This window comes from Rhizobium sp. WYCCWR 11146 (assembly GCF_013591995.1).
In the GTDB taxonomy this organism is placed as follows: Bacteria; Pseudomonadota; Alphaproteobacteria; order Rhizobiales; family Rhizobiaceae; genus Rhizobium; species Rhizobium indicum.
The window spans coordinates 128,495-171,913 of sequence record NZ_JACCEY010000005.1; the positions used below are offsets into that span (position 1 = coordinate 128,495).

40 protein-coding genes and 3 pseudogenes are annotated in these 43,419 nt (G+C 56.4%); 21 read left to right on the top strand and 22 right to left on the bottom strand.

Annotation, left to right across the window (positions count from 1 at the left end):
* Positions 1–106 precede the first annotated feature (106 nt).
* From HX899_RS02810 to HX899_RS02850, 9 genes and pseudogenes are all read left to right on the top strand, one after another.
* The gene (locus tag HX899_RS02810) at positions 107–1,000 is read left to right on the top strand and encodes an ABC transporter ATP-binding protein (protein ID WP_373289165.1); all 894 of its coding nucleotides are present in this window, start codon (positions 107–109) and stop codon (positions 998–1,000) included.
* A complete protein-coding gene (locus HX899_RS02815) occupies positions 1,000–1,896 on the top strand; it encodes a branched-chain amino acid ABC transporter permease (RefSeq protein ID WP_127431429.1) in 897 nt (298 codons plus the stop codon). Before HX899_RS02810 ends, HX899_RS02815 begins: the two co-directional genes overlap by 1 nt.
* A 3-nt stretch (positions 1,897–1,899) precedes the next feature.
* Entirely contained in the window at positions 1,900–2,940 is a 1,041-nt protein-coding gene (locus HX899_RS02820) for a branched-chain amino acid ABC transporter permease (protein WP_127431428.1), read from the top strand.
* Between the two features lie 100 nt (positions 2,941–3,040).
* Complete coding sequence (locus tag HX899_RS02825; RefSeq protein WP_127431427.1) at positions 3,041–4,375, top strand: ABC transporter substrate-binding protein; 1,335 nt, start codon at positions 3,041–3,043, stop codon at positions 4,373–4,375.
* A gap of 119 nt (positions 4,376–4,494) precedes the next feature.
* On the top strand, positions 4,495–5,277 hold the full coding sequence (locus tag HX899_RS02830; RefSeq protein WP_127431426.1) for an ABC transporter ATP-binding protein: 783 nt from the start codon (positions 4,495–4,497) through the stop codon (positions 5,275–5,277).
* A 23-nt stretch (positions 5,278–5,300) separates the two neighbouring features.
* Positions 5,301–6,548 carry an SfnB family sulfur acquisition oxidoreductase gene (locus HX899_RS02835; protein WP_127431425.1) on the top strand — a complete coding sequence of 416 codons (1,248 nt, stop codon included), beginning with the start codon at positions 5,301–5,303 and terminating at the stop codon, positions 6,546–6,548.
* Between the two features lie 316 nt (positions 6,549–6,864).
* Positions 6,865–7,719 (top strand): calcium-binding protein, encoded by an 855-nt coding sequence (locus HX899_RS02840; RefSeq protein WP_127431424.1) that lies wholly within the window; start codon positions 6,865–6,867, stop codon positions 7,717–7,719.
* 356 nt (positions 7,720–8,075) lie between these two features.
* On the top strand, positions 8,076–8,420 hold the full coding sequence (locus HX899_RS35645; protein ID WP_373289166.1) for a Mu transposase domain-containing protein: 345 nt from the start codon (positions 8,076–8,078) through the stop codon (positions 8,418–8,420).
* Positions 8,341–8,695, top strand: a pseudogene (locus HX899_RS02850) (ATP-binding protein); the annotation flags it as partial. The gene HX899_RS35645 and the pseudogene HX899_RS02850, both read left to right, overlap by 80 nt.
* 134 nt (positions 8,696–8,829) lie before the next feature.
* Here HX899_RS02850 and HX899_RS35650 read toward each other — a convergent pair.
* The 9 genes and pseudogenes from HX899_RS35650 to HX899_RS02895 all read right to left on the bottom strand — a co-directional run.
* Positions 8,830–9,191: pseudogene (locus HX899_RS35650) on the bottom strand (transposase); the annotation flags it as partial.
* Between the two features lie 202 nt (positions 9,192–9,393).
* Positions 9,394–10,842 (bottom strand): efflux transporter outer membrane subunit, encoded by a 1,449-nt coding sequence (locus HX899_RS02860; protein WP_127431423.1) that lies wholly within the window; start codon positions 10,840–10,842, stop codon positions 9,394–9,396.
* A 167-nt stretch (positions 10,843–11,009) separates the two neighbouring features.
* Positions 11,010–11,495, bottom strand: coding sequence for a MaoC family dehydratase (locus HX899_RS02865; protein WP_011654219.1), 486 nt, complete (start codon positions 11,493–11,495; stop codon positions 11,010–11,012).
* A gap of 77 nt (positions 11,496–11,572) precedes the next feature.
* On the bottom strand, positions 11,573–13,399 hold the full coding sequence (gene glmS, locus HX899_RS02870) for a glutamine--fructose-6-phosphate transaminase (isomerizing) (protein WP_127431422.1): 1,827 nt from the start codon (positions 13,397–13,399) through the stop codon (positions 11,573–11,575).
* A gap of 846 nt (positions 13,400–14,245) precedes the next feature.
* The gene (nodL, locus tag HX899_RS02875) at positions 14,246–14,818 is read right to left on the bottom strand and encodes a nodulation O-acetyltransferase NodL (RefSeq protein ID WP_127431421.1); all 573 of its coding nucleotides are present in this window, start codon (positions 14,816–14,818) and stop codon (positions 14,246–14,248) included.
* A gap of 679 nt (positions 14,819–15,497) precedes the next feature.
* Positions 15,498–15,902 carry a hypothetical protein gene (locus HX899_RS02880; RefSeq protein ID WP_127431420.1) on the bottom strand — a complete coding sequence of 135 codons (405 nt, stop codon included), beginning with the start codon at positions 15,900–15,902 and terminating at the stop codon, positions 15,498–15,500.
* Positions 15,903–15,968: 66 nt separating this feature from the next.
* Positions 15,969–16,688 (bottom strand): hypothetical protein, encoded by a 720-nt coding sequence (locus HX899_RS02885; protein ID WP_127431419.1) that lies wholly within the window; start codon positions 16,686–16,688, stop codon positions 15,969–15,971.
* 121 nt (positions 16,689–16,809) lie between these two features.
* The gene (locus HX899_RS02890; RefSeq protein ID WP_064649264.1) at positions 16,810–17,481 is read right to left on the bottom strand and encodes a hypothetical protein; all 672 of its coding nucleotides are present in this window, start codon (positions 17,479–17,481) and stop codon (positions 16,810–16,812) included.
* Positions 17,482–17,661: 180 nt separating this feature from the next.
* Positions 17,662–18,012 carry a helix-turn-helix domain-containing protein gene (locus HX899_RS02895; RefSeq protein WP_127431515.1) on the bottom strand — a complete coding sequence of 117 codons (351 nt, stop codon included), beginning with the start codon at positions 18,010–18,012 and terminating at the stop codon, positions 17,662–17,664.
* A 178-nt stretch (positions 18,013–18,190) separates the two neighbouring features.
* Between HX899_RS02895 and HX899_RS02900 the strand changes: the two genes are divergently transcribed.
* Both HX899_RS02900 and HX899_RS02905 read left to right on the top strand, forming a co-directional pair.
* Positions 18,191–18,829, top strand: coding sequence for an acyl-homoserine-lactone synthase (locus HX899_RS02900; protein ID WP_127431418.1), 639 nt, complete (start codon positions 18,191–18,193; stop codon positions 18,827–18,829).
* Positions 18,830–18,981: 152 nt separating this feature from the next.
* Positions 18,982–19,716, top strand: a complete 735-nt coding sequence (locus HX899_RS02905) for a LuxR family transcriptional regulator (RefSeq protein ID WP_127431417.1) — start codon at positions 18,982–18,984, stop codon at positions 19,714–19,716.
* A gap of 309 nt (positions 19,717–20,025) precedes the next feature.
* On the opposite strand, the gene HX899_RS02910 is transcribed toward HX899_RS02905, so the two are convergent.
* From HX899_RS02910 to HX899_RS02920, 3 genes are all read right to left on the bottom strand, one after another.
* Positions 20,026–21,237, bottom strand: a complete 1,212-nt coding sequence (locus tag HX899_RS02910; RefSeq protein ID WP_127431416.1) for a beta-ketoacyl synthase — start codon at positions 21,235–21,237, stop codon at positions 20,026–20,028.
* The gene (locus HX899_RS02915) at positions 21,238–21,516 is read right to left on the bottom strand and encodes an acyl carrier protein (RefSeq protein WP_127431415.1); all 279 of its coding nucleotides are present in this window, start codon (positions 21,514–21,516) and stop codon (positions 21,238–21,240) included.
* Between the two features lie 621 nt (positions 21,517–22,137).
* Positions 22,138–23,070, bottom strand: coding sequence for a LysR family transcriptional regulator (locus HX899_RS02920; protein WP_127431514.1), 933 nt, complete (start codon positions 23,068–23,070; stop codon positions 22,138–22,140).
* 258 nt (positions 23,071–23,328) lie between these two features.
* On the opposite strand from HX899_RS02920, the gene HX899_RS02925 reads away from it, so the two are divergent.
* From HX899_RS02925 to HX899_RS02945, 5 genes are read left to right on the top strand one after another with little or no spacing between them, the layout of a single operon-like run.
* Positions 23,329–23,919: a NodA family N-acyltransferase gene (locus tag HX899_RS02925; protein ID WP_127431414.1), complete on the top strand. Its 591-nt coding sequence runs from the start codon at positions 23,329–23,331 to the stop codon at positions 23,917–23,919.
* A complete protein-coding gene (gene nodB / locus HX899_RS02930; RefSeq protein WP_127431413.1) occupies positions 23,916–24,566 on the top strand; it encodes a chitooligosaccharide deacetylase NodB in 651 nt (216 codons plus the stop codon). The genes HX899_RS02925 and nodB overlap by 4 nt, the downstream gene beginning before the upstream one ends.
* A 22-nt stretch (positions 24,567–24,588) precedes the next feature.
* Complete coding sequence (nodC, locus tag HX899_RS02935; protein ID WP_127431412.1) at positions 24,589–25,866, top strand: chitooligosaccharide synthase NodC; 1,278 nt, start codon at positions 24,589–24,591, stop codon at positions 25,864–25,866.
* A 37-nt stretch (positions 25,867–25,903) separates the two neighbouring features.
* Entirely contained in the window at positions 25,904–26,938 is a 1,035-nt protein-coding gene (gene nodI, locus HX899_RS02940) for a nodulation factor ABC transporter ATP-binding protein NodI (protein ID WP_127431513.1), read from the top strand.
* 1 nt (position 26,939) lies between these two features.
* Complete coding sequence (locus tag HX899_RS02945; protein ID WP_127431411.1) at positions 26,940–27,719, top strand: ABC transporter permease; 780 nt, start codon at positions 26,940–26,942, stop codon at positions 27,717–27,719.
* A gap of 343 nt (positions 27,720–28,062) precedes the next feature.
* Here HX899_RS02945 and HX899_RS02950 read toward each other — a convergent pair whose 3' ends face one another.
* From HX899_RS02950 to HX899_RS02995, 10 genes are all read right to left on the bottom strand, one after another.
* A complete protein-coding gene (locus tag HX899_RS02950; protein WP_127431410.1) occupies positions 28,063–29,115 on the bottom strand; it encodes a class I SAM-dependent methyltransferase in 1,053 nt (350 codons plus the stop codon).
* 135 nt (positions 29,116–29,250) lie between these two features.
* Positions 29,251–29,457: a putative nitrogen fixation protein NifT gene (gene nifT, locus HX899_RS02955; protein WP_127431409.1), complete on the bottom strand. Its 207-nt coding sequence runs from the start codon at positions 29,455–29,457 to the stop codon at positions 29,251–29,253.
* A 218-nt stretch (positions 29,458–29,675) separates the two neighbouring features.
* Positions 29,676–29,870 carry a 4Fe-4S binding protein gene (locus tag HX899_RS02960; RefSeq protein ID WP_127431408.1) on the bottom strand — a complete coding sequence of 65 codons (195 nt, stop codon included), beginning with the start codon at positions 29,868–29,870 and terminating at the stop codon, positions 29,676–29,678.
* A 19-nt stretch (positions 29,871–29,889) separates the two neighbouring features.
* The gene (nifB, locus tag HX899_RS02965; protein WP_127431407.1) at positions 29,890–31,377 is read right to left on the bottom strand and encodes a nitrogenase cofactor biosynthesis protein NifB; all 1,488 of its coding nucleotides are present in this window, start codon (positions 31,375–31,377) and stop codon (positions 29,890–29,892) included.
* A 210-nt stretch (positions 31,378–31,587) separates the two neighbouring features.
* On the bottom strand, positions 31,588–33,147 hold the full coding sequence (gene nifA / locus HX899_RS02970) for a nif-specific transcriptional activator NifA (RefSeq protein ID WP_127431512.1): 1,560 nt from the start codon (positions 33,145–33,147) through the stop codon (positions 31,588–31,590).
* Between the two features lie 196 nt (positions 33,148–33,343).
* Positions 33,344–33,640: a ferredoxin family protein gene (locus tag HX899_RS02975; protein ID WP_127431406.1), complete on the bottom strand. Its 297-nt coding sequence runs from the start codon at positions 33,638–33,640 to the stop codon at positions 33,344–33,346.
* An 11-nt stretch (positions 33,641–33,651) separates the two neighbouring features.
* Complete coding sequence (locus HX899_RS02980) at positions 33,652–34,959, bottom strand: NAD(P)-binding protein (RefSeq protein WP_127431405.1); 1,308 nt, start codon at positions 34,957–34,959, stop codon at positions 33,652–33,654.
* Positions 34,946–36,082, bottom strand: a complete 1,137-nt coding sequence (locus tag HX899_RS02985; RefSeq protein WP_127431404.1) for an electron transfer flavoprotein subunit alpha/FixB family protein — start codon at positions 36,080–36,082, stop codon at positions 34,946–34,948. The genes HX899_RS02980 and HX899_RS02985 overlap by 14 nt, the downstream gene beginning before the upstream one ends.
* Before the next feature lie 17 nt (positions 36,083–36,099).
* Positions 36,100–36,951: an electron transfer flavoprotein subunit beta/FixA family protein gene (locus HX899_RS02990; protein ID WP_127431403.1), complete on the bottom strand. Its 852-nt coding sequence runs from the start codon at positions 36,949–36,951 to the stop codon at positions 36,100–36,102.
* 103 nt (positions 36,952–37,054) lie between these two features.
* Entirely contained in the window at positions 37,055–37,663 is a 609-nt protein-coding gene (locus HX899_RS02995; protein ID WP_127431402.1) for a redoxin domain-containing protein, read from the bottom strand.
* A gap of 1,342 nt (positions 37,664–39,005) precedes the next feature.
* Between HX899_RS02995 and HX899_RS03000 the strand changes: the two are divergent.
* The 5 genes and pseudogenes from HX899_RS03000 to HX899_RS03020 all read left to right on the top strand — a co-directional run.
* Positions 39,006–39,077, top strand: a pseudogene (locus HX899_RS03000) (hypothetical protein); the annotation flags it as partial.
* 48 nt (positions 39,078–39,125) lie between these two features.
* The gene (locus HX899_RS03005; protein ID WP_127431401.1) at positions 39,126–40,367 is read left to right on the top strand and encodes a Glu/Leu/Phe/Val dehydrogenase; all 1,242 of its coding nucleotides are present in this window, start codon (positions 39,126–39,128) and stop codon (positions 40,365–40,367) included.
* 159 nt (positions 40,368–40,526) lie between these two features.
* Positions 40,527–41,465 carry a hypothetical protein gene (locus HX899_RS03010; RefSeq protein ID WP_127431400.1) on the top strand — a complete coding sequence of 313 codons (939 nt, stop codon included), beginning with the start codon at positions 40,527–40,529 and terminating at the stop codon, positions 41,463–41,465.
* A 154-nt stretch (positions 41,466–41,619) separates the two neighbouring features.
* Positions 41,620–42,909, top strand: coding sequence for an ATP-grasp domain-containing protein (locus HX899_RS03015; protein ID WP_127431511.1), 1,290 nt, complete (start codon positions 41,620–41,622; stop codon positions 42,907–42,909).
* An 18-nt stretch (positions 42,910–42,927) separates the two neighbouring features.
* Positions 42,928–43,323 carry a hypothetical protein gene (locus HX899_RS03020; RefSeq protein WP_127431399.1) on the top strand — a complete coding sequence of 132 codons (396 nt, stop codon included), beginning with the start codon at positions 42,928–42,930 and terminating at the stop codon, positions 43,321–43,323.
* Positions 43,324–43,419: the final 96 nt, after the last annotated feature.

Genomic DNA, 43,419 nt, shown 5'->3' on the forward strand with positions numbered 1-43,419 from the left:
AGAACCCGGTGGTTCGTGGTGGGATAGCGTGCGCCTATGAACTCGTGGGCTCGTGGCGCGCCGTCGAAAGCAGGGGCTGCACACTATGACATTTGCCTTCGGAGGCTTGGGAGCGGCGCCGTTTCCGCCGGACGTTCAGGAGCACTTGGCCGGCTTGGACAGAGGAACAGGCGCGGCCTGGGCGTCGCCCATTGAAGCCGGCGCAACGGACGGCATCATTCTGGAGCTGGCCCGCATCGATCTATCCTTCGGTGGCGTCGTCGCCCTGAAGGATATCGATCTGTCCGTTTGGCGTGGCGAAATCCTCGCCGTTATAGGGCCCAACGGTGCTGGCAAGAGCTCGATCATCAATGTGATCAGCGGCGTATACCGACCCGATCGCGGTTTTGTGTGGCTCTCCGGGCGCCGCCATGCCCAGGTCCCGACGCAGAAACTTGCCCGTCTCGGCATCGCTCGCACGTTCCAAAACCTGGCATTGTTCAAGGGTTTGAGCGTTCTCGACAATGTCGTGGTGGGACGAGCGCACAAGACGCGGTCTAGCTTCGTCGAACAGATCGTCGGCCTCGGTCGAGCCCGCACGGAACAGAGGGATGCCCGCAGTCGGGCTTTCGAGGTGCTCGAGTTCCTCCACCTTTCGCATATTGGCGATCGTCTGGTCGGTACACTGCCTTATGGTCTGCAAAAACGGGTGGAATTGGCGCGCGCTCTGGTGGCCGAGCCCGACATCCTGCTGCTCGATGAGCCGATGGCCGGAATGACGGCGACGGAAAAGAACGAGATGGCCGATTTCGTGCGCGCCGCACGTGACAGGTTCGGTACCACCGTCGTGCTGATCGAGCACGATATCGGCGTTGTCATGGGGTTGTCCGACCGCGTTGTCGTGCTCGACTACGGCCGCAAGATCGCCGATGGAACACCCAACGAAATCCAGCGCGACCAGCGCGTGATTGATGCCTATCTCGGTGTCGCTCCCGAAAATGAAGAGGGGGCGGGCATCTGATGGCTGACTTCGACTGGCTGTTCTTCATGGAGGTTCTCGTCGGCGGCCTTTTGTCCGGCGTCATGTATTCGCTGGTCGCGATCGGTTTCGTCCTGATCTACAAGACATCCGGCGTCCTCAATTTTGCGCAAGGGGCGATGCTCCTGTTCGCGGCGCTGACCTTCGTCAGCGTGACGGAACGCGGCATTTCCTTCCCGCTCGCATTCGCGATCACCTTCGCGATCATGGTCGTTATCGGGATAGCTGTCGAGCGTACCGTGTTGAGGCCGCTGACCAACAAACCGCCGATCACGCTCTTCATGGCGACGCTCGGCCTCTCCTATATTATCGAGGGCGCTGCCCAACTGATCTGGGGCACGCAGGTGCACGGCCTTGATCTCGGTATCGAGGATGTGCCGTTCGATGTCGGTGGTGTCTACATCAGTCAATTCGACATCTTCGCAGCCGTCGTTGCCGCCTCCATGGTGCTGCTGCTCTCTGTCTTCTTCCGTTACACCCGCATCGGGCTCGGTTTTCGCGCCGTGGCCGACGATCAGTTCGCGGCGCTCGCCGTCGGGTTGAGACTGCCTTGGATCTGGGCGACGGTCTGGGCCACCGCAGGTCTGGTGGCGCTGGTCGCCGGTCTTTTGTGGGGAGCCCGCGTCGGGGTGCAATTCTCACTGTCGCTGATTGTCCTGAAGGCCTTGCCGGTTCTCGTCCTCGGTGGGTTCGACTCGATCCTCGGCGCGATCCTCGGCGGGTTGCTGATCGGCGCGTCCGAGAAGCTGGCTGAGGTCTATATCGGCGGATATTTCGGCGGCGGCATTGAGGGCTGGTTTGCCTATGTCATCGCGCTCGCCTTTCTTCTCGTGCGCCCTTCCGGCCTGTTCGGCCAGAAGCTTGTGGAAAGGGTCTGACCGATGTCCACGACCACCCATGATCTTTCGGTCTACAGTTTCCCGGCGCACTGGGCGACGCCATTGCGTTGGCTTGCCATTGCCTATGGTGTTGTGCCGCTTCTCGGGTCCGACTATCTCTTCGAGGCTATCCTGTTGCCGTTCCTGGCGCTCAGCCTCGCCGGCTTGGGGCTCAATATCCTCACGGGTTATGCAGGGCAGGTGTCACTGGGAAGTGCTGCCTTCATGGCTGTCGGTGCCTTCGCAGCGTTCAATCTCAATCTTCGCGTCGACGGTCTGCCATTGATCGTCAGCATGATTCTTGCTGGTCTTGCGGCGGCCGGCATCGGTCTGGTGTTCGGCCTTCCGAGCCTCCGCCTCAAGGGCTTTTACCTTGCAGTATCGACCCTCGCTGCGCAGTTTTTCGTGCAGTGGGCGCTGACCAAATTCAGCTGGTTCTCCAATGACTCCGCGTCCGGCGTGATCGATGCGCCGCAGCTTTCGGTCTCCGGATTTGTTTTCGATGACCCGGTCGGACGATACTATTTCGCGCTGACGGTGGTCGCCGTTCTCACTTTGCTGGCCCATCGGTTGGTGAATTCGCAGACCGGCCGCAATTTCATCGCCGTGCGTGACAACGAGACAGCGGCGCGGATCATAGGCGTGCCGGTGCTGAAAACCAAGCTTTTGGCCTTCGCAATCTCCTCCTTCATCATCGGCATCGCCGGAGTCCTGTGGGCGTTCGCCTATTTGCGCACGGTCGAGCCCGCCGGTTTCAATCTTGACCGGTCGTTCCAGGTCCTGTTCATCGTCATCATCGGGGGGCTTGCATCGATCCGCGGTGCTTTTTTCGGAGCGGCGCTGATCGTTGTGTTTCCCCTGGTCCTGTCCCGGCTTGGCTCCTTCCTGCTCGGAAATATCTTCAATTCAGGCGTGTTGGATATGAGTCAGCGCATCGTGCTCGGCGCGCTCATCATCCTCTTTCTGGTCCTCGAACCGGATGGGCTTGTCGCCCTTTGGGATCGGGTCCGAAAACGAATCCGTGCCGCCATCGTGCAGTCCTGATCGAAACGGAGCTATCAAGGCTCTCGAAATGCCACCAGCCCTTATCAGATCAACCCGGACCGGCGCCTTGCCCCGGTCGATACCCGGAGTATGTCCAAAAATGACGATCCTTGCCAAATTCAAGATTGCGGCTCTTGCCGCCGGCCTCGCCTTCACGGTGGCCCTGCCGATGGCCCATGCGGACGAACAATATTTCCCGCTCCAGAGCTATCGCGTCGGCCCCTATGCTGCCGGCGGCACCGGCTTCTTCGGTGGTTTCATCGATTATCTGAACCTGATCAACACGCGCGACGGCGGCGTGGGTGGCGTCAAGCTGACATGGTCGGAAGCTGAAACGCAGTACGAGGTCGAGCGTGGCGTCGAAGCCTACGAGCGCCTGAAGTCCAACCCGAACGTCGCCGCCTGGAACCCGCTTTCCGTCGGCATTGCCTATGCGATGATCGATCGCATCACCGCCGATAAGGTGCCGTTGATTACTATCAATCATGGCCGCACGGATTCGACCGATGGCCGCGTTTTCCCTTATGTTTTCCCGCTGCTGCTCAATCCATACAGTGAGACCTCAGGCATCGTGAACTACATCGCCGGCAAGGAAGGCGGTATCGAAAATCTCAAGGGAAAGAAGATCGTCGTTCTCTATCACGGCTCGCCCTATGGCAAGGAAACGATCCCGATTTACGAACTGCTGGCGCAAAAATATGGTTTCGAACTTCAGCAGATCGAGGTGCCGCATCCTGGCAACGAACAGCAGTCGCAATGGCTCACGATCCGCCGCGCCAAGCCAGACTTCGTCGTCCTACGCGGTTGGGGCGTGATGAACCCGGTCGCGCTGAAAACCGCAGCCAAGGTTGGCTTCCCGGCAGATCATATTATCGGAAACGTCTGGTCCAATTCAGAAGAAGACGTCATCCCCGCTGGTGATGCCGCCAAGGGCTATACGGCGATCACTACGCAGGCATCTGGCACAAAATACCCGGTCGTTCAGGAGATCGTCAAAACGCTCTACGACTCCGGCAAGGGCAACCTCGAAGACAAGAAGCGTATCGGGTCAGTTTATCATAACCTCGGTATCGTCAACGGCATCCTCAATGTCGAGGCAATCCGTATCGCGCAGGAGAAGTTCGGCAAGCGGACGCTCACGGGCGACGAGGTCCGCTGGGGTTTTGAACACCTACAACTCAACCCGGCGCGTGTCGAGGCGCTCGGCGCCAAGAGCCTGTTCCACTCGATCAACGTTACCTGGGATAATCATGAGGGCAACGGCTACGTGACTTTCCAACAGTGGGACGGGAAGAAGTGGAACGTTGTCTCTGACTGGATTGCACCGGACTGGGCACTGTTGCGGCCGATCATCGAGAAGTCCTCGGAAGCCTACGCGACCGAGAAGGGCATCAAGCTTCGTACCGCGGCAGACGCCGAAACGGCGACCAACTAATCCCTTCATGCCGCGCCTGACAACAGGCGCGGCATGAAGAGCTGGCGCGAGGGTGGTGCCTCTCTCTCCAACCTCTCGCCTTCTCTCAATCTCGCCTTTCAAGGCAAGAGGACACTGTCATGGCTCTGGAAACCACTCTGCTTGCGGTCGATGATCTGAAGGCAACGTACATTCACGCCATCACCGCACTCGACGGCGTCGGTTTCCATCTGGCGCGTGGTGAAATTCTGGCGCTCCTTGGCGCCAACGGCGCGGGAAAGACGACGACGCTCAAGGCGTTGTCCAATCTGCTTCCAGCCGAACGTGGGCAAGTCGTTTCCGGCAGCATCCGCTTCGACGGGCTCGATGTCCTGCGCACAAGCCCTGCTGCACTGGTGCGTGCCGGTCTCGTGCAGGTGCTTGAGGGCCGCCATTGCTTCCGCAGCCTGACGGTCGAGGAAAACCTCGTCTCCGGCGGGCTTGGCCGCAGCGGCACGCGCGCTGAGATCGCCGAGGATATCGAGAAGATCTACGCGCATTTCCCCAGGTTGAAGGAAAAGCGTCGTGCACTTTCCGGCCTGACCTCGGGTGGCGAGCAGCAGATGACGGCGATCGGCCGGGCGCTCATGTCGCGGCCGCGCCTCCTGGTTCTCGACGAACCATCCATGGGACTGGCGCCGCTCATCGTCCAGGACATTTTCCGGAAGCTCCGCCACCTCAATCGCGAAGAAGGTCTTTCTATCCTTGTGGCGGAGCAGAATTCCGCCGTCGCTCTGAAATATGCGGATCGCGCCATCATTCTCGAAAACGGCGCCACGGTGCTGACCGGTGACGCACAGGATCTGCGCGGGCGCGACGACATCAAGTCTTTCTACCTCGGCCAGAGAGCCGTGGCTCCCTCCATCCCCGCCGTTGTCGGCTAACACGATCCAAGAGGAGAAACACCGTGACCCATCCTACCATAAATACCGAAAATGCCGCAAAGGCCGTGCCACCTGTTCCACGCCCGTCGCAGCCCGCCCACATTATCAAGACTGACGCCGAAGCGATTGCCATCGCCAAGACACTCGCGGCAGAGTTCGTCAAGGAATCGGCAGCACGCGATCGCGACCGCATCTGGCCGGTCAAGGAACTGGACGCGTTTTCGCAAAGCGGGCTTTGGTCTATCAACGTGCCGAAGGCCTTCGGCGGTCCCGAGGTCTCTTATGCGACGCTTGCGAAGGTCATCGAGATCATCTCGGCGGCCGATTCATCCATCGGACAAATCGCGCAAAACCACCTGGGTGTGGTCGCCGCCATCCGCACGGTGTCAGACGAAGACCAACAGAAGCTGCTCTTCGCGGAAGTGTTGAAAGGAACGCGCTTCGGCAATGCCTTCTCCGAATTTGGATCCAAGCGTGCGGTCGACTTCGAAACAAAATTCGTTGATGCCGGAGATCATGTCGTGGTCAACGGCCAGAAATTCTACTCGTCAGGAGCGCTGCTCGCGCATCTGGTGCCAATCGTGGCACTGGATGACGAGGGCAGGGCCTGGTACGCAATTGCCGAGCGCGGTGCCCCGGGTCTGACTGTCATCGACGACTGGTCCTCCTTTGGCCAGCGTACCACGCTGTCGGGCACGGTACTGCTTAACAACGTCAAAGTGTCGAAGACGCATCTCGTGCCTGGCTACAAAGGGTATGAAGTGCCGACTGCGGACGGAGCGATCTTCCAGATTATCCAAGTGGCTGTCGATACCGGCATCGCGCAGGCCGCGATTGACGAGACCGTCAGTTTTGTGCGCACCAAGAGCCGCGCCTGGGTGGATTCCGGCGTCGACAACGCTTGGGACGATCCGTACACAATCCAGGCGATCGGGGACTTGACGCTAAGGCTTCATGCGGCGCAGGCGCTGCTTGAAAAGGCAGGTTATGCCATTGACCGAGCGATCCTCGACCCGAACGCGGGAACCGTTGCGGAAGCCCAGATCGTTACCGCCGAAGCCAAGATCCTCTCCACTGAGATCGCGATCGCGGCCGCCAACAAGTTGTTCGAACTGGCAGGAACGCGCTCGACCCTTGCAGAGCACGGGCTTGATCGCCACTGGCGCAACGCCCGCACCCATACTCTGCACGACCCCGTCCGCTGGAAGTATGCCATTTTGGGTAAGTATTTCCTGAACGGCGAGAAGCCACCGCTCCACGCCTGGAGCTGAGGGTTTCGATCTGCAAAGCACCCTGAGATTAGGTGCTCTGCAGATTTGTCTCCAGCGTATACGAGGGAAGAAGTTGTGGCCTTCGTCAACGACTGTCGCGGACATTGTTGTCACTGCTCGGCCGCCGATCGTCATAGCCCCAAGTCTTTTTCATATTCTGCCGGCCATCTACGAAGGGCGCATAGTCGTCCGGAGATAAACATTTTGGCATCCATTATTCAAATCCCTCAGATCAAATCAATGGATTTCACTAATTCGCTCTTGGAAAACATAAGGGGGGCTGGCAGCGCAGGCTGCCTCACAAGGAGTATATGCGATGATGATCAAAGGCACTGATAGCAGCCCCTTTATTAACGGATCCGATGACAACGACACAATCTATGCACGCGAGCTCAATGACTGGATCAAAGCCGGCGGCGGCGATGATTGGGTTTGGGCTCAAGCCGGCCACGACGTGATCTTTGCCGGTGACGGCCATGACATTGTCTATGCGGGGGATGGCTCAGACACAATCCATGCTGGTGATGGTGACGACCTCCTGTATAGTGACGGCTCATTCAAAGCCTTCAACCCCTTCGAAGTGCGCCGCGTAATACCACATAGCGGCGAGAGCGACGACAGGCTCGACGCCGGTAAGGGAAGGGATACCCTGGTGGCCGGCGACGGCGCAGATGTTCTGACTGGCGGCGAAGACGGCGACGCCTTCGTGTTTCGGTTCCACGATCCTATGGTTGGAACAACGCACTGGTATACGACTGTGACGGATTTCGACCCGAAGCAAGACCGTTTTGTCATGGACGCCGGTGACTTCGGCAAAGGGGATCTGTTTGGCGCAAATTTCATCAACCACTCGAAGGGTTTCCCAGGCGAATTTGTGGACACTTTCTACAATGGCGAGGCCGCGAAAGCGCACGGTCAGCACGTCGTGGTAATCACGGATCGAGGGTTCACGTCTGGCTCTGCCGCCGCGACCGCTATTCACGACGAAGTCCCCGGTGACATCATTGTCTACCATGACGAAAAAACTCTCGGTCAAGATGGCAAAACTCACGGTGCGACACTAGCCTATGTCGATTCTGCGAACCACGCGCATGCCTTCGCTCATGTCGACAATCTGCACGACATGTCGGATCTTACCTCGCTTACGGCGGAAAATTTCGGCTTCATTTAATTCGAAGATCCGAGGAGCGTTCCACCCTTGGGGCGCTTCTCTTTCCCAACGTGGCGCAGGGAACTGAAAATAGAAACGACGTGATTTATTGATCGACTGCACCAGTAAAGGTACGCCATTGAAACAAGTTCTCGTCGCCGATGACGACGCCGCCATGCGCCACCTGCATCCTGGGGCGGTTGCGCAAGCTGACTTTCTTCTCGCTGGCTGAGGCTAATGCCGCTATTGGCACTTGATCGCATCAACGATCACCTCATGCGTCGATTGGGTGTTACCCGGCGGCAAGTATTTGAACGTGTCGAACGTGCTGCGCTCGCTAGCCTCCCGGGTGAAACTACGAATTCGCCGAATGGCGTCTGGTCCGTGTCTCGACCGATTATCACGTCGAGTTCAAAAGCTTCTTTTATTCCGTCCCCCATGCCCTCATTCGCCAGCAGGTCGATCTTAGAGCAACGGCGCGCACCATCGAGATCTTTTACCGCGGCAAGCGCATCGCCGTCCATCAGCGCCGCTATGGCGGCTGTCGTCATGGAACCGACCCAGATCACATGCCCAGTTCCCACCGGCGATACGCTGAGTGGATACCAGATCGCTTTGGGCGCTGGGGCGCATCCATCGGTCAAAGCATGCCGCGAGGATTTCTCCGTTGCATACCACCGCGTTCCCCGGCTGTTCGCCACGCTCGCGCTTGCAAGGGGTGACGGGCGATACGGCAGAATCCCCAAATCTATCGCCAAGACCGACCTGCTGATCCTCGATGACTGGGGACCGGAAAAACTCAGCGATGATCAGCGCCGCGATCTTCTCGAGATCATCGAAGACCGCTACGAGCGTCGCTCGACGATCGTCACAAGCCAGGTGCCCCTGGATCGCTGGTGGGAAATTATTTCAAACCCAACGCCGCCGATGCGATACTGGATCGCCTCGTTCACAACGCCGAGGCATCGATATCATTGGCGAAAGTATGCGCAAACAGCGTTCACCGATGGCGCTTGAAACACAGCAAAGCTTGACCTGGCACAAAACCCGATCCAAACATCAAACAGACCCAGGATCAGCCCGAAAAATGGCCGGCTTCAAATCGGAATCGGTGGCCGGTTTCATCGGAATACGCACCCAATGCAACATCTGAAGATCGACCTGATCGGCTTGCTTAATGCCAACGAAGCGCATCGTCGGTCGCCTTGCAGCTTCTGCGATCGCCGCAGCATCGATGATGTCATTCTTGTTCGATTTTACATAGACTTCACTGCGCCGGGATGATGCGGACGGAATGCCCCATCGTCTGCAACTTGGCGCAAGCCATTGGGAACCCGGACGGGATTCCATTCCGACAAGCGTTCTGTTCGCTCGTTCGAAGAACTGCAGTAGCGTCTCGCGCCGGAACTATCCAGGCCGACCACGTGGAAGAGGTTCTTTCCGATATCGATGCCGAAGACGGCGCATTGGCGCAGTTGGTTGCGATCCATAATTTCAGCCCTCCTTTGCCCACCTCCGTTATGCTCTCGGGAGACAGGGCGGACCATCCCATTAGCTCTAAGCCCTGCTCGTAAGCGGGAGGTGGTGAAGGGCATGTGCCGCGATTGGACGACCTCCCGGCCGGCGCCAATACAACTCAGGCGCTGGCGCGCTAATGACGTGATCAGGTTAAACCATCCCGCATCCAGCGCTCGGCTATTGCGAATGTGCGGATTGGATGTTTGCATTTGCGGCTGCAACCGTCGAGGCCTCCCTGGGTGACGCGACTTTGGGAGCCGCAAAACCACCGCGGATTGCTACATTCAACCGCACGTGATCCTTGGCCAGTTGTTGGATCGCCGCAGCGAGGCTCGCCTGAGCGCTGGACACCTGCCTTTGCGCTTCGAGAACATCGAGGAGAGAAGAGGCGCCATCCGTGTACGAGGCCGTCGAAAGCTTCAGTGCTTCTTCGATCGTTTCTACTTGCCTGCGACGTGAGTTCTCTGTGTGAACGTCGCGTCGGACGGCTGTCAAAGCGTCCTCGACTTCCTGCACAGCTGTCAGGACGGTTAATTTCCAGCTTATGTAGGCTGCTGCGGCGTCCGATTTAGAAGTCTCCACGTTTGCCCGCAAACGGCCGCCGTCCAGAATTGGGAGGTCGAGGCTCGGCCCGAAGGACCATTTCAAGATACCCCCGTGACGGCCGCGCTGCTTGGTATAGGAAGGGGTGATCGAGCCGGAGAGCGTTATCGCGGGGTAAAGCTGTGCTTCCGCCACGCCGATCTGTGCAGTCGCGGCGGCGAGATCCCGTTCAGCCTGGCGAATATCGAATCGATTGCGAATAAGATCGGCGGGAATGCCGGCATTGATCTTTCCGCGATAGACCGGCTGCCCTTCACTTTTCTGCAGTTGCTTGATCACTGTTTCCGACGGCAAAGCGAGGAGGGCCGCAATGTGATGCGCCGACACGCGAAAATTCAGTTCTAGCCTTGGTATTTCGGCAATCGTCGATCGGACAAGTCCTTCGGCTTGCAAGACATCCAGCCGGGAAGCCGCTCCCGCTTCGACTTGAAAATTCGTGAAATCGTAGGTCTCCTGGCGGGACTTCAGGTTCGCTCGGGAAATCGAGACGCGCTGCTGGTAGTACCGGGCGTCGATGTAGGAGGAAACAAGATCTTTGATTAGAGCTAGCTTTGCGGCGTCGACAGCCGCATGCGCAGAATCAAGAGAAGCCAGTGCGCTTTCAGTGCTGCGCCGGTACTGACCGAATACGTCCAGCAGCCAAGTCAACGATAGTTGCACGCTGGAGATATTCTGTGTGCTCGTGACATCTCCCCCTTTGCCGATCTCGCCGCTTGACGTGTGTGATGCCTTGGGAAGGCCCCCGGCGCCAGCGATGGTGACGTCCGCGGCGGCGGCATTAACCCTTTCGAGCGCCTGCTGAACACTGAGGTTCTCATCCAGGCCGGAGGCAACGTACTGGTTGAGCGTACGATCTGAAAACGAATCCCACCACGCCGACACCGCAACATCGCCGGCGCTCTGTTTTGCACCCTCGGAAAACTTCTCCGGCAAAGGCGTTTCCGGCGGTGCATGGTCGGGCCCGAGCATGCAAGATGACAAAAGTAGCGGCAACACCGCAGCGGCCAGACGGAACGAATGCAATCAATCAGCCTCCATTACAGCGAAATTCAACTCAAACCCGTTTCGCCTGCCCGAAGGATGATGCCAGCGCGCAATTGCCGACGCAGCAGATCGAGAATTCCGGCGTGACACTACGAAATCGCGTGCAGCCAAAACAACAAGTCGACACCCGCTGGCGCGAGCTGGCGTCAAATCCCTTTAGGCCTGTCGTTCGGATCAAACTGAATTATAGTGATCCAATTAGCAGTGAGTGCCGGTCGGTTCTCGTTCTCGATCTCCACCGTAACCTCGTAGGTAGTCACCAGCATGCTTGCGCCGCGAAATTGACATTCAGAGAGAACGAAGCGACCGCGCACACGGCTGCCGGTCTTAACTGGTGACATGAAACGCACCCGGTCTAAGCCGTAGTTAAGGCCCATGGTCTGCTCGCGGATCTTTGGCATGCCGCTAAAGTTCATCGCCGACAGAAGCGAGAGTGTCAGGAAGCCGTGAGCGATAGTGCCACCAAACGGGCTTTCGACTGCCGCGCGTTCCGGGTGCACGTGGATGAATTGATGATCGTGTGTCGCATCGGCAAAGAGATCGATTGTAGTTTGATCAACGGTTATCCATTCGGATTTACCGAGCTCCTGGCCAATTCGCGACGGCACGTCGGCGAGCGAAAGTTCGTGCATACGACCTCACTTATTTGATGTCTGATCAAGTCGTGGATTTTCTCGGAGGCGAGTTGCGATCTAACCAATCGTCACGATCATTCGACTGTGACTGATTTAGCCAGATTCCGCGGCTGGTCCACATCTGCCCCCATGACGACCGCTGTGTGATACGCAAGAAGCTGCAGCGGCAGAGAAAAGATCATCGGCGAGATAATCTCCTCGACATTGGGTAATACGATAGTGTGCATGGTGGGGAGTTTCGACATCGAAGCTCCCGTCTCGTCTGTGATCAGAACGATGCGGCCGCCGCGGGCAGCCACTTCCTGCATATTGGAGACAGTCTTATCGAAGAACCGATCATGTGGCGCGATGACGATGACTGGCATATTTTCGTCGACCAATGCGATCGGACCGTGTTTTAATTCTCCTGCCGCATAACCTTCGGCATGGATATAGGAAACCTCCTTAAGCTTCAGCGCACCTTCCATGGCCAATGGGAAACTTGTGCCGCGGCCGAGATAGAGCACGTCGCGGTAATTCGACAATTCCCGTGACAAGAGCTCTATCTTCGGCTTGATGTCGTTCAGCACCTGTCGCATAACGCTCGGCAACGTCGCCAAACTTTGGACGAGCAATTGTTCCTCGCCATCTGTGATCGTGCCTCGCGCCTTGCCTGCGCCGATGGCTAACGCCGCGAGAACAGCAAGCTGGCAAGTGAATGCCTTGGTAGAAGCAACGCCGATCTCTGGCCCGGCGAGGATCGGAAAGATGGCATCTGCCTCGCGGGCAATAGTTGATTCTCGGGTATTGACGACAGCGCCTATTCTCAGACCCTGTGCTTTGCAATAGCGCAGCGATGCAAGCGTGTCAGCCGTCTCACCAGACTGAGAGATGAAGAGCGCTGCCGACTGCGGCGACAACGGGATTTCGCGGTAACGGAATTCAGAGGCGACATCAATTTCAACCATTAAGCGTGCGTAGCGCTCGAACCAATATTTGCCAATCAATCCCGCAAGATATGCCGTGCCGCAGGCGGCGATCGCGAGGCTCTCAACCCTGGCGAAATCGATGTCGGTTGAAGTCGTTGTGACATGACTATCTTTGACATTGATGTAGTGCCCAAGAGCACCGGCGATGACCTCGGATTGCTCGTAGATTTCTTTTTCCATAAAGTGCCGGTGATTGCCCTTGCAGACCAGGTCGGCGGTAGCAATCGATCTGTGCCGCGGGCGCGTAACGACTTTGCCTTCGATATCGAAAACCTGGACACTCGTTTTGCCTACAACAGCCCAATCGCCATCGTTCAGATATGTGATGTCATTGGTGAACGGAGCAAGAGCGATCGCGTCGGAGCCTAGAAACATCTCACCATCGCCGTGGCCTATCACTAACGGTGGTCCATTGCGCGCCACCATAATGGTCGCGGGATCATCCTCGAACAGGATGGCAAGAGCGAAGGCGCCCTCGACGCACTTCAACATGGCATGCATTGCCTCAAGGCATCCCATGCCATCCCGGCGGAATTTTGTCAGGAGATGCGCAATCACCTCGGTGTCCGTGTCAGTCTGGAACTTGGCCCCTACCTCCGCCAATGCGTCCTTTAGCTTGGAGAAATTTTCGATGATGCCGTTATGAACAACGGCTACACCATCGGTAAAGTGCGGGTGAGCGTTGCATTCTGTCGGTGCGCCATGGGTCGCCCATCGTGTGTGGGCAATGCCGACAGTGCCGCTCAGGGGCGCTTCTTTCAATCTCGTTTTAAGGTTCCCGAGCTTGCCTTCCGCACGGCGCCGGTGCAATTCTCCTTCGAAGATCGTAGCAACGCCGGATGAATCATAGCCGCGATATTCCAGCCGCCCCAAGGCTTCGATCAGCCGCTCCGACACGGGCTTATGTCCCACTATGCCAACAATCCCACACATGCTCGTCACCCATGTCCCAAGAGCCCCCGACAGGTAATCAGGAGGCGGACGCCGCTCGGCGCGTGTCCTCCAGCGCGTGCTAATAAATCCAAACAGATTAGTACAATTGATTGTTGGGATAGCTATCATCCACGTTATGGATGCAGGTGTACTTAGGTAGGTGGTCAATCAACGCTGTACGTGGCGAAAGGCGCTTTCTGCAGAGTGGGACCGATAGGCTGCGCCGGGTGATCGGTGCCTACTTCTGAAGATGTTCCTGGCGACAGCAAGATATTTACCGACGACATACCGCGCGTGGATTTCTATTCAGAGCGAGCAATTGTCATTCATCGCGCGCACGAAAACAATTCGTGCTCATGCAGGTGAAGCGGTCTGTATCTGCGAGTTGAGCCTTAAACGTAATTGACCCCTTCGCATGCGACCAGTTCGCAACTCATAAATCGGAAGCAGAACCAGCATCTCCTGGAAAACATCAGTCGATCTAGATTCGACAGGTTGGTTTCGGGCGCCGATGGGAAGGAGGCTTTGGCATGGGACGAACGCAGGCTATCTTCAAACGGTCTCCGAGGAAAGGTCACATGGCCGCGTGTGTCGGCAGTAGATGGTGCCTTAAGTTTTCGACAGGACAGCCGGATCCTGACGCTGGAATCCGGCGGTCCGGTGCAATGTGCAGCCGGTCGTAGCAAACGCGATCAGTAAATCACTTAGCACGACTGCCCGACCGCATTTGCAAAGAGAACTGCGTCAGAGTGCCGACGGTCGCACGGGCCATGGCGACCCAGAATCGTCGTTCGCACAAGCAACGAGACTACCCCTTACCACCGGATTTTCGCCCGACGCCTAGTTTTATGATTGCGGCAAGCGTCCACCAACCCTGACCCGAGCTGGATTTCCCATCGCCGTGCTTCCTGCAGGAACATCTCGAGTGACCACGCTACCAGCGCCAATGACAGCATGATCGCCGATCGTCACGCCCGGGAGAATGATTGCTCCACCACCAATCCAGACGTGCCTGCCAATGCTGACCGGTCGTCCCAACTGCAACCCAGCCTGGCGCTGCTCTGGATCATGTGGATGGTCCGCAGTATAAATCTGCACAGCGGGCCCTATTGCGGTTCCGTCGCCGATAGTCACTGCTGCCACGTCAAGGATGACGCAGTTGAAATTGATGTAGACCCACGCTCCGATACGGATGTTGAACCCGTAATCGCAGTGGAACGGAGGACGAATAGCAGCTCCAAGCCCGACAGCCCCCAATCGTTCTACCAGAAGCGCATGCCACCGCTCGGCGGGGTCGCCCAGCGTGTCATTGTACCGTTTCAGCCAAGCCCCGGTGAGGAGCAACTCGGCTTGGATCTCAGGATCCGCTGCGTTATACATCTCGCCTGCGAGCATCTTTTCTTTTTGGCTGCGTGTCATCGTCTCTTCTCAGATCTTGTTCGAGGAGTGGTCGGTCATTGCGCTCGGATTCACCTGGTTGCCGGCAGAGCGCACAGAGGAGTTAACAGCAATCTTTCGCCTTTTCGCGGTCTGGTTCGAAAGTCATCTGCTCAAGCGCGGCAAATCCTGCAGATAGGCAGACCGGGAGCGACCTTCGCATTCACCGGCTGGGGGAGGGCACAATAAGATGTGTCTATTTAGCTTGGCAGATTCCGAACACAGCGGCAAGCGCATAGGCAGACCAAGGCTGACTAAGAGACCGTCATAAAAAGACTTTTACTCAAGTTACTGCCCGGCTTCCCGAAGGTTTATTCTATTCCAGTCTCTATGGGCCGTCCGCCTTGCTCGATGCCGGCGGGAATGCAAATCGTCAGCGTCTTGGCGGGGCGCGGCATGACGAAGGGCTGGTTCACCGACGGAGGCCGCTATCGCGGCCGCCGTCAATAGAATCCTTGGAACCTGAAAGATTACCGCTGGCCAGTGCCTATGAACTGCTCATTAGCTGTAGTTTCTTTCACCCACCGATTGCTTCTTAGCGTGCAGAATTGGGTCGCCAGGGTGACAAGCGCGCGACAGCGGGCGGAGGTGGATATTCCACTTTCCGCCTCACCTTCGCGCAAGACCGGACGAGAACTGCTGGATGTAGGAAATTCACCCCTTACTGGCAGGCGGTCAGGCCCCCCGGATTTCGAATGGCGGCAAAACCGACGCCGTCGATCGTGTCGTCGTTACGGGCAATGAAGCAGTAATTGTCATCGGCGGGGGGAGCGGCGACGATGCAGGAGTTGGCCCCAGCCGGAATGACATAGGTGTCGGCTCCGACGATCGCAAAGACGGAGGCCGTTCCGTTCGGATGGGGCACCGGCTGCTTGGTGAAGAGGATCGCGTCGTTCGGCGGGGCGACCGCAATGGGCTGGTAGTTCCGGCAATCGGACGAAAAAACGAGTTGCGCGGCGGCAGGCAGCGCTGTTGCGAGGATAGAGACGATGGAAATGGCAAGCCCGGCAGCGATTTTATCGCGACGTGCTGTTTGGCCAGCGAATTTCGACGTGATACGTAACATTGCTATATTCCTTTCGGTTCAAGGGTTGGCTTGTTCAAGCGTCAATGATGATCCGGTTCTCTGGGTCTACGGTCCTCCTGTCGCCGAAAAGGTTCCGTCAGCTTTGTAAGTCACGGTGTAGCTCGCGTAGCCGATGGTGAAATCGCAGCATGCCGAGTTGCTCTCGTCATAAGTCACGGTGCTTCCGACCGGCTGGTAGCCCATCTTCACGAAAAAGATCTGTTTCGGTATGCAGTTCATGACGGCGTTGGGGAAAGGAGCGACGAAGCTCGAGAGTATGATAGCTTGATTGTCGTTCAGTGCGACGACGCCACAATAGAGCTCGGGACGCGGCAACGGCGTGTAGGAAGGCACGTTTATGCCAAATCCTCCGATCGCAACTCCGGCTTGATTGGCGGGCGCGGAAAGTCCAAGCGGATCGAGCGTCAAGGTCGTGCAATTGTCCGGCGAACCGTCGACCGTGGTGAGCGTAACCGGTCGGAACGCCGAGCTGCTGCCGACCACGGATAGCGTGGCGGCATTGAGCGAGAGAAGCGCGATAAGCTGCGAGGGGGACGCCGCCTGTTTGGTGCTGAGGGCACCTGCATAGACCTGACTGTCCAAACCGAAATTTATCTGCGCTCCCGAACTTGCGTAATTGCCGATGCTTTGGCAGCCGAGACTGCCGCTGAGGATGGGACCATGGCTCGGCAGCAACGGAAATGCCGCCTGCTTCTGGAAAACATAGAAATATTGCGTCGTCTGCGAGAAGTTCCGAACGATGATCTGGTAGGACGAACTGGTCATGGCGTGTGACAATCCCCTCTGAGATCAAGCCTGTCCGTCGCCCGGCGGGCGGCGGCAACGCGCGAATGCTGCGCATGCAGGTGAAGAGGGGACGGTTCTTCACCTGCATGGCTGCCAAGGTTTACTGGAGCTGCGTCGTCCAGGTGCCGTCAGATTTCAGGCTGACGTTGCAGACGGAATAGCCGCCGGTGAAGTCGGAAAGCGCCGCGTTCACGCTCGACTGCGTGAAGTTCATCACGACACCTGGCGTGTAGGCGCCGGTCTGGACATAATATTTCAGGATCGGCTGGCAATCGGTATTGCTGGCCGGGTTTGCCTGCACGAAGTTGGAGAGCACGATGCCGCCATTGACGGCAACCGCTGAGCCGACATTGAAGTAGGGCGGCGAGTTGAAAACCGGCGTGGTGATGCGGAATGCGCCAGGCTGTACACCTTCCCCGTAGATTGGCGAGGATAGTCCGAGCGGATTGACCGTCGCAGTCGTCCAGTCGTTCGGTTTACCGCTGCCACCCGAACTCGGAGCAAGATCAATGGCGCGGCTGGCTGACGAGTAGCCAGATGATGCGCCAATTTGCGGCGGTGTATTCGCCTGCTGGATGCCGGCATAATATTGCAGGTTGACCTGGAAGGTCAGGATCGCGCCGGTGTTGTCGTAGTTGCCGAGCGACTGCGAGAAAAGGCTGTTCGAATAGACTTGCCCGCCGCCGGTATAAATTGCCGGTTGCTGGAAGAAGTAGAAGTTTTGCGTCTGGGATTCGTAGTTTTTCACGTTGATGGTCAACATTGTAGACATGTCGGCAACCCTTCTGCGTTGATAGTGAAAACAAGGGTCTTCGCGTCGGCGAGGGCAGGGTGGGCTAGCCTTCCTGCCGGTCTCGTCATTGAAACCCTAACTAGAAAGATCGTTGATACGGTGAATTTGAGCAACCTAAAGCTGTTGAGCGCAAGGTAAAAAAACCGTGCGGAATTGTGCTTAGCGTAACGCTTGTTCCGGAGGGATGGATTCGAGCAGCCCAATAAGATTGGACCGAGCCGCCGCAGATCGGCCACGTAGCGCCATTACCCACAGCAATTCCGTGGCGGAGATCGCGCTGTTCCTATGCCCGTCTATGGTCCCTCGCCCCAAGAGCAGCCAATCGAGGGAAACATCCAGCAGGCGCGCGAGAGCGCAGGCGCTTTCGAGGGACGTATGGCCGCCATTTTGCCAGCGCGAGACGGCCGCGACTGATACATTCAGTTCGGCTGCAAGAGCGTGTACTTTCCGGAACTTGCCCCGAGATATCGCTTCTCGAATGCGTTTGCCGCGGGCTGGATCGTAGGTCACGAACGATTCTTCCTTGGTTGCGTTGAATTGGCAGCCACAGCGAGCTTGAGATCGATCAAGCTTCGGAAATGCCTGTGAAAATGAAAGGTAAGTCGAAGCGCCGGTCAATCTGGTGAAATATCCAGATTGCTCGAGGTCGGCGCCTGTTGTGAAACATCGACGATCAGGAGGAACGGATATGTTGCGGATACTCACCAAAGACATGCTCGAGACCGATCGACGTGCGTTCGATGCAATGTTTCGGGCTCGCGCCGTCGTTTTTCGCGATCGGCTGGGATGGCAGGTCGATGTCCGGGATCAATGGGAGAGGGACCGATATGATGAGGTCGAAGATCCCGTATATCTCGTCACTCAACGACCTTCGGGCACACTGACAGGTTCGCTACGCCTGCTGCCGACCACTGGCGCGACGATGCTCAAAAGCGAGTTTCGGCATTTCTTCGATCAGCCTATCGACGTCGACAGCCCGACGACCTGGGAATGTACTCGCTTTTGCGTTCACCCATCTGCCGGACACATCGCGCAATCGCGCGCAGTCGCCACCGAACTGCTCTCAGGGCTTTGCGCTCTTGCCCTCGGCGCCGGTATCGAAAACATCGTCGGCGTCTATGATGGGGCGATGGTCGGGGTGTATCGCAGGCTCGGCTGGAGGCCGACGCCGCTTGCCCGATCACTGCCCGAGATCGGCAAACTGTATGTCGGCCTGTGGGACGTGACTGGAGATAACTGTCGGACACTTCGCACCAACCTAGCCCGACTTCTCAATCAAACCTCTTCCTGTCCTGGCAGGGCCCTTGTCGATGGTGGCATGCGGTAAGGCCAGTCGCCGTCCCGCCGCCCACAGTGTCGTCAGTTCCTTAACCTGTTCTTCACATCGCGCCATGGTTGCCATAAAACGTTCTTTTCTCGTTCACCGCGAAATGTTACGACTACCCCAGTCAGGAAAACACACAACCGCGAGTCCATCTCATGCTGAGCAGTTCTCGTTTTTTCTACAGTTTGGACCGGATCTCCGCATCGCCGACGTTGGAAGATCTGGAAACGACGCTGGACGAAGTCCGCCACATCTATGCGATATCGCACATGGTTCTGCATGTGACCCGCTCCTCGGGCGCAGCGGCCAACAATCCATTGCTGATGCTGACCTACCCGCCCGAGTGGGTGAAGCAATATCTTGCCCGGGATTACTTCAGCATCGATCCCGTCGTGCGGCTCGGACAGCGCGGCTTTCTGCCCGTGGAATGGTCCGCGTCAAAATGGGATTCAGGGCGCGCTCACGGCTTCTTTAAGGAGGCGATGGCCTTCGGTATCGGGCAGCAAGGCGTGACACTGCCGGTGCGTGGGCCTCACGGGGAGCGATCGCTGTTTACGATCACCTCCAATCAGCCCGCCTCCTACTGGCGTCGGTTCCGCATGGACAGCATGCGCGACCTCCAGTTTCTCGCCCACCATCTCCACGACAGGGCCATGGTTCTGTCGGGCCTGAGAAAAACTGCGGATTTTCCGCAATTGTCGCGCCGCGAACTGCAATGTCTCGATATGACGGCCAGCGGCCTAATGGCAAAGCAGATCTGCGCCCGCTTGTCCATTTCGGTAAGTGCGGTGCAGCTCTATCTTGCGTCGGCACGCCGAAAGCTGACCGTCGCCACGACCAGTGAAGCTGTCGCCAAAGCCACGGCGCTCGAATTGATATCAGCGTGGTGATAGCTTTCTCCGATGACCACGAAGGCCGCAAAGTCACCGAAGGTTCATCAATGCCAACAAGCAGCGGTGCCGAGCCCACTTCGTCAGACGTGTGTGCTCGCTGATGCCGGAAAGAGCGGGCGACCGGCTGCATCCCTCTCATCCCACAGCCTTTGCCCCGAGACGGCGGAGTAGCATGGTTTGCGCGGAGGAAAATTTCAGATGCGAGAGTATCCGAGGAATTAGAGCGAGACTATTTGACAGGATTGCGGTGCCTGCTTCAAGCATGTGCCGCTGGCCTTACAAGGGTTAGTCGTGACGATCTTCACTTCATTGCACCTGCTTGAACGCAAGGACAGCATTCATGCCGCCCATGGCGAAGGCGTTGCTCATGGCCACGCCCACCCTGCGCTCTCGGGGCACATTTGGCGTGACGTCCAGATCACAATCGGGGTCTGGTTCGCGATAGTTGGCCGTGGGCGGCACGACACCTTCTTGGATCGCCATCACGCAGGCTATCATTTCGAGCGCACTTGCTGCCCCGAGGCAGTGCGCGTGAGTGGATTTGGTGGAAGAGATGGACATCGATCGAGCATGGTCACCAAAGACGCGCTTAATCGCCGTCGTTTCGATCTGATCGTTGGCCTTGGTGCCGGTGCCATGGGCGTTGAGGTAGTCTACATCCTCGGCATTTAAACCCGCATCAACAAGGCAGGCGCGCATCGCCGCCTCCGGCCCATGCACAGCTGGTGCAGCTATGTGGTAGGCATCGGCGGAAAGGCCGATGCCGGCGACCTCGGCAAGCATCGTTGCACCGCGGGCGGCGGCATGCTCATAGCTTTCCAGCACGGCCATGCCCGCACCTTCGCCCAAAACTAGTCCTTTCCTGTCGCCCGAGAATGGCCGGCAAGTATCTGGAGCGAGTACGCGCATTGCTTCCCATGCCTTAAGCACGATCCACACGAGTGGCGCGTCGCTTCCTCCAGCTAGCATAACGTCCGCCCTACCGAGCTTGATCTGATCTACCGCTGAAGCGATCGCATGGTTGGCCGAGGCGCAGGCAGAGGTGGCACCGAAGACTGGCCCCCGCAGCCCGAGGTTCATGCTTACCTGACAGGCAGCCGCGCTAGGCATTGCCTTTACCCCAGTGAATAGCTCAGTGCGAGTCGCGCCGCCCAATAGGAGGGTGCGGTAGGCCTTCTCGGTAGCGTCCCAGCCGCCAAAGCCAACGCCCACTGTCGCGCCGAAACGGTGGGCATTTCCTTCATTGCACGAAAGGTCGGCCTGTAGCATGGCTTGTTTAGCTGCAAGCACGGCTAGCAGGCTGAAGCGGTCCATGGAGATGAGCTGTTTGCGATCAATGTCGTGTTGAGGCAGCACCTTGATCTCGGTCCCGATCATCCCCTTCAGCTCATGAATCTCTGAGTTTGAGATCGGGCCGATGGCGGAGCGGCCTTCGCGCATCTCCGTCCAGATAGAGGAAGCATCGGTGCCCAGTCCGCACAGTCCGCCCAATCCGGTGATAACGACGCGTCTGTCCATTCAGACCTCCTTGGTGAGCAAGCCACGGACGGCTTCCACCACGTCGCCGATATTGTTGAGGTTCGACCAGGCATCGGCCGTATTCATCTCGATCTTAATGCCGTAGAGCTGCTCCAGATCCCAAAGGACATCGGCCAAACCCAGCGAATCGATGCCAAGTGAAGTCAACTCAGTGTCAGTCGTTATTTCGCCGAGCGCTACGATCGTTCTCCCGCCGTCTTCAGCTTTGACGAGCTTATTGATCGCACTGATAATTTCCAGTGTGAGTTGATCAGCCATTTGTATTCCTCTCCATCATGCCTAATTTCGACGAGCCGACGGCCTTGCGAGAAGGCTCGATCTAATTGCTGCTAACATCGGAAGATGTTCCGGCTCGTCTGCGAAGTGACGACAGAAACCAATAAAACTTACCGGAATCTCACCGCGCGGCTGCCCTGCTATGGATCATATGGGATCATTGGTAAAATTGATTGTGTGGATCAAATGCATCCACGCTATGGATTGTGGCTCGACATATTGCCGCGGCTAACTTCTCGCGCCGGCGCCGTTTCAAACCCTCAAGAACAAGATTTATCGCGGGATCGAAAGTAGAGCTTCGGCTACTATCCCGGGTCGGCGCGTTGGTCATTTTCGCGCAGAAGCGCATGTGCGGAAGGTCGGGGAAGTCACCGCAGCTGGATGCTGGTTTCCGCGATCGGCCGAACATAGGTTACAGGAATAAAGTTTTGAATCACCTTTGCATGAGGCCAGGGAAAGCATACGAATCGTACCTTCTCAGGTAACGATCGCTCTCGGCAATAGCTTCGATTGCTAGCTGAGCTGAGGCGGCGGGGGCCGCCTGTAACATAATGCCTCCTTTGGGAACACAGCCAACGCGCTGTGATGAGCCGGCGGTGCCGCTTACGACGTACAACTTTCCATCTCAGATTCCATGCGCGAAGCCTCTTGGATCATAATCTCGCGCATCCAGATGTTTCCAGGATCAGTGTTGTGAAGAGCCGGCCATTGGACAGCCTCAGTGAATGAAAGAAGCGGCAAAGGATGCTCAATGATTCTTAGTGGGATAGTTCGTTCGTAATGTTTGACCAGCCGCAGGGGGATGGTTGCTATTCGATTAGTGCCAGACAGCAATGGCGGGATCAAGTTAAACCCCGGGACGACGAGCTCAATACGCCTCTTGAGGCCGTGCTGCATCAATAACCATTGCTCTACGGAAGGCTTAAGACCACGTCCGAACTTAGCCGCAACATGTCCCATGGACATATATTGCTCCAAGGAGAGCTGCCCTTGTAACTGCTCGTTCGTAGGGCAGCCGACGCACACCAGTCTCTCTTCGAAAAGCCTTGCCTTCGGATGGGCGCCGGACATGAATAAATCCGGGAGGATCAGAAAATCGACATCACCACGGCGGAGAAGCTCCTCCGGATCGTCGTCAAGTGGCAGCAACTCGAAGCTGACCCCTGGCGCCTCCCGAGCTAAGCGCAATATTATCTTGTCGAAGAAGACCAGTGCCATGAAGTCTGAGAGGATAATTCTGAATCGGCGGTCGGACTCCGCTGGGTTTATTGGATCCCAAGCTATAACGGAGACCTGGATATGCAAGAGGGCTTCGCGGACAGCGGGGGCAAGTGCCTCTGCACGCGGGGTCGGAACTAGCTCCCGTCTCTGCATGATAAAAAGGTCGTCGCGGAAATAGTCGCGCAACCTAGAGATGGCGGCGCTCATGGCGGGTTGGCTGAGGTTGATGCTGCGCGCCGCTGCTGTGAGCTTGCGCTCGGTCATTAGAGCGTCGAGTGCTACAAGAAGGTTTAGATCTAGGCCTTTAAAACGCATGGGTTGAATATCCATTTCATAGATGATTGCCATCCAAACAATCAATTTTACCAATCTTTCGGATCACTTATAGAAAACCCGGAACTTGATCAATATCAGGGCCAGGAACTAAAAAACGAAGTGCCGGGCAGGGGCCCGGTTCGAGACTCTTAAACCTCTTAACCGCTCGATTGCCTAACCGGCAATCCAACAAGTATGCGCAACAATATCGCGCAGCTCTGATCGTGGTTGGGCGAAGAAACAACTTGGAGCTTTTGCATGTCTTCTGAAGTGCGATGGAAAATATGCTGGGAAAATGAGCTGGAAGCTTCCGACCACGCGGAACTCGCTGATTTTTTTTGTAAGACCTATGGACCGACGGGAGCGTTCAATGCCAAGCCGTTCGAGACTGGCCGAAGCTGGGGTGGTGCGAGGCCCGAACGCCGCGCAATCGCATATGACTCGCACGGCGTCGCTAGCCACATGGGCTTGTTACGCCGCTTCATAAAGGTCGGTACGACTGATTTGCTTGTGGCTGAGCTAGGCCTGTACGGAGTGCGACCGGATCTAGAAGGATTAGGCATCGCTCACTCGGTCCGCGCCATGTTTCCGGTTCTGCGCCAGTTGAGTGTTCCATTTGCTTTCGGAACAGTTCGCCACGCCATGCGGAATCATATGGAAAGATACTGCCGAGACGGGACCGCCAATATTATGACCGGGCTGCGTGTGCGCTCCACGCTTCCAGACGCGCATTCCGACCTGCCAGCCACGCGCACTGAAGATGTCCTCGTATTGGTGGTTCCCGTCGACCGTCCAATGACTGAGTGGCCCGCGGGCTCGTTGATTGAACGAAACGGGTCGGAACTATGAAACGGCCCGCATATATGAGCGAAGTACCGGTCAATCACACAAGCGGCCACGAAGCTCGCTGCGTTTACTTGACGTTCGACGACGGTCCTAATCCATTCTGCACGCCGCAAATCCTGGATGTTCTAGCTGAGCACCGCGTTCCGGCGACATTTTTTGCTATCGGCTCATACGTGAAGGATCACCCCGAACTCATTCGGCGTCTTGTGGCGGAAGGTCATGATGTCGCCAATCATACCATGACGCATCCCGACCTCGCCACCTGCGATCCCAAGGATGTGAAACGTGAAATAGACGAGGCGCATCAAGCTATTGTCTCGGCCTGTCCCCAAGCCTTGGTCCGGCACTTACGAGCGCCTTACGGGGTTTGGACTGAAGACGTCCTTTCAGCATCGGTGAGGGCTGGACTTGGAGCCGTTCACTGGTCGGCCGACCCTAGAGACTGGTCTTGCCCGGGCGTCGACGTGATCGTTGATGAGGTGCTTGCTGCTGCTCGGCCTGGGGCAATCGTGCTTTTGCACGACGGGTGTCCTCCCGATGAGGTTGAGCAATGCTCGCTTGCCGGACTCCGTGACCAGACGCTCATAGCACTCTCTCGAATTATTCCGGCACTGCATAGCCGCGGATTCGAGATTCGTTCACTTCCCTGAAACACTGGACAAACGAGAAACCATGACCCTGCTCGCAACAACCAGCATCGCCGCCATCTCGCTTTATGCAATGCTCTCCACTGTTTATAAGAGCGCGCAGGTCTTTCATGCTAGGCGGACAACGATCTCAACAACACCTGCGAAAGACATTGAAACCAACCCCGTGCCAAGCGTTGATGTCATCGTGCCGTGCTTCAACGAAGACCCAATCGTTCTTTCGGAATGCCTCGCGTCGCTTGCGGAGCAAGATTATGCCGGAAAATTGCGCATCTATGTAGTCGACGACGGTTCCAAAAATCGCGACGCGGTTGTGGCTCAGCGCGCTGTCTATGCAGACGATGAGAGATTCAACTTCACAATTCTCCCTAAAAATGTTGGAAAGCGCAAAGCGCAAATCGCCGCTATAACCCAGTCCTCTGGGGATCTCATTTTGAATGTGGACTCAGACACCACGATCGCCCCCGACGTCGTATCTAAGCTTGCCCACAAAATGCGGGATCCAGCAGTCGGTGCGGCGATGGGCCAAATGAAAGCCAGCAACCAGGCGGACACCTGGCTAACTCGCTTGATTGACATGGAGTACTGGCTTGCCTGCAACGAGGAGCGCGCGGCACAAGCTCGCTTCGGTGCAGTTATGTGTTGCTGCGGCCCATGTGCGATGTACCGTCGGTCTGCTATGCTTTCGCTGCTCGATCAGTACGAGACGCAGCTTTATCGCGGCAAGCCGAGTGACTTCGGCGAAGATCGCCATTTGACGATTCTCATGCTGAGCGCAGGCTTTCGAACTGAGTATGTTCCGAGTGCCATCGCGGCGACAGTCGTTCCAGACACGATGGGTGTTTATCTACGCCAACAACTACGCTGGGCACGCAGCACCTTTCGGGATACTTTGCTTGCGCTCCCCGTACTGCCTGGTCTCGATCGATATCTCACGCTGGACGCAATCGGGCAAAATGTCGGCCTGCTACTTCTTGCGCTGTCGGTATTGACAGGAATTGGCCAGTTTGCGCTGACCGCCACACTACCCTGGTGGACGATCCTGGTCATTGGATCCATGACTCTTGTCCGCTGTAGCGTGGCTGCCTATCGCGCCCGCGAACTGAGGTTTCTGGGTTTTGCTCTCCACACGCTTGTGAACATCTTTCTCTTAATTCCCTTGAAGGCCTATGCCCTTTGTACCCTATCCAATAGCGACTGGCTGTCGCGCGGATCAGTCGCGATTGCGCCCACGGTTGGGCAGCAGGGCGCTACCAAAATGCCAGGGCGGGCGACATCTGAAATTGCCTATAGTGGCGAGTGATGAACGCGTCACTGCAGCTCAAAATCTGGGACAAGAAATGAACGGGCAATTAACGAATTTGAAGACGACGATCGCTGATCCGCACCAGGATCATCTCATCCTATCGGAGCGGCAGCACCAATCGAAATTTAAGGCAATGGATTCGCCTTCTGGCTCATTGTCCCCAGTCGCAATCGACCTGGCCGGCGTTTCGAAATCATATGGTGGTAAAATCGTCGTCAATGACTTGTCGTTTACTATCGCCGCAGGAGAATGTTTTGGTCTTTTAGGACCGAACGGCGCAGGTAAAAGCACGATCACCCGTATGATCCTCGGAATGACGTCGCCGAATGCAGGCAAGATCACTGTACTCGGAGCGCAGGAGCCGGGCCAGGTTCGCTTGGCGCGCGCGAAAATCGGGATCGTGTCTCAGTTCGATAATCTCGACCTGGAATTCACGGTCCGCGAGAACCTTTTGGTATACGGCCGCTACTTCCGCATGAGCACCCGAGAAATCGAAACGGTGATCCCATCGCTGCTTGAATTTGCGCGACTTGAAAGCAAGGCGAATACGCGTGTGGCAGACCTATCGGGAGGGATGAAGCGACGCCTCACTTTGGCGCGTGCGCTCATTAATGACCCGCAGCTACTCATTTTGGACGAGCCGACCACTGGCCTCGACCCACACGCGCGCCACTTGATCTGGGAACGACTTCGATCGCTGTTGGCATGCGGCAAGACAATTCTTCTGACGACCCATATCATGGAAGAGGCTGAGCGGTTGTGCGACCGGCTGTGCGTGCTTGAAGCTGGGCGAAAGATCGCCGAGGGCCGACCGCATGCCCTGATCGAGGAGCAGATTGGCTGTCCTGTGATCGAAATTTATGGCGGCGATCCGCAGGAGCTTAGTCTCTTGATCAGGCCGAATGCTAGGCGACTGGAGATCAGCGGAGAGACCCTGTTCTGCTACACGCCTGATCCAGAGCAGGTGCGCGCGCAGCTGCGTAGATATACGGGCCTGCGCTTGCTGGAGCGTCCACCAAATCTAGAAGATGTCTTCTTGCGGTTAACCGGACGCGAGATGGAGAAGTAGAATGAGCGTAGCAGCATTATCCGCCGGCGGTTTAAATTGGCTCGCAGTTTGGCGCCGGAACTATTTGGCTTGGAAAAAAGCGGCGTTGGCATCCATTCTGGGAAATCTAGCCGATCCCATTATATATCTATTCGGGCTCGGCGCTGGATTGGGAGTGATGGTGGGGCGCGTTGACGGCGTATCGTACACTGCTTTTTTGGCGGCTGGAATGATCGCGACAAGCGCGATGACTGCTGCAACCTTCGAGACTATCTATGCGGCCTTTGGCCGAATGGAGGGCCAGCGCACCTGGGAAGCAATGTTATACACGCAGCTCAGGCTGGGGGATATCGTCGTTGGGGAAATGGCGTGGGCGGCAACCAAGGCGTCGCTCGCAGGCACCGGTATTGGTATCGTCGCCGCCATGTTGGGATACACTCACTGGCTGGCTCTTCTCTACGCTCTTCCGGTCATCGCCATCACGGGCTTAGCCTTTGCGAGCCTTGGAATGGTCGTCACGGCCCTCGCGCCCAGCTACGATTATTTCATATTTTATCAAACGCTGGTCATCACACCGATGTTGTTTTTGTCAGGCGCAGTCTTTCCCGTAGACCAGTTGCCCGTAGCATTCCAACAGATAGCCGCCTTCTTGCCCTTGGCACATTCGATAGATGTTATCCGCCCGACGATGCTGGGCCAACCAATCGCCAATGTCTCCCTGCATATCGGCGTTCTCTGCATCTACATAGTCGTACCATTCCTCGTGTCGACCGCATTGCTTCGGCGGCGACTAATGCGGTGACGGATGCTGCTTCACATCATCATCAGAATCAATCCGGTCGGTTTGCTTTGCTTGGCCCGGCATCTCGCAAGTCGTATGGAGGCCAGGCGACGGCGCGTCTCCTGGTAAGCGACTGGCCTTGTGATGACGGTGAGGAAAGGCTGCCGTCAAGGGTGCCGACACATTGCGTGCGGTCAGTGCGGGTATCGCCGCTGTCTCGCTCGTGCAGCAGGGAGTTGAAGAGCGGCGACCGGATCTGCCCTCAAGCGCAAAACGGTCCAAATTCAAGTGCTAGCCGCCTTCAACGTCACGTGTGCGCCGAGAGCCCGCCCCATCTGGCATGTCCCGGATGCACCACTCCTTCTCACCAAGTTGCTTCGAGCACCATGTTCAGCGGCGTCTGGGCTGCTCGTCTGACATGTGTGAACCCGCCTGACCGGATCACCTCCGTCAATCGCTTCTCTCCCGCCTGAGCGCCAAGTGCTAATCCCGTCTCCTGCGCCAGGGAGGTGGGAACGCAGATCATCGTCGAGGCGGAGTAGTAGAGCCGCCCGACCGGGTTGATATTCTCCTCAAGCGTGTCTCCCGCCAAAGGCTCGACGACCATCCAGGTGCCGCCTTCCTTCAGTGCTTTTTTGATATGAGACGCCGCGGCTTCCGGGTCGCCCATGTCGTGTAGGCAGTCGAAGCAGGTGATCAGATCGAAGTCGCTACCGTCGAAGTCCTGCGCGCGGCCCACCTCAAACTGCACGTTCGTCAAACCGTGCGCTTCAGCGTGCGCTTTCGCAGCCGCGATCGAGCCCAAATGAAAGTCGTAACCCGTGAACTGGGATTTGGGAAAGGCCTGCGCCATCAGAACCGTTGATACCCCGTGCCCGCATCCGACGTCGGCGACCGTTGCACCCGATTTCAACTTGGCGTTCACGCCATCGAGCGCCGGCAGCCACTCCTGGACCAGCGCATTGACGTAACCAGGGCGGAACAGCCGCGCGACAGCGCAGAACATGCAGCCAGCCTGGTCACCCCAGGCAACGCCTTCACCTGTCTTGAAGGCAGACTGCACCTTCGCCTGATTTCCGACCATGGCGGCAGCCGTATCGAAGGCGCCAATCAGGTTGACCGGGCTGTCGGGTTCAGCAAACACGTAGGCCTGCTCGGGCGTGAGCGAGAACCGGCCATTCTCGTAATGCACATAGCCCGAAGCCGCCTGCGCTGCCAACCACTCGCGCACATAGCGAGGCGTGCATCCCGCGGCCACGGCAACCTCCTCGGCCGTCGCGGGTCCGATCGCCTTCAGCGTCTTGTAGAGGCCAAGGTCATCGCCGATCCGCACCAGCGGCACGCTGAATGCACCACCAAGGTCGCCAAAGATGCGGTCCACGAGCTCCTTAAGCGTTGTTTCGTTGAGTTGGGTCATGTCGGATTCCTCCTGATATACGGGCAATCTTTTGCCAATCGTCGTCTTCAACGGACCGGCAAAGGATGGATGCTCTCGATGGGGCGTATGAACTGCTTGCGCTTTGCACTTCGTCTATCGACCGGCGCACGCACTCTAACTGGATAGCCTCCTCGCATCGACAGTGACGGGCAGGCGCCTGTTCTGCGACAGGTCGGGAAGAGCAATCTGCCATCCGTTTTTCAGCAGAATAAAGCCGCCCCATAGGCTTTTGTGCTCAACCGAGATGATCGGTTCCTCGAGGTCTTTCTTGTGAATATAGGCCGATAAGCCGACGTCAGTTCTGCTGATTGTCACTCTCATGCATGTTCCTTCTCGCTGGCTGCTTTGGGAGCTTTCAAAGTCGAGCGTTATCAAAGCCCATTATTCTGGTTGGAAATATCCCCAGGCCGATACCTCCGTTATGGCTCTACATCAGATTTGGGCGGAATCCGCTCACTGGATGTGATACCGGTAGTACGCAATTTTCTAACCGCATGTTCGCCCGCTCGTCTCATTTTTCGCGCTTTAGTCGGTGGCGATCAAGCAGGGACGCAGGTCTTTGGCATCGGACACACCGAAGCGCATTGTTGCGTGTCAAACTCACCCTTGCACTCGGTACATTTTTTTGAATCCACAACATATCCTTCACCTTTGAAACTGATCGCATCTGAGGGACATGCAAATTCGCAAGAGCCGCACTGGGTGCACTGGGATGCAATGATCTTATAAGCCATGTTTCAACTCCTGAGTCAGTCAGAGGGGTAACGCCGTCGGCATCGACGGCTTGCGGTCAAACTCGGCGATGTACAGCGCGCCGATCGCAGTCTCGATGTAAGCATAGGCAAATGCGTCCGTTGCTCGCACGCCAGCTTTTGCCAACCGCTTCTTTGGTCCATCGCCAATTTTGGCAGAGAGCAGAATATCGATACCGTCGAGTGCAACGATGATTTGATCCAGAGCGCTCTCCTCGCCTACGCCACCCAAGCAATATGGCAGAACCTTACGGTGTCCCACCAAGTTGATCCCTTTTCGAGAGACGGCATACAATTGGAGTTCTCTTACCTGACCGAAATGTTCGTTGATCCGGCCGCCACCTTTAGTCGCCACGGCAACGACAAGAGTTCCCGACGAACCCAGTGACTTGACTGCTTTGTTCGCGTCCAATTTTGCTGCAAATTGATCCTCTCGCTCATGCTCGACCAGCTTCCGATATACCTCGCGCTTGTTGGCATCGTATCCAGCTTTGGTGGAGATTTGGTCGAGGGCAAACTCTCGCTCACGATCATCGCCCAGCAAACCGATGGCGTCGGCCCGGCACTGTTGGCAGTGGCGCATAAGCTTAACGTTACCATCGAGACAGTCTTGAAGTGCCTTTAGTTCGAACTGCTCCGGGCAACGCTGACCCGTGAGACCGTAATAAGTACCATGCGAATGCTTTGAAATCAGGGGCACAACATTGTGCATGAATGCCCCGCGGTCTCTGATCCATTGGTTAACTTCCACGAGGTGCGTGTCATTGACGCCTGGAATCATAACCGAATTGATTTTGGTGAGGATGCCGCGTTCGGTCAGCATTTCCAAACCCAACATTTGGCGCTCGTGAAGGATCCTGGCACCTTCTATCCCAGTGTATCGACGATGACCGTGGAGTATCCATGGATAGATCTTCGCCCCGACTTCCGGATCCACCATGTTGATGGTGATCGTCACGTGATCGACGTTCATGTCAGCTAGCTCATCGACATGGTCCGGAAGCGCCAATCCATTCGTAGAAATGCATAGTTTGATGTCAGGTATTTCTCTGGCAACGCCTTCAAACGTCGCTACTGTTTTCTTCCAGTCGTAACAAGCGTCGCCCGGTCCGGCAATGCCGATTACGGAAAGCTCCGGCACTTTGCTGGCGACGGCAATCACCTTGCGTAGTGCCTGGTCGGGAGTTAGCTTGACTGATGCGACCCCGGGACGGCTTTCGTTGGTGCAGTCATATTTGCGATTGCAGTAGTTGCACTGGATGTTGCAGGCAGGTGCGACCGCGACATGCATGCGAGCAAAATAGTGATGGGCTTGCTCTGAAAAGCAGGGATGGTCTTTGATTCTCTCCCAGATCCGCGCATCCATGTCATCCGTCACCGAAAGGTCATAGGACGAAGATGCGCGGCCGCCGCGCATAGCGGGCGCCATCGGCGCCCGGTCGAAGGGGGCGCTGCTGGTCATCCCGACCTCTATTTCCGGTTCCGACATCGCATTGTTCCATTGGCTAGGAAAGGTTAAACCTCCAAAAGCAAGATCGATTCCGGTCGACGAGACATTGCTGTTTAAGCGCTTATGTCGCCTTTACCGCCCGTTTCCGCGCTCGCTGTCGGAGATGTTTTGTAGCAATCAAGGCAGGATTGCGCCCGAAGTCGCTTCTCCGGCAACCAAAGCTTACGATGCTCTTGACATCGCTCACCTTCACTCTTTGATCACATCGATACCAAACCGGCGCAGCGCATAGCCCACCTGCCGCGGCGTTTTCCCTAGTATACGAGCCGCCTTGGCCTGTACCCAACCAGCCTTCACCATTGCATTGATCAGCCGATCACGCTCAGTGAGACCGGGTGCCTCCACTGTGGCTGCGGAACCCGTGAGAGTACCTGCGTTGGCCCCCAGTCCGCCTAACGTTGCATCTCGTGGGTTGAGACGATGCACCGCGTCGTTGCCAATACCGTCGTGGGCGTCTTTCCAGAGGAGCGCCGAAGAACACTGGTCTTGCTGACAGGCAAAATCTGATGAAGCGATCGTATTTGAACTGGCGAGAGTAGCGGTCCTTTGTACGCAATTGTCCAGCTCACGAACATTGCCGGGAAAGGCGCATTTCGACAAAATGTCTATTGCCGACGGCGCGAAGTCGAGATCTCGATCATTTGCCTTGTTGAATTGCTCGAGAAACACTTGCGCTAGAAGCGAAATGTCTCCGTCGCGCTGCCGAAGCGGCGGCAAAATGATGGGCACCACATTGATCCGGTAATAGAGGTCGGCTCTGAACTCCCCTCGAAGGACGGCCACTTCAAGGTTTTTGTTGGTGGCGCATATAACTCGGACGTCTACTTTCAATGTCTTCGTTCCGCCGAGACGTTCGAATTCGCCTTCCTGTAACACGCGCAATAACTTCGCCTGGAATTGTGGTGATACATCGCCAATTTCATCAAGCAACAGCGTTCCGCCATTGGCCAGTTCGAAGCGTCCAGCTCGTTGAAGGAGAGCGCCGGTGAAAGCACCCTTCTCATGGCCAAACAATTCGGATTCCAGAACGGTTTCCGACAGCGCGGCGCAATTCAACTTAATAAACGCCTTGCTTTTCCGTATCGATAACGCGTGTATTGCTCTTGCAAAGCATTCCTTGCCAGTGCCGCTCTCTCCTCTCAAGAGCACCGCGGAGTTCGTCGCCGCCACGATATTGGTGGTAGCTAATACCCTCTTGAGCGCGGGGCTCTCCCCAACGATCCAGTCGATTTTATCGAGCTGGGTGGGTTGAGGCTTGGAATTGATTTTCGGAATCTGTCCTGCTTGTTGTTCCTCGGCGACTGCGCCGCCATCGCTGCACAATTCGCGATAGCGCTGGCAGGTTAAGCCGATCAGGACGGCAATCATTGCCAGAAGGGCTTCGTCCTCATCTCCGCTTTTCTGCGCGAAATCAATCCACAATGCGCCAATTGCTTTCCGGTTTACTTTAACGGGGAGAACGGCAGAATTTTTCCCAAAGTGCTTCTCACCGCTAGTGATGACACGATTTATTGCGTCCGCGTGTTCAGTCGTAAGAGAACGCGAGCGAACGTCGTGCCCAATGGGAGCCCGCACGTTTATCCAGGGCTCTCCTCCGGCGCCGTGAATCACGATTCCGCCATCGCGCAATTGCAGATGCTTGACGAGGGCGTTCATCGCAGCCTTCAGTACGTTGTCTAGAGGAAAAGAAGAGATGAGCTCTTTGGATATGTCGTAGAGTATATGGAGCCGCGCCTCTGGTTTAATCATGCCTACAAACAGGGGAGGGTGCACTGCTTTTTACCCTGGTGCGCGAAATATGCTAACGCATATTCCTAAGTTAAAAATACGTGTTCCGGCGGCATAGAAAATTGCCTTTCGAAAGGTGATGAGTGGATGCACACTCAATCGCCGCCGCTAATGCAGCTGGATCGGTCGCTGCTATTCCGGCGGAGGTAGGGACTCCTCATCCAAATTTGAAGAGGACCCCGAACCCGCCCCGGGGATAATTCCATTTGATGTCGCCACTCGCTTCGCATAGCACTCTGCATGTGCCGCATTCCAAACAGCCATCGGAAACAATCGCCACCTGACCAATTTCGTTCACTTCGTAGCATTTGGCCGGACAGACTTGCGTCAAGGCGAGCAGGTTCGGGCTTGGCGACCGGTGCGGTCGCACTGTGATATGCGGACGTCCAGTGTCGACGAGATATCGGTTTTGGTACAGCTTGTCCTCAATGCGCTCAATGATGGTCGCCTTCATCGAATTTTCCTTTAACGCCAAGATGCGGCGGAGCGGACCGCGTCGCTGATCAACCCCCAACGGGATCGTGCCTTGACAAAGGAGGCAGCTGTAGCCTTCTCCCTGTTGATTTTAGGTGCACCGTCGACACGCACAAAATTTTGCGCTGCCTGTGATATAAGCGTTGGATAGGTCATGAAAAAATTGTGACTGTCGGTGTGGAGGAGGCTTGGAAGATCTTTGTGTTTGATCAGGTCTTTCATGACGAACGACTTATCCAGCATGCCCTTATAGAGAGAGAGATTGCGCTTCGTCATCAAGCCGCCACGGCTCTTTATCTGAGAGATCGCTTCGCCGGCCATGAGGCCTGATGTCATCGCGAGGTTTGATCCCTCCCTATGCACGGCATTGTTTAGTTGCGCCGCATCGCCCACGACCACCCACCCGTCGCCAAAGAGTTGCGGGATTGCCTTGAAGCCCCCTTCGGGAATAAGATGCGCGGCGTATTCTTTTATCTCTGATCCGGCCAGTAATGGTCGGATCGAGGGATGTCGCTTGAAGGCGTCAAGAAGGCGGTACGGATTTTCCATGCCTTCTGCTAAACCGGAGACGAGGCAGCCGATCCCCACCGAGATCGACTCCTTGTTGGTATAAACGAAGCCCAGTCCGGCCATTCCGCGTGAGATCGTGCCGCCGGCTTCGATCACACAGCCTTCGCTACCGTTGAGGCCGAAGCGCTCTGCGATGACCTCTTCCGGCATGAAATGCATTTCCTTGACAGCGAGTGCCACGTTTTCCGGCTTCGGCATATCGCGTAACCCGGCTCGTGTTCCAAGCAGTCCGTTCACGCCCTCAGCAAGGACGACTACGTCCGCGAGGATCACACCGCCCTCTCGGTCCGTGTGAACGCCTATTACTTTACCGTTCAGGTCCCAAGCGAGTCTGGTCGCTGTCGTTTCACAAAGGACTGTGCCTCCCGCCTCGCGCACCTTGCGTGAGAACCATTTGTCAAACTGGGCGCGGATGATCGTATAACGGTTTGGCTTCAGTTCATTGAAGTCATCAGAGCGATAGTGCACGCCCGTGTGCGACGAGTCATCCATTAGCCAGAATCGTTGCTCGACCAGATGCCGTTCAAGAGGGGCGTCATCGCGGAATTCTGGGATAATCGCCTCCAACATGTTGGCGTACAATATAGCCCCTTGAACATTCTTAGAGCCCGAATGTTCTCCGCGCTCCAGCTGCAGCACTTTTAGACCGCGACTAGCCATCGAATACGCTGCGGCGTTACCGGACATCCCGGCACCAATGACGATCGCGTCGAACTTACTCTTGGTCATCTAGCCTTCCTCGGTCCATAACCTTGATAGAGTTGTGCGGTGGCATTCGCTTGGCGAAAGCTTCTGTCAACGCCGGCAAGAACTCCAGCGCGCAAGCGACAACGCCGATGTGGGCGAAGTCAAAGATCGGAGCGTTCTGGTCGAGGTTGATAGCGACAATCAGATCGGCTCCTTCGACGCCAACGCGATGCTGGACCGCGCCAGATATTCCCGCCGCGATGTAGAGCTTGGGTCTAATGGTATGGCCGGACTGACCAATTTGTCGATCAGCAGGCATCCAGCCTTTTTGGACCAGTGGGCGCGAGCACCCGACTCCCCCGCCGATCGTCGTTGCCAGGTTTCTCAAGTATTGCAGGTTTCCTGCAGTGCCGAGGCCGAGACCGCCGCCAACCACAATGTCGGAGTTGGCCAGATCGGATTGCTCAGACCCACTGTTGCAAAGGAACGCGAGGACTTTGGTGACGATCTCCTCCTCAACCATCAGGAGTTGATGTTGGATAACGCGTCCGATTGGCTTATCCACACGTTGCGGCGTCGCCATGACCCTGGACCGCACCGTTGCCATTTGCGGCCGGCTGTTCAGCGTGTAGATCGTGCACAACAAGGACCCGCCGAAAGTTGGCCGCGTTGCTGCGAGTGAACCATCTCCATCCACATCCAGCTCGGTGCAATCAGCCGTAAGCCCTGTTTGTAAGGTCGTTGCTACAGCACCGGCTAGGTCGCGGCCGAGCGTGGTCGCGCCGAGAAGGAGAATTTCTGGTTTGTGAGTAGTGACCAGATCCGTCAAAGCCTTGGTGAAGGGTGCGTTTCGATAGTTGTCGAGGAGGGGCGATTCTACCAGATAGGCGACATCAGCTCCGTAAGCGAAGGCCTCTTCGATCGCAGGCTTGGTGCCCACGCCTTCAGACGAACCGAGGATTACCCCGGCCAGTTGGACACCCAGTTTGTCAGCTAGTCTGCGGCCTTCGCCGAGGAGTTCAATTGATACGGGATGAACATTGCCGCGCTCAAGTTCCATGAAGACCCAGACATGCCGGTGATCTTCGAAACACTTAAGCAGCTTTTTCCCTGAGCTGGCGCGGCCGACCGCGTTTGCCGTCGTTTCATTTTTTCTAGCGACCAAAATCTACTCCTCGCTGCTCACCGATTGCCATGGGACGTGAGCTTGCGTTCCAAAACAGGCTGGCGGGCAAAAATTGCAGCGACCGTCTCCGCGGCGACCTCGGCCAACGTTTTGTCGTTAATCTCCATTTGCATAGCTTTTTCGGCGCGCGGACCAGGAGCGAATACTCGCTTCACGACCGTCGGCGATCCCCGCAGGCCGCATTTGGTCAACTCCCCAATGCCGGCGTCAGCGGCCCCCCATTTAAGAACCGGGCTTCGCGCTGCACGGAAGGCGTCATCAAGAGAACCCCGGCGGATAGCATTGACACCTTCCAGCACGGTGATGAGACATGGCAACGTGCTCTTCAGCATCTGCGTGCCGCTCTCCGCGTGCCGTTCAACCATGAGCTCGCGCGAAGTGGGATCAATGGAGACAATCTTCGTTACGTAAGTCAGTTGCTGGAGGTTCAACCTCTTTGCAATTCCGGGTCCGACCTGGGCCGTGTCGCCGTCAATTGTCTGCTTTCCCGTAAAGACGATATCAGGCGCCCCATAGCTCTCGCCAATCTTCGCTACTGCTTGAGAAAGAGCATACGAGGTCGCCAGCGTGTCAGATCCAGCAAAGTGGCGGTCGGTCAGAAGCACTGCGCGGTCTGCGCCGTGGGTAAGGGCTTTGCGTAGCGCTTGCTCAGCCATGGGCGGTCCCATCGTCAGAACGGTCACCTCGCCCCCATAGCGGTCACGAACTTGAAGTGCCTCTTCGAGAGCAAACAGGTCGTAAGGGTTAATGATGGTCGGTACGCCTTGGCGCATGATCGTATTTGTCACCGGGTGGACGCGTATCTGCGCAGAGTCAGGCACTTGTTTGATACAGACCACGATGTGCATAGTCGTTTAAGCTCCCCAATCGGATTCGGGCTTTAGGGACCCGGCTAACTTTGAGCACTGCTCGCGCCAATAAAGTTGCGCCGCAAGAAGATGCTGTCCGGGTTCAGGTTGATGCCCTCCTCAATGGCCGAGAGCGCCGTCTTCCAATTCTTAATCTCTGTCGCCGCCGAGACTCGATCATGGAACTAATCGCCGCAGCATAAGTCTCGCCTTCAGCAATCCGCTCCTTTTCGGCATTCTTTGCTTCCGCGCTGGCGCGCCAGCTGCCGTTAATCACTTTTGGCAAAACGTCCTCGAGCATAATCAGATCACCGATAAAGGCGATACTACAGTCTCGGTCGACAACGAACGTCTTTGGAACGTGGAACGACAGGCTGGCTTTGAGCCAAACCTCTTTCATTTCGCCTGAGTGGTCGAACCCCATCCGAATGCTCGTATTCGGGAGCGATTTGGTTATAGACGCGTCCACCTGGGCTCGGGCGTCGTCAGCCGTTGCAGCTTCCTCACTTGCTGCGATCCCGATGAACTCAACTCCCGTGTCGCTGAATTTCGCCAGATCGGATGTCTCCTTCCCGCAATAACCCCAGGTAGTCGAAAAGAACGCAACGATGCCTATTTTGCCGAGCTGGATTTTGGAAAGCGGATCGCCGCGCAGCCAGTTCTGCACTTTGATCGAAGGGGCTGGAGAGCCGCTACTTAAACTAGAGGCCATGTTTTATGCTCCACAGTATTTTATGGGCCGCTTCGTGCTAGAGGAATGAGCCCTTCCGGCCAAGTATCAGGTCGATTTGTTTTGATATTGAAAGGCCATCGCGGCGATCGTTCCATAGGTTGGACATTGAACGTTTGTGATCCCGTCTTCTGAAATGGCTTCTGCGGATGCGGCGTGACATTGCAAATTCCTTCTTCTGAGAGCGTGACGATATTCACCGTCGTGACGGGAAGGTGCCGAGGTCTGATGCAGATGATGCAGGAGGCCATTCCAAATCCCCTCGCTATTTAAGTCGATTGCTGGAGGGACAGCCTCCTTCCAATGCCGATCAGACCGGGGCCGTGTCGCCGTCAATTGTCTGCTTCCCGACGAAGACGATACCAGGCCTCCGAAGTCCGGCACTTGCTTGATACAGACCACGATGTGCATAGGCGTTAAGCTCCCAATCGGATTTGGGCTTTAGGGACCCGGCTTACTCTGAGCACTACTCGTGCCAATCAGGTTGCGCCGGTAAGCCTTCGAGATTGCACATGTTTCGTTGTCGTTATGCGGAGGGGTTTTGTAGGGGTGCCGACATGTCGTGTCGCAATCCGCCCCGATCACCACAGCGAACCGAGGGGCGGTTCGATAGGCTTCAGGTCGGATAAGTCCACGATAGCTGCGCCACGAGCCGGAAGGTTTCAACGCCGAATAATACGCCGGGAAATAGCAAGGGGACTGAAGTTCTGGTGCGGTGGGCGTGTATCGAGATTCGGTTTACCGTTGATAGTCTGACTAGCGACACCGTATGCGCGATCAGAAGCACAGCGATCGAGAGAATAACGTTGCGGGCGCCTAGTGAGGTTGGACAAGCGGTTTAACTGGACGTTGCGGCGTGAGCAGGATCATTGGCAGATGCGTAGAGAAATCCTTGCTGGGAATCTCAATCGAAAGCCGTCCATAAACGCTGCCGCAGCGCATCGAGCTCTTTCTCCGCCTCAATCGTTACATCAACGCCGTTCTGATCGGCTGGGCGAGCTACCGTATGATCAAATGAACAAGCCGAAGCCACTTGATCTGACGCGACTTGCTACATTGAGCCAGCGCCATCCTTCAGACGCATGACAACAATCCAACATTGTCGTCACCTTTGTCAGATCAGCGACAAAGGTTACCTCCTCGATCGCGCGCCTTTTCCGCCCACATAACTGGAATAGCAGGGAATTATTGTTCGTCATCTAATCGGCCTGCTTGGCATGAATCTTGAGAGCTATTGCGAGGCAGCGGAAACGGCCGCCGCCGCGTTGCGGAATAACCGCATTGCTTCGAACACAGGAAGGAACGCCAAGCATGGCAGCTCTGCGTCAGATTTTATGGAAAGGGCGGATTTGGCAAGTCCACTACGTCCCAAAACACGCTAGCGGCCCTCTTGGACCATCGCGTACCACGGATACCGGTGATCATTCGAATTGGGATACGCTAAATGGCCAGCAAGTTGAAAAAGGCCCTGACACGTCTTGTTGATGCGGCCAAGCACCTCAACATCGACCCGATAATTCTTGAAAGATGGGCGTCCCCGAAAGCGACCACGCACGCCCGTCTGACGATCCAAATGGACGACGGTTCACACAAGCACTTTCCGGCCTTGCGCTGCCGCTATGACGATACCCGCGGCCCAACCAAGGGCGGCATTAGATATCACCCTAGTGTAACGGCAGATGAAGTAGAGACGCTCGCCCTCCTGATGACTGTCAAGTGCGCAGTGGTGGACCTGCCATTTGGTGGCGGCAAAGGCGGCGTCCAGATTGATCCTCACCCTCTCTCCAAGACTGAACTGGAGCGTCTTGCGCGTGGCTATGTCCGTTGCTTTGCCCATGTCATCGGGCCCAACCGCGACATCCCGGCGCCCGACGTCAACACCAACGCAACGACCATGGCATGGATGGCGGACGAATACGCTTCTATCGTTGGCGAATGGACGCCGACGGTCACCACCGGTAAGCCAATCAGCCTTGGTGGCTCGCTTGGCCGTGATGATGCGACGGCCCGTGGCGGCTATTATCTCCTCCAATTCCTGGCGAAGGACCTCGGCTTTACTCCGGGTGCACGAGCCGCGATCCAAGGCTTCGGCAACGCCGGATCTCACATGGCGCAGTTGCTCGAATCGGCCGGATACAAGATCGTGGCCGTTTCCGACTCAAAGGGTGCAATTCGTTGCCCGGCGGGCCTCGATATCAAAAAGCTGAATGCTGCTAAAGAGCGCAACGGAGGCGTTACCAGCTTCGCGAGTTCAGACGGTGTCTCGAGAATTGCTGCCGACGAACTGGTTTCGGTGGATTGCGACCTGCTCGTTTTGGCAGCCCTGGAGGACATGGTCCACGCGGGTAACGCTGCCAACGTAAAGGCTCCGATCATTCTTGAACTCGCCAACGGCCCGATCACGCTGGAGGCTGATGAGATCCTCAAGAACAGGGGCGTTGTCATTCTTCCGGATATCCTCGCGAATGCGGGTGGGGTCGCTGTCTCGCATTTCGAATGGGTGCAGAACCGCCAAGGCGACCGTTGGCTCATTGAGGACATACATGCCCGGCTGAAGACGAAGATGGAAGAGGAAGGAGCCGCAATATGGGCGTGTGCGAAGGACAAGAACATCACCCTGCGAAGCGCCGCCTACGTCCACGCGCTCTCACGACTTGTAGACGCTATTGAGGCGAAGGGGACTTAGCAATTCTTTGCAAGCTAATGGCCGAAAGGAGACCAGTACGAACCACCGCTGTGCGGAGTGACAGCTAAAACATCTAAGTCCGAGGCGCGGTTCATTGGAGTTTCGAAGTCGAGCGCCTCTGACATCCCTAGGCCTTCAGCCAAGATCAGGAGTGAAATGATGACCGATATCGTTGGGCACTACGTTGATCACGAAATGACGTCGCCATTTCAAATGGCGCAGCATTCAGCGAAGATCAAACCGATGGCGATCGATTTAGCGAAACGCGGGATCCTTTTAATCACAACCTGCCTGCGCGTTGAAGTCTATGGAGAAGAGTCTGCGCTCGGAAATATAGATCTTTTGTTCTCTGGTTTTCCGCGCGCGCTTGTCAAAGGTGCGAGGGCTGTTGCTAAGCGTCTCGCGGAGATCTCTTCCGGTGCTAAATCCCAGATCCTTGGGGAGCCCTACGTTAACGATCAAGTTTCGAATGCTGTCGCGCTCCTTGATCCGGCGCTTCCAATTTCTCGGATCGCACGGCTGGCACTAGGTGTGGGTCGCGCATCGCGAGAGCGACTGCACTTCATCGCACCGTTCAACTATGATCGAATTGTTTACGACTTAATAGCCGAGCAATTTAAGGGGATAGAGGAACCCGGCCGTCTTTACATGATTGGGGCAGGTATGCTGGGGCGCGACCTAATCAGCACTGGAGGGGCAGATCGATTCCGTTCCACTGTAGTCGTAACGCGGAATCCCAAAAAACTTCGCAGGCGCCTCCGGGGCTCCTCTGACAGGGAAATCGCGATAATGCGTCCAGAAGAGATTGGGGGCGTTCGAGAGCTGCGATCATGCGCTGTTATCGCAACCGCCGATTTAAGTGAAGATTACAAAGCGGCTCTAAAGGGCGCCCTTCTGCGACTGGAGCCACGCATCATAGTGGACCTTTCGTCAATTCCGGTGCTGTCGAAATGCGCGGTCCCGAAGCTCAACTATGTGACTATGTACGACCAAGATTTTCTCAGGCTTATAGATCTGAACAATCAGCATTTGGTGTCTAAACTGCCTCTACTTCTTTCCGATATCGAGAGAACGCTACCGACGGCTGAGGTCTTCTAGACTACGTCATCTATTTACTCACGCAGGGGACACTCTTGTGGCCAGTAAATTGCGATGCAATACGCGAACCTTGGAAAAATGGGAACCTCTAGAGACAATTCAGTGCGAATTTGCCTTCGGATACAGCCTCGGACGGATGGAGGGTCAACACCCAATGCGAACAAAAGCACTCGTACTCATTGAAGGATCGAGAAGTAATGGTCTGCTGTACGTCCAGGCCGCCCGACGTCGTGGACTACAACCGATTACCCTGGCGGCTGATCCAACGCAGTATGACTACCTTATGGCGGAAGGCGGTAAGGCGATAATGGTCGATACTGACGATTTCGATTCGGTGAAGCGTGAGTGCCTCAATCTGGCTACGACCTATGATATTGCCGGGTTTGTCGGTTTTGCGACCCGCGGCGAGTCGGTTAACGTGACGGTCGGAAAGCTATGCCGGTGCTTCGACCGACCAGGTCCGGACCCCCTTTTGATCGAACGTTGCTGCGACAAATTTAATCAACGTCAGCTCCTGACGCAAAATGGCCTGCCAGTGCCGACCTTTCGATGGGCAGCTAGTGCAATGACTGTGGATAGGGCTGCCGCTAACATCGGGTTCCCGGTTATTGTTAAGCCCGCAGTTGGGAACGGAAGCAGCGGTGTCCGATTATGTCGCGATGCCGCTGAGTTAGCCGAACACACAACCTATCTGCTGGGAGGGGCTTTCCCCTGGCGGTCTTCGCCGACAATACTTGTTGAGGAGTTCGTAGAAGGGCCTTTTTATGACGTTGTTACAATGGGGAACGCAGTCATTGCGATTGGTTCAGCCGAATTTGGGCCCCCGCCTCATTTCGTTCCTCGTAGAAGCATGTTTCCAGCCCAGCTAACTGATGAGGAGCACGAGGGTATCACGGATGTCTCGTTGAGGTGCTTGCAAGCACTCGGCCTCGGCTGGGGCCCAGCAAATGTTGAACTCCGCTGGACAAAACGAGGCCCAGTCGTGATGGAAGTCAACCCACGGCTTCCGGGTTGGACCACTTCTCGGCTGGTCCAGTTGGCCTACGGTCTAGATGTCATCGAACAACACATCAACCTTGTTATCGGGGAAAAGTGCGACCTGCATACAAGCCGCTCCCGCGTCGCGGCTGCCCATTTTTTCGTACCTGATCGGGACGGCACACTGGCTCACATCAGAGGTACCGATCTGGCGGAGATTGTACCAGGGATCGCTGAGGTTAGATTCCATGTTGACCCGGGAGCCTCTCTTGTCAGGAAAGGTGATTATCTAGACATAATTGGACATGTTATCGCCGCTTCGACCAACCACGCTGAAGCCGAGGCGATACTTCACCGAGCGTTGAACCTAGTCGATTGGGCTGTAGCGCCATCTCCGGATGAACAGGGCAACGGGAGACTGCTTGGCACTGAACCACGGAGTGTTTCAAGACCTGGTACCTTCTAAGATACGACGGAGATATGTATGTTTCTCAAAGCCGACGGAACTCAAGTGTGGTTGCGGAGTTCGACCAGATTGCCGTATTTGTCCCTGGTCGGCGCCATTGAAACTTCAGAGAGCTATGACGTAATCCGATCCAGACTTTCTCGAGCTTACGAAATGTTCCCCGGAATGGCATCCGATGACGCATTCCTGGTGCTAGAAGCCGAGGGCAGTAAATTGGTCTTCTGCGCTCGGCCGGACAAAGTGTGCGCGTTGTTGTTCCTGGGAAAATTCACACTCGCCGGAGACAAGCAACGAATCGGTTTGCTCGAGAGTTGCTTTGAATTGATGGTAAACTCTGTAAACGAAATCAGCTTGCGGGTGGGCGCGACGATTCATTTCGAGGTCGTGCAATCAGAACTCGCTTCACAAGCTTGAGGTTTTTGTGAGTCCATGCTGAACCGCGACCTGCGGGCTTTGAGAGGCTAACCGGTACGCCTGATTTGCGCGAGGAGTTTCTGGCGGAAGACTTCT

Coding starts and splice junctions, on each gene's coding strand:
- HX899_RS02815 (WP_127431429.1), top strand. CDS start 1,000: ATGGCTGACTTCGACTGGCTGTTCTTCATGGAGGTTCTCGTCGGCGGC.
- HX899_RS02820 (WP_127431428.1), top strand. CDS start 1,900: ATGTCCACGACCACCCATGATCTTTCGGTCTACAGTTTCCCGGCGCAC.
- HX899_RS02825 (WP_127431427.1), top strand. CDS start 3,041: ATGACGATCCTTGCCAAATTCAAGATTGCGGCTCTTGCCGCCGGCCTC.
- HX899_RS02830 (WP_127431426.1), top strand. CDS start 4,495: ATGGCTCTGGAAACCACTCTGCTTGCGGTCGATGATCTGAAGGCAACG.
- HX899_RS02840 (WP_127431424.1), top strand. CDS start 6,865: ATGATGATCAAAGGCACTGATAGCAGCCCCTTTATTAACGGATCCGAT.
- HX899_RS02865 (WP_011654219.1), bottom strand. CDS start 11,495: ATGCACGAACTTTCGCTCGCCGACGTGCCGTCGCGAATTGGCCAGGAG.
- glmS (WP_127431422.1), bottom strand. CDS start 13,399: ATGTGTGGGATTGTTGGCATAGTGGGACATAAGCCCGTGTCGGAGCGG.
- nodL (WP_127431421.1), bottom strand. CDS start 14,818: ATGACACGCAGCCAAAAAGAAAAGATGCTCGCAGGCGAGATGTATAAC.
- HX899_RS02880 (WP_127431420.1), bottom strand. CDS start 15,902: ATGTTACGTATCACGTCGAAATTCGCTGGCCAAACAGCACGTCGCGAT.
- HX899_RS02885 (WP_127431419.1), bottom strand. CDS start 16,688: ATGACCAGTTCGTCCTACCAGATCATCGTTCGGAACTTCTCGCAGACG.
- HX899_RS02890 (WP_064649264.1), bottom strand. CDS start 17,481: ATGTCTACAATGTTGACCATCAACGTGAAAAACTACGAATCCCAGACG.
- HX899_RS02900 (WP_127431418.1), top strand. CDS start 18,191: ATGTTGCGGATACTCACCAAAGACATGCTCGAGACCGATCGACGTGCG.
- HX899_RS02905 (WP_127431417.1), top strand. CDS start 18,982: ATGCTGAGCAGTTCTCGTTTTTTCTACAGTTTGGACCGGATCTCCGCA.
- HX899_RS02910 (WP_127431416.1), bottom strand. CDS start 21,237: ATGGACAGACGCGTCGTTATCACCGGATTGGGCGGACTGTGCGGACTG.
- HX899_RS02915 (WP_127431415.1), bottom strand. CDS start 21,516: ATGGCTGATCAACTCACACTGGAAATTATCAGTGCGATCAATAAGCTC.
- HX899_RS02920 (WP_127431514.1), bottom strand. CDS start 23,070: ATGCGTTTTAAAGGCCTAGATCTAAACCTTCTTGTAGCACTCGACGCT.
- HX899_RS02925 (WP_127431414.1), top strand. CDS start 23,329: ATGTCTTCTGAAGTGCGATGGAAAATATGCTGGGAAAATGAGCTGGAA.
- nodB (WP_127431413.1), top strand. CDS start 23,916: ATGAAACGGCCCGCATATATGAGCGAAGTACCGGTCAATCACACAAGC.
- nodC (WP_127431412.1), top strand. CDS start 24,589: ATGACCCTGCTCGCAACAACCAGCATCGCCGCCATCTCGCTTTATGCA.
- nodI (WP_127431513.1), top strand. CDS start 25,904: ATGAACGGGCAATTAACGAATTTGAAGACGACGATCGCTGATCCGCAC.
- HX899_RS02945 (WP_127431411.1), top strand. CDS start 26,940: ATGAGCGTAGCAGCATTATCCGCCGGCGGTTTAAATTGGCTCGCAGTT.
- HX899_RS02950 (WP_127431410.1), bottom strand. CDS start 29,115: ATGACCCAACTCAACGAAACAACGCTTAAGGAGCTCGTGGACCGCATC.
- nifT (WP_127431409.1), bottom strand. CDS start 29,457: ATGAGAGTGACAATCAGCAGAACTGACGTCGGCTTATCGGCCTATATT.
- HX899_RS02960 (WP_127431408.1), bottom strand. CDS start 29,870: ATGGCTTATAAGATCATTGCATCCCAGTGCACCCAGTGCGGCTCTTGC.
- nifB (WP_127431407.1), bottom strand. CDS start 31,377: ATGTCGGAACCGGAAATAGAGGTCGGGATGACCAGCAGCGCCCCCTTC.
- nifA (WP_127431512.1), bottom strand. CDS start 33,147: ATGATTAAACCAGAGGCGCGGCTCCATATACTCTACGACATATCCAAA.
- HX899_RS02975 (WP_127431406.1), bottom strand. CDS start 33,640: ATGAAGGCGACCATCATTGAGCGCATTGAGGACAAGCTGTACCAAAAC.
- HX899_RS02980 (WP_127431405.1), bottom strand. CDS start 34,959: ATGACCAAGAGTAAGTTCGACGCGATCGTCATTGGTGCCGGGATGTCC.
- HX899_RS02990 (WP_127431403.1), bottom strand. CDS start 36,951: ATGCACATCGTGGTCTGTATCAAACAAGTGCCTGACTCTGCGCAGATA.
- HX899_RS02995 (WP_127431402.1), bottom strand. CDS start 37,663: ATGGCCTCTAGTTTAAGTAGCGGCTCTCCAGCCCCTTCGATCAAAGTG.
- HX899_RS03005 (WP_127431401.1), top strand. CDS start 39,126: ATGGCCAGCAAGTTGAAAAAGGCCCTGACACGTCTTGTTGATGCGGCC.
- HX899_RS03010 (WP_127431400.1), top strand. CDS start 40,527: ATGACCGATATCGTTGGGCACTACGTTGATCACGAAATGACGTCGCCA.
- HX899_RS03015 (WP_127431511.1), top strand. CDS start 41,620: ATGCGAACAAAAGCACTCGTACTCATTGAAGGATCGAGAAGTAATGGT.
- HX899_RS03020 (WP_127431399.1), top strand. CDS start 42,928: ATGTTTCTCAAAGCCGACGGAACTCAAGTGTGGTTGCGGAGTTCGACC.